The 55,942-nt window shown below is 69.8% G+C and carries 52 protein-coding genes and 1 riboswitch (2 of these 53 only partly in view); of the genes, 28 read left to right on the top strand and 24 right to left on the bottom strand.

Annotation, left to right across the window (positions count from 1 at the left end; translation table 11 throughout):
• Positions 1–489 carry the beginning of a lysozyme inhibitor LprI family protein gene (locus ACT53Q_RS11505; RefSeq protein WP_476186777.1) on the bottom strand. It extends 540 nt beyond the left edge of the window, so only the first 489 of its 1,029 coding nucleotides appear in the window; it begins with the start codon at positions 487–489; its stop codon lies beyond the left edge, outside the window.
• A gap of 44 nt (positions 490–533) precedes the next feature.
• On the opposite strand from ACT53Q_RS11505, the gene tgt reads away from it, so the two are divergent.
• From tgt to secF, 4 genes are all read left to right on the top strand, one after another.
• Entirely contained in the window at positions 534–1,661 is a 1,128-nt protein-coding gene (tgt, locus tag ACT53Q_RS11500; protein WP_476186776.1) for a tRNA guanosine(34) transglycosylase Tgt, read from the top strand.
• 128 nt (positions 1,662–1,789) lie between these two features.
• Positions 1,790–2,131: a preprotein translocase subunit YajC gene (gene yajC / locus ACT53Q_RS11495; protein WP_476186775.1), complete on the top strand. Its 342-nt coding sequence runs from the start codon at positions 1,790–1,792 to the stop codon at positions 2,129–2,131.
• A gap of 70 nt (positions 2,132–2,201) precedes the next feature.
• Positions 2,202–4,100: a protein translocase subunit SecD gene (gene secD / locus ACT53Q_RS11490; RefSeq protein WP_476186774.1), complete on the top strand. Its 1,899-nt coding sequence runs from the start codon at positions 2,202–2,204 to the stop codon at positions 4,098–4,100.
• Between the two features lie 15 nt (positions 4,101–4,115).
• Positions 4,116–5,084, top strand: a complete 969-nt coding sequence (secF, locus tag ACT53Q_RS11485; protein WP_476186773.1) for a protein translocase subunit SecF — start codon at positions 4,116–4,118, stop codon at positions 5,082–5,084.
• Between the two features lie 190 nt (positions 5,085–5,274).
• Here the strand turns inward: secF and ACT53Q_RS11480 are convergent, their stop codons facing one another.
• Complete coding sequence (locus ACT53Q_RS11480) at positions 5,275–6,102, bottom strand: inositol monophosphatase family protein (RefSeq protein WP_476186772.1); 828 nt, start codon at positions 6,100–6,102, stop codon at positions 5,275–5,277.
• Between the two features lie 124 nt (positions 6,103–6,226).
• Here ACT53Q_RS11480 and ACT53Q_RS11475 point away from each other — a divergent pair, with 124 nt between their 5' ends.
• The 3 genes from ACT53Q_RS11475 to ACT53Q_RS11465 are packed head-to-tail and all read left to right on the top strand — an operon-like array spanning position 6,227 to position 10,212.
• Entirely contained in the window at positions 6,227–7,105 is an 879-nt protein-coding gene (locus tag ACT53Q_RS11475; RefSeq protein ID WP_476186771.1) for an RNA methyltransferase, read from the top strand.
• Positions 7,106–7,159: 54 nt separating this feature from the next.
• Entirely contained in the window at positions 7,160–8,092 is a 933-nt protein-coding gene (locus ACT53Q_RS11470) for a phosphate/phosphite/phosphonate ABC transporter substrate-binding protein (protein ID WP_476186770.1), read from the top strand.
• Entirely contained in the window at positions 8,089–10,212 is a 2,124-nt protein-coding gene (locus ACT53Q_RS11465; protein ID WP_476186769.1) for a putative bifunctional diguanylate cyclase/phosphodiesterase, read from the top strand. Before ACT53Q_RS11470 ends, ACT53Q_RS11465 begins: the two co-directional genes overlap by 4 nt.
• Before the next feature lie 22 nt (positions 10,213–10,234).
• Here ACT53Q_RS11465 and ACT53Q_RS11460 read toward each other — a convergent pair whose 3' ends face one another.
• Both ACT53Q_RS11460 and ACT53Q_RS11455 read right to left on the bottom strand, forming a co-directional pair.
• On the bottom strand, positions 10,235–10,900 hold the full coding sequence (locus ACT53Q_RS11460; protein ID WP_476186768.1) for an exopolysaccharide biosynthesis protein: 666 nt from the start codon (positions 10,898–10,900) through the stop codon (positions 10,235–10,237).
• On the bottom strand, positions 10,893–12,200 hold the full coding sequence (locus ACT53Q_RS11455) for a hemolysin family protein (protein WP_476186767.1): 1,308 nt from the start codon (positions 12,198–12,200) through the stop codon (positions 10,893–10,895). Before ACT53Q_RS11455 ends, ACT53Q_RS11460 begins: the two co-directional genes overlap by 8 nt.
• A gap of 309 nt (positions 12,201–12,509) precedes the next feature.
• Between ACT53Q_RS11455 and ACT53Q_RS11450 the strand changes: the two genes are divergently transcribed.
• Both ACT53Q_RS11450 and ACT53Q_RS11445 read left to right on the top strand, forming a co-directional pair.
• Positions 12,510–13,136, top strand: coding sequence for a DUF47 domain-containing protein (locus tag ACT53Q_RS11450; RefSeq protein WP_476186766.1), 627 nt, complete (start codon positions 12,510–12,512; stop codon positions 13,134–13,136).
• 13 nt (positions 13,137–13,149) lie between these two features.
• The gene (locus ACT53Q_RS11445; protein WP_476186765.1) at positions 13,150–14,271 is read left to right on the top strand and encodes an inorganic phosphate transporter; all 1,122 of its coding nucleotides are present in this window, start codon (positions 13,150–13,152) and stop codon (positions 14,269–14,271) included.
• Between the two features lie 123 nt (positions 14,272–14,394).
• Here the strand turns inward: ACT53Q_RS11445 and ACT53Q_RS11440 are convergent, their stop codons facing one another.
• Entirely contained in the window at positions 14,395–14,805 is a 411-nt protein-coding gene (locus tag ACT53Q_RS11440; protein ID WP_476186764.1) for a hypothetical protein, read from the bottom strand.
• A 41-nt stretch (positions 14,806–14,846) separates the two neighbouring features.
• Between ACT53Q_RS11440 and ACT53Q_RS11435 the strand changes: the two genes are divergently transcribed.
• Positions 14,847–15,182: an MGMT family protein gene (locus ACT53Q_RS11435; protein WP_476186763.1), complete on the top strand. Its 336-nt coding sequence runs from the start codon at positions 14,847–14,849 to the stop codon at positions 15,180–15,182.
• 10 nt (positions 15,183–15,192) lie between these two features.
• Here the strand turns inward: ACT53Q_RS11435 and ACT53Q_RS11430 are convergent, their stop codons facing one another.
• Entirely contained in the window at positions 15,193–15,864 is a 672-nt protein-coding gene (locus ACT53Q_RS11430; RefSeq protein WP_476186762.1) for a 2OG-Fe(II) oxygenase, read from the bottom strand.
• Positions 15,865–15,923: 59 nt separating this feature from the next.
• On the opposite strand from ACT53Q_RS11430, the gene ACT53Q_RS11425 reads away from it, so the two are divergent.
• Together ACT53Q_RS11425 and ACT53Q_RS11420 are read left to right on the top strand one after the other, a co-directional pair.
• Positions 15,924–16,601 carry a rhomboid family intramembrane serine protease gene (locus tag ACT53Q_RS11425; RefSeq protein ID WP_476186839.1) on the top strand — a complete coding sequence of 226 codons (678 nt, stop codon included), beginning with the start codon at positions 15,924–15,926 and terminating at the stop codon, positions 16,599–16,601.
• 106 nt (positions 16,602–16,707) lie between these two features.
• Positions 16,708–17,217, top strand: coding sequence for a hypothetical protein (locus ACT53Q_RS11420; protein WP_476186761.1), 510 nt, complete (start codon positions 16,708–16,710; stop codon positions 17,215–17,217).
• A gap of 66 nt (positions 17,218–17,283) precedes the next feature.
• Here ACT53Q_RS11420 and ACT53Q_RS11415 read toward each other — a convergent pair whose 3' ends face one another.
• Genes ACT53Q_RS11415 through ACT53Q_RS11400 form a run of 4 tightly spaced genes read right to left on the bottom strand, consistent with a single transcriptional unit; the run spans position 17,284 to position 21,693 of the window.
• Positions 17,284–17,769 (bottom strand): Slp family lipoprotein, encoded by a 486-nt coding sequence (locus ACT53Q_RS11415; RefSeq protein WP_476186760.1) that lies wholly within the window; start codon positions 17,767–17,769, stop codon positions 17,284–17,286.
• A 19-nt stretch (positions 17,770–17,788) separates the two neighbouring features.
• Positions 17,789–19,768 carry a transglutaminase TgpA family protein gene (locus ACT53Q_RS11410; RefSeq protein WP_476186759.1) on the bottom strand — a complete coding sequence of 660 codons (1,980 nt, stop codon included), beginning with the start codon at positions 19,766–19,768 and terminating at the stop codon, positions 17,789–17,791.
• Positions 19,761–20,735: a DUF58 domain-containing protein gene (locus tag ACT53Q_RS11405; RefSeq protein ID WP_476186838.1), complete on the bottom strand. Its 975-nt coding sequence runs from the start codon at positions 20,733–20,735 to the stop codon at positions 19,761–19,763. The genes ACT53Q_RS11410 and ACT53Q_RS11405 overlap by 8 nt, the downstream gene beginning before the upstream one ends.
• 31 nt (positions 20,736–20,766) lie before the next feature.
• A complete protein-coding gene (locus ACT53Q_RS11400; protein ID WP_476186758.1) occupies positions 20,767–21,693 on the bottom strand; it encodes an AAA family ATPase in 927 nt (308 codons plus the stop codon).
• Positions 21,694–21,900: 207 nt separating this feature from the next.
• Here ACT53Q_RS11400 and ACT53Q_RS11395 point away from each other — a divergent pair, with 207 nt between their 5' ends.
• Complete coding sequence (locus ACT53Q_RS11395; protein ID WP_476186757.1) at positions 21,901–23,763, top strand: glycosyltransferase family 39 protein; 1,863 nt, start codon at positions 21,901–21,903, stop codon at positions 23,761–23,763.
• A 158-nt stretch (positions 23,764–23,921) separates the two neighbouring features.
• Here ACT53Q_RS11395 and ACT53Q_RS11390 read toward each other — a convergent pair whose 3' ends face one another.
• Positions 23,922–24,497: a Maf family protein gene (locus ACT53Q_RS11390; RefSeq protein WP_476186756.1), complete on the bottom strand. Its 576-nt coding sequence runs from the start codon at positions 24,495–24,497 to the stop codon at positions 23,922–23,924.
• Between the two features lie 10 nt (positions 24,498–24,507).
• Positions 24,508–24,891, bottom strand: a complete 384-nt coding sequence (locus ACT53Q_RS11385; RefSeq protein ID WP_476186755.1) for a hypothetical protein — start codon at positions 24,889–24,891, stop codon at positions 24,508–24,510.
• 118 nt (positions 24,892–25,009) lie between these two features.
• Between ACT53Q_RS11385 and ACT53Q_RS11380 the strand changes: the two genes are divergently transcribed.
• The 14 genes from ACT53Q_RS11380 to ACT53Q_RS11315 all read left to right on the top strand — a co-directional run bounded on the left by ACT53Q_RS11380 (position 25,010) and on the right by ACT53Q_RS11315 (position 36,633).
• Positions 25,010–25,531 carry a YceD family protein gene (locus ACT53Q_RS11380; protein WP_476186837.1) on the top strand — a complete coding sequence of 174 codons (522 nt, stop codon included), beginning with the start codon at positions 25,010–25,012 and terminating at the stop codon, positions 25,529–25,531.
• A gap of 100 nt (positions 25,532–25,631) precedes the next feature.
• A complete protein-coding gene (gene rpmF, locus ACT53Q_RS11375) occupies positions 25,632–25,826 on the top strand; it encodes a 50S ribosomal protein L32 (protein ID WP_476170031.1) in 195 nt (64 codons plus the stop codon).
• A gap of 229 nt (positions 25,827–26,055) precedes the next feature.
• Complete coding sequence (locus ACT53Q_RS11370) at positions 26,056–27,036, top strand: beta-ketoacyl-ACP synthase III (RefSeq protein WP_476186754.1); 981 nt, start codon at positions 26,056–26,058, stop codon at positions 27,034–27,036.
• Between the two features lie 209 nt (positions 27,037–27,245).
• Positions 27,246–28,007 carry a 3-oxoacyl-ACP reductase FabG gene (gene fabG, locus ACT53Q_RS11365; RefSeq protein ID WP_476186753.1) on the top strand — a complete coding sequence of 254 codons (762 nt, stop codon included), beginning with the start codon at positions 27,246–27,248 and terminating at the stop codon, positions 28,005–28,007.
• Between the two features lie 134 nt (positions 28,008–28,141).
• Positions 28,142–28,381 carry an acyl carrier protein gene (gene acpP / locus ACT53Q_RS11360; RefSeq protein ID WP_476186752.1) on the top strand — a complete coding sequence of 80 codons (240 nt, stop codon included), beginning with the start codon at positions 28,142–28,144 and terminating at the stop codon, positions 28,379–28,381.
• Positions 28,382–28,535: 154 nt separating this feature from the next.
• On the top strand, positions 28,536–29,774 hold the full coding sequence (gene fabF / locus ACT53Q_RS11355) for a beta-ketoacyl-ACP synthase II (RefSeq protein WP_476186751.1): 1,239 nt from the start codon (positions 28,536–28,538) through the stop codon (positions 29,772–29,774).
• Positions 29,775–29,796: 22 nt separating this feature from the next.
• Positions 29,797–31,185 (top strand): aminodeoxychorismate synthase component I, encoded by a 1,389-nt coding sequence (locus ACT53Q_RS11350; protein ID WP_476186750.1) that lies wholly within the window; start codon positions 29,797–29,799, stop codon positions 31,183–31,185.
• 2 nt (positions 31,186–31,187) lie between these two features.
• The gene (gene pabC, locus ACT53Q_RS11345; RefSeq protein ID WP_476186749.1) at positions 31,188–32,051 is read left to right on the top strand and encodes an aminodeoxychorismate lyase; all 864 of its coding nucleotides are present in this window, start codon (positions 31,188–31,190) and stop codon (positions 32,049–32,051) included.
• Positions 32,048–33,124, top strand: a complete 1,077-nt coding sequence (gene mltG, locus ACT53Q_RS11340; RefSeq protein ID WP_476186748.1) for an endolytic transglycosylase MltG — start codon at positions 32,048–32,050, stop codon at positions 33,122–33,124. Before pabC ends, mltG begins: the two co-directional genes overlap by 4 nt.
• Complete coding sequence (gene tmk, locus ACT53Q_RS11335; RefSeq protein ID WP_476186747.1) at positions 33,121–33,807, top strand: dTMP kinase; 687 nt, start codon at positions 33,121–33,123, stop codon at positions 33,805–33,807. Before mltG ends, tmk begins: the two co-directional genes overlap by 4 nt.
• Positions 33,804–34,844, top strand: a complete 1,041-nt coding sequence (locus ACT53Q_RS11330; protein ID WP_476186746.1) for a DNA polymerase III subunit delta' — start codon at positions 33,804–33,806, stop codon at positions 34,842–34,844. Before tmk ends, ACT53Q_RS11330 begins: the two co-directional genes overlap by 4 nt.
• Entirely contained in the window at positions 34,841–35,200 is a 360-nt protein-coding gene (locus ACT53Q_RS11325; RefSeq protein ID WP_476170022.1) for a PilZ domain-containing protein, read from the top strand. The genes ACT53Q_RS11330 and ACT53Q_RS11325 overlap by 4 nt, the downstream gene beginning before the upstream one ends.
• Before the next feature lie 40 nt (positions 35,201–35,240).
• Positions 35,241–35,849 (top strand): DUF938 domain-containing protein, encoded by a 609-nt coding sequence (locus ACT53Q_RS11320; protein WP_476186745.1) that lies wholly within the window; start codon positions 35,241–35,243, stop codon positions 35,847–35,849.
• A 37-nt stretch (positions 35,850–35,886) separates the two neighbouring features.
• Positions 35,887–36,633: a hypothetical protein gene (locus tag ACT53Q_RS11315; RefSeq protein WP_476186744.1), complete on the top strand. Its 747-nt coding sequence runs from the start codon at positions 35,887–35,889 to the stop codon at positions 36,631–36,633.
• 90 nt (positions 36,634–36,723) lie between these two features.
• On the opposite strand, the gene ACT53Q_RS11310 is transcribed toward ACT53Q_RS11315, so the two are convergent.
• Both ACT53Q_RS11310 and gcvP read right to left on the bottom strand, forming a co-directional pair.
• A complete protein-coding gene (locus ACT53Q_RS11310; RefSeq protein ID WP_476186743.1) occupies positions 36,724–39,639 on the bottom strand; it encodes a TonB-dependent receptor domain-containing protein in 2,916 nt (971 codons plus the stop codon).
• Between the two features lie 307 nt (positions 39,640–39,946).
• Positions 39,947–42,856: an aminomethyl-transferring glycine dehydrogenase gene (gene gcvP / locus ACT53Q_RS11305; protein ID WP_476186742.1), complete on the bottom strand. Its 2,910-nt coding sequence runs from the start codon at positions 42,854–42,856 to the stop codon at positions 39,947–39,949.
• A 168-nt stretch (positions 42,857–43,024) separates the two neighbouring features.
• Positions 43,025–43,171, bottom strand: a riboswitch (glycine riboswitch).
• A gap of 214 nt (positions 43,172–43,385) precedes the next feature.
• On the opposite strand from gcvP, the gene ACT53Q_RS11300 reads away from it, so the two are divergent.
• Positions 43,386–44,630: a multidrug effflux MFS transporter gene (locus ACT53Q_RS11300; protein ID WP_476186741.1), complete on the top strand. Its 1,245-nt coding sequence runs from the start codon at positions 43,386–43,388 to the stop codon at positions 44,628–44,630.
• 126 nt (positions 44,631–44,756) lie between these two features.
• Here ACT53Q_RS11300 and ACT53Q_RS11295 read toward each other — a convergent pair whose 3' ends face one another.
• The 10 genes from ACT53Q_RS11295 to ACT53Q_RS11250 all read right to left on the bottom strand — a co-directional run.
• Positions 44,757–45,155, bottom strand: coding sequence for a c-type cytochrome (locus tag ACT53Q_RS11295; RefSeq protein WP_476186740.1), 399 nt, complete (start codon positions 45,153–45,155; stop codon positions 44,757–44,759).
• A 2-nt stretch (positions 45,156–45,157) separates the two neighbouring features.
• A complete protein-coding gene (locus tag ACT53Q_RS11290) occupies positions 45,158–46,417 on the bottom strand; it encodes a hypothetical protein (protein WP_476186739.1) in 1,260 nt (419 codons plus the stop codon).
• Complete coding sequence (locus ACT53Q_RS11285) at positions 46,414–47,034, bottom strand: cytochrome b (RefSeq protein WP_476186738.1); 621 nt, start codon at positions 47,032–47,034, stop codon at positions 46,414–46,416. Before ACT53Q_RS11285 ends, ACT53Q_RS11290 begins: the two co-directional genes overlap by 4 nt.
• A gap of 161 nt (positions 47,035–47,195) precedes the next feature.
• Entirely contained in the window at positions 47,196–48,494 is a 1,299-nt protein-coding gene (locus ACT53Q_RS11280; RefSeq protein ID WP_476186737.1) for an amino acid permease, read from the bottom strand.
• 44 nt (positions 48,495–48,538) lie between these two features.
• Complete coding sequence (locus tag ACT53Q_RS11275; protein ID WP_476186736.1) at positions 48,539–50,098, bottom strand: trypsin-like serine peptidase; 1,560 nt, start codon at positions 50,096–50,098, stop codon at positions 48,539–48,541.
• 44 nt (positions 50,099–50,142) lie between these two features.
• The gene (locus tag ACT53Q_RS11270) at positions 50,143–51,243 is read right to left on the bottom strand and encodes an aromatic ring-hydroxylating oxygenase subunit alpha (RefSeq protein ID WP_476186735.1); all 1,101 of its coding nucleotides are present in this window, start codon (positions 51,241–51,243) and stop codon (positions 50,143–50,145) included.
• 31 nt (positions 51,244–51,274) lie between these two features.
• A complete protein-coding gene (locus ACT53Q_RS11265; RefSeq protein ID WP_476186734.1) occupies positions 51,275–51,655 on the bottom strand; it encodes a hypothetical protein in 381 nt (126 codons plus the stop codon).
• A 19-nt stretch (positions 51,656–51,674) separates the two neighbouring features.
• On the bottom strand, positions 51,675–52,124 hold the full coding sequence (locus ACT53Q_RS11260) for a helix-turn-helix domain-containing protein (RefSeq protein WP_476186733.1): 450 nt from the start codon (positions 52,122–52,124) through the stop codon (positions 51,675–51,677).
• Positions 52,125–52,344: 220 nt separating this feature from the next.
• A complete protein-coding gene (locus tag ACT53Q_RS11255) occupies positions 52,345–52,887 on the bottom strand; it encodes a hypothetical protein (protein ID WP_476186732.1) in 543 nt (180 codons plus the stop codon).
• A gap of 125 nt (positions 52,888–53,012) precedes the next feature.
• Positions 53,013–55,942, bottom strand: the 3' portion of a protein-coding gene (locus ACT53Q_RS11250) for an nSTAND1 domain-containing NTPase (protein WP_476186731.1). The gene runs 340 nt beyond the window's last position; 2,930 of the gene's 3,270 nt are visible here — the last part of the coding sequence; its start codon lies beyond the right edge, outside the window — the gene reads right to left on this strand; it ends in the stop codon at positions 53,013–53,015.

Raw genomic sequence — 55,942 nt, 5'->3', positions numbered from 1 at the left:
GACGCCCATCATCAAGCCGCTGGTGATGTCGTCGCAGAGGTCGATGGGATCGCGGGTCTTGCCGCTGGCGATGTCGTCGAGGTGCGCCAGCCGGCCTTCCACCTCGGCCGGGGCGCCGCCGTACTCGCAGGCAAAGCGCTTGGCGAGCGGGAAGTTCCGCTTCACGCCATGGCCGTTGGCATACACCATCATCAGCACGCCGCTGCCGCCGAAGTTGTTCGCCTGCGTCTCGATCGCCTTGCCGGTGCCACGCTCGCGGTAGGCGCACTGCCGCGCGGCGACGGGATCGGCCTTCAGGCCCTTGCCGTCCTGGCCGTAGTACAGCGCCTGGGTGTCGCAGTCGGCGGGCGCGTTGCCGATGTCCTGCTTCGGCACGGCCACGTCGGCCCATTTCCGGCACTGGGCCTCGTAGGGCCAGGGCTCGTCGGCGCGGGAGGGGCCGGGCAGGGCGGCGGCGAAGAGCAGGACGAGGGCGAGGGCAGGGCGCATGGGGGAGTCCGGAGCGGGCCGACGGGGTCTGTCATCATAGTCGGATGTCCAGACTGTCCTTCGAACTCCTCGGCACCGACGGCGTCGCCCGCCGCGGTCGCCTGACTTTCCCGCGCGGCACCGTCGAGACCCCCGCGTTCATGCCGGTGGGCACCTACGGCTCGGTCAAGGGCGTGCTGCCCGACCAGATCCGCGCGCTCGGCGCCCAGATCATCCTCGGCAACACCTTCCACCTGTACCTGCGGCCGGGGCTGGACGTGATCGCCGACCACGGCGGCCTGCACGGCTTCGCCCGCTGGAACGGGCCGATCCTCACCGACTCCGGCGGCTTCCAGGTCTTCTCGCTGGCGCACAAGCGCAAGATCACCGAGGCCGGCGTCACCTTCGCCGCGCCGACGGACGGCAGCAAGGTCTTCCTCGGCCCCGAGGAGAGCATGCGCATCCAGAAGGTGCTGGATTCGGACATCGTGATGATCTTCGACGAATGCACGCCGTACCCGGCGACCGAGGACGTGGCGCGCAAGTCGATGGAACTGTCCCTGCGCTGGGCCGAGCGCTCGAAGCGCGCCCACGAGGGCAACGATGCGGCGCTGTTCGGCATCGTCCAGGGCGGCGTGCACCACGCCCTGCGCACCCGCTCGGCCGAAGGCCTGAAGCAGATCGGCTTCGATGGCTACGCAGTCGGCGGCCTCGCCGTGGGCGAACCCGAGGCCGAGCGCAACCACATGCTCGAACACACCTGTCCGCAGTTGCCGGCCGACCGGCCGCGCTACCTGATGGGCGTGGGCCGGCCGGAGGACCTGGTGGAGTCGGTCGCCCGCGGCATCGACATGTTCGATTGCGTGATGCCCACCCGCAACGCGCGCAACGGCCACTACTTCACGGGTTTCGGCACGGTCCGCATCCGCAACGCGAAGTACGAGCGCGACCTGCGGCCGATCGAGGAAGGCTGCGGCTGCCCGGCCTGCGCCGGCGGCTTCACCCGGTCGTACCTGCGCCACCTCGATCGCTGCAACGAGATGCTGGCGCCGATGCTGGGCACCCTGCACAACCTCTGGTACTACCAGAAGCTGATGGCCGACATCCGCGCGGCGATCGAGGCCGGCCGGTTCGCCGACTTCCGGGCCGCGTTCCACGCCGCCCGGGCCGGGGACGGGGCGGCCGCGACCTGAACTTTCGGCCGGCGGGGCGGTCACGGAAGGGCCCCGGGACGGTCCCGGGCGGGGGCGGGAAACGGTTGAAAGCCGACGGCCCGGCCCGCATGGCATAATCCCCAGCTGTTTTGCGCCACGGACCCGAAATGAATCCGTTCGACCTCCTGATTTCCCCGGCCTACGCCCAGGCCGCCGCCGCCCCGGGCGCCGCGCCCGGCCTCGGCACCATGCTCCTGCCGATCCTGGTGATCGGCGCGATGCTGTTCTTCATGACCCGCCAGCAGTCCAAGCGTGCCAAGGACCACAAGGCGATGCTCGACAAGCTGGCCAAGGGCGACGAGGTCATCACCACCGGCGGCATCGCCGGCGTGGTCCGCGACATCGGGGACAATTTCGTGAGCGTCGAAGTGGCCGACAACGTGCGCGTCCGCGTGCAGCGGGGCGCGATCGGTCACGTGCTGCCGAAAGGCACGCTCAAGTCGCAGTAAATGAGTTCCGTCTGATCTCCCGATCCCAACCAGAATGCGGCCGGTCGGACGACCGGACGCGGTGGCCGTCATGCTTGAATATTCCCGCTGGAAATACGTCGCCATCCTGCTCGTGGTGCTGGTCAGCGCGCTGTACGCGCTGCCCAACCTCTACCCGCAGGATCCTTCCGTGCAGGTCAGTGCCGGCCATGGCGCGCAGATCGACGACGCGCTGAAGCAGCGCATCGCCGGCGTGCTGGCGAAGGCCGGGATCAAGCCGAAGACGATCGAGACGCAGGGCGACAACCTGCTGGTGCGCACCGCGAACCCGGACGTCCAGAGCAAGGCGTCCGACGCGCTCCGCGCCGAACTGGGCAACAACTACGTCGTGGCCATGAACCTGGCCTCGAACACGCCGCACTGGCTGTCGGCGATCGGCGCGCGGCCGATGCCGCTGGGCCTCGACCTGCAGGGCGGCGTCCACTTCCTGATGGAAGTCGACAAGAAGTCGGCGATCGACAAGCGCTTCGAGGTCTACCTGACCGACATCCGCGGCGCGCTGCGCGACAAGGGCGTGGACTACGCCTCGGTCGAGCGCACCGGCCCGCAGGTGATCGCCGTGACCCTCAACAAGGGCGCCGACCTCGCGGCCGCGCAGGGCGTGGTGCAGAGGACGCTGTCCTCGGCGGTGGTCGACGCCGGCGCGCTGCTCGCCGCCAACGCCTTCACCTACGAGACCTCGGGCGACGTGATCAAGGTGGCCGTGTCCGACGACATGGTCCGCCAGATGACGCTCAATGCCATCGAGCAGAACCTCGGCACGCTGCGCAACCGCATCAACTCGCTGGGCGTGGCCGAGCCGGTGATCCAGCGCCAGGGCGCCGACCGCGTCGTGGTGCAGTTGCCGGGCGTGCAGGACACCGCGGAGGCCAAGCGCATCCTCGGCGCCACCGCCACCCTCGAATACCGCGCCGTGTACGACGGCAACCCGTACGACGCCCGCGACACCGGCAACGTGCCGCCGGGCGCGCGCCTGTACGACACCCGCCGCATGGGCGCCGACGGCAAGCCCGTCCCGGTGCTGCTGAGCAAGCGCATCATCGTGTCCGGCGACGACATGGTCGACGCCCGCACCTCGGTCGACCGCAACGGCCTGCCCGCGGTGTCGGTCACGCTGAACACCGCCGGCGGCCAGCGCATGTTCCAGTTCACCACCGAGAACGTGGGCAAGCCCATGGCGGTGGTGTACATCGAGCGCGTGCCCAAGGTGCGCATGGTCGACGGCAAGCCCGAGAAGTACTTCGACGTGCGCGAGGACGTGATCTCGCAGGCGACCATCCAGGGCGTGTTCGGCAAGCAGTTCGAGACCACCGGCCTGCAGCAGAAGGAAGCCGAGGACCTGTCGAAGCTGCTGAAGGCCGGCGCCCTCGCCGCGCCGATGGACTTCGTCGAGGAACGCACCGTCGGCCCGAGCCTGGGCAAGCAGAACATCCAGCGCGGCCTCACCGCGGTGGTGTCCTCGTTCCTGTTCGCGCTGGCGTTCTTCCTCGTCTACTACCGGATGTTCGGCCTGATCACCAGCCTCGCGCTGCTGCTGAACCTGCTGATGGTGTTCGCGCTGATGTCGGTGTTCGGCGCGACGATGAGCCTCCCCGGCCTCGCCGGCATCGCGCTCACAGTCGGCATGTCGGTGGACGCCAACGTGCTGATCAACGAACGCATACGCGAGGAGTTGCGACTCGGATTGCCGCCATTGAAGGCGATCTCCGAGGGCTACGACCGCGCGTCGGGCACCATCCTCGACGCCAACATCACCGCCTTCCTGGCCGGCCTGGCCATGTTCGCCTTCGGCACCGGCCCGCTGAAGGGCTTCGGCGTGACCACCATGCTCGGCATCGCGACCTCGGCCTACACCGCCGTGTCCGTGTCGCGCGGCATCGCCACGCTGATCTACGGCCGCCGCCGCAAGCTGCAGTCCATCGCGATCTGATCGGGAACCGAGTCCATGAAACCCTTCAACGTGTTCCCTTATGACAGCAACATCGACTTCATGCGCCTGCGCATGATGTCGCTGGCCGTGGCCGCCCTGATCATGTTCGTCGCCATCGGCGCGATGTTCGCCAAGGGCTTCAACTTCGCGCTGGACTTCACCGGCGGCGTGGGCGTCGAACTGGCCTACGACAAACCGGTCGACGTCGACGGCGTGCGCGACCGCCTCGAGAAGGCCGGTTTCAGCGGCGCCCAGGTGCAGACCTTCGGCACCGGCAAGGAACTGCTGATCCGCCTGCGCAGCGAATCGCCCAAGGCGGCCGCCGGCACCGATGCCGCGACCGAGAGCGTGGCCGAGAAGGTGCGCGCCGCCGCGTCGCTGCCGGACAACGCTGCCAGGAAGCTCAACAGCGCCGAGATCAGCCCGCAGGTCGGCCGCGAACTGGCCGAGAACGGCCTCTACGCGCTGCTGTTCGTGGTGCTCGGCTTCCTCGTCTACATCACGCTGCGCTTCGAGTGGAAGTTCGCGGTCGCCGCGATCCTGACCACGCTGCACGACGTGGTGGTGGTGACCGGCTGGTTCGCGATCACCGGCCACGAGTTCGACCTGACCGTGCTCGCCGGCATCCTGTCGGTGATGGGCTACTCGATCAACGACACCATCGTGGTGTTCGACCGCGTCCGCGAGAATTTCCGCGGCATGCGCGCCGAGCCCAACGAAGTGCTGAACCGCTCGGTCAACCAGACGCTGTCGCGTACGGTCATCACTTCGTTCGTCGCCTTCCTGACCGTGCTGGCGCTGTACCTCTACGGCGGCGGCTCGCTGCGCGGCATGGCCGAATCGCAGATGCTCGGCATCGTCATCGGCACGCTGTCGTCGATCTTCGTCGCCTGCCCGCTGCTGACGATGGGCCTGCTGAAGGTCACCAAGCAGGACCTCATGCCGAAGGCCCGCGACGAGGCCGCACTGGCGCGCCGCCCGTAACGGCTCGCCGGGCATCCGCCCACGAAAAAGGCCGCGCACTGCGCGGCCTTTTTCGTTTCCGGTTTGTCGTTGGTAGAGCGGCCTTCAGGCCGCTGCTTCTTCGCGACGGGAAATTGTTCGAATACCGTGCCGCGTCGTGTCGCGAGTACAGCAGCGGCCTGAAGGCCGCTCTACCAGGCAGGGGAATGCGTCAATCGAAGGTCTTGGCGTAGCCGGTGTTGACGATCGTCTGCTGCAGCGGCTCGATCAGGCGCACGTTCGCCGCGGCCACCTGGCGCGTGCCGAGGTCCACGTGCATCGGGCCCAGCGCGGCGCCGCGGAAGTCGCAGACGCGGCCGCCGGCCTCGCGCACCATCAGGACGCCCGCGGCCATGTCCCACACCTTCAGGCCAGCCTCGAAATAGCCGTCGTAGCGGCCCGCGGCCACGTAGGCGAGGTCCAGCGCCGCCGAACCGGCGCGGCGGATGTCCTCGGCGTGGACCAGCAGCGACTTGATGCAGTCCAGCTGCGCGTCGACGCGCTTGCGCTCGCGCGGGGCGAAGCCGGTGGCGAGCATCGCGCCAGTCAGCTCCTTGCGCTCGCTGACGCGGATGCGGCGGCCGTTGAGCTGGGCGCCGCTGCCGCGGCTGGCGGTGAACAGCTCGTTGCGCAGCGGGTCGAAGATCACGCCGTGCACCGGCTCGGCACCTTCGCACAGCGCGATCGAGACGCACCAGTGCGGGAACCCGTGCAGGTAGTTGCTGGTGCCGTCGAGCGGATCGATCACCCAGGTGTAGCGGCCGGGGCCGCGGTTGCCCTTCTGGTGCCCGCCTTCCTCGCCGAGGACCGCGTATTCGGGATGCGCGCGGCGCAGTTCCTTCACGATCTCGACTTCCGCCATGCGGTCGACTTCGCTGGCGAAGTCCATCCGGTCCTTCTCGATCACGTCGATGGCGTCGAGGCGGGACAGGTTGCGGAGGAGGACGTTGCCGCCGGCGCGCGCCGCCTTGACCATGACATTGACTGCGGGCTGATGCATGCGGACGACTCCGGACGCGTCCTCGCGGACGCGGAAATGGACAGGCGGGGGCGGGGACAAAGAGCGTGGCGGTGCGGGACCGCGCGGAAAGTTTAACATTGGCGGCATGTCGTCCGCCTCCGCCATGCCCGCACCGGGCGCATCGCCAGCCGATGTGCCGCCGGAAACGTCGTCCGGTTTCCCGCCCGGTTTCCCCGCCGATCGCCTGCGCATCGTGCTCGTCGGCACCCAGCATCCGGGCAACATCGGCTCGGCCGCGCGCGCGATCCGCACCATGGGCCTCGCCCGGCTGGTGCTGGTGGCGCCGGAACGGTTCCCGCACCCCGAGGCCGTGGCGCTGGCCGCCGGTGCCGCCGGCGTGCTGGAGGCCGCGGTCGTGACCGACACTCTGGCCCAGGCCGTGGCCGACTGCCGGCTGGTGCTCGGCTGCACCGCGCGCAGCCGCCGGATCGCGCTCGACGAACTGCACCCCCGGCAGGCCGCCGCCCGCGGCCTGGCGGTCGCCGCGGACGGGGGCGAGGTGGCGCTGGTCTTCGGCCGGGAACGCACCGGGCTGGAGAACGAGGAGCTGCAGCTGTGCCATTCGGCCGTGCACATCCCCTCCGATCCGGACTACGGTTCGCTGAACCTCGCGGCCGCGGTGCAGGTCTTGGCATACGAATTGCGTAACGGTTGGTTCGAGCACGCGATGCCGGGCCGATGGACCGCCCAGCCAGCGACGCCGACGGCCACGGAGGCTCCCTCGTCCCCGCCGGGACGGGAGCCCCCCGCGACCCACGCCGAGCTCGAGGGCTTCTTCTCGCAATTGGCGGACACCCTGGATGCGATCGATTTCCACAAAGGCCGCACACCTGTGGCGGCGATGCGCAAGTTCCGGCGCCTGTTCCTGCGCGCGGCGCTGGACGCACGCGACGTGCGCCTGCTGCGCGGCCTGCTGGCCGATGCGAAGCGCATGGCCGACATCGCGGAAGGCCGCATTCCGCCGCCGCGGCGGAGCGACTGACATGCGACGACGGTCGCCCTGCGACGACCGTCCGGCGACCCTGGAGTCCTGATCATGCGCGCCGTCCTCGCCCGTTTCGCGCTGCTGCTCTGCCTGCTGCCGGGCCTGGCCGGGATGGTGCCGCGCGCGGCAGCGGCTGACGGCCAGCGTCACATTCTGGTCCTGGGTCGCATCAGCGACGACCCCAAGCTGCACTATGAACAGCTCAAGCCGCTGCTGGACTACGTGGTCCCGCGGATGGCCGACGTCGGCATCCGCGAGGGCCGGGTGCTGATGGCCCGGGACGCCCAGCAGATGGCCAGCTACCTCCGCCGCGGGCAGGTGGACTGGGTCACCGAGACCGCCGGCACGGCCATGCTGCTCGAACAGCGCGGCGGCGCGCAGCCGTTGCTGCTGACCGAACGCGACGGCGTCAGCCGCTACCGGACGGTGTTCTTCGTGCGGCGCGACAGCGGCCTGAACACGCTGGAAGACCTGCGCGGGCGCAGCGTGGCGTTCCAGAACAACGCCTCGACCAGCGCCTACTTCATGCCCGCCATCGAGCTGCTGCGCCGCAAGATGTCGCTGAGCCTGCTGCTGTCGCCGATGGACAAGCCCTCCGGCGACAGCGTCGGCTACGTCTTCGCCCGGTCCGAGCTGAACATCGGCGCCTGGGTGCACAAGCGCTTGGTCGACGCCGGCACGATGAGCGAACTGGACTGGCAGAACCCCGCGCGGGTGCCGCTGTCGTTCCGCCCCGACCTGATGGTCATCCACACCTCCGAGCCGGTGCCGCGCGCGCTGGAGATGGTCCGCGGCGACCTCGATCCGAAGGTCCAGGCGCGGCTGCGCGAGGTGCTGGTCGAGGCCGCGCACGATCCCGCCGCGGCGCAGGCGATGAAGTACTTCTTCCGCACGACCCGCTTCATGCCGCTCGGCGACGACGACCGCGCGGTGCTGGCGCGCCTGCGCCAGGGCGTCTCCGAAGTCAGGGCGGTCGTCGAATGAAGGCGTTCGACGGGCTGCAGGCCAAGTTCATGGCCGTGATCGGCCTGGCGCTGGCGGTCATGCTCGCGGTGATCGCGCTGATCTGGCAGCGGCAGGCGGTGACCCAGGCCGAAGTGCTGCGGCTGAGCAGCGACGCCACCCGCGTGCTGGTCTACGATCGGCTGCGCGAGCGCGGCGAATCGCAGGTCGCGCAGACCGCGGACATGCTGGTCAACCCGGTCTACTACTTCGACCTGGACGCCATCGGTGCCACCACCCGCAGCATCCTGCGCCAGCCGGACGTGGCCTACGTGCTGGTCTACGACGCCAAGGGCGACATCCTCCACGATGGCTCCGGCGACATCCCCACGTTCGGCCAGCGCATGGCCGATCCGCTGGCGGCGCACATCGTCACCGCCGACAGCCTGCGGGTGACGACCACCCGCGAGGTGATGGACGTCTCGGCCCCGATCCGCATCGGCGACCAGCGCCTGGGCGGCCTGCGCGTGGGCTACTCGCTGGGCAAGCTGCGCACCGAGCAGGCGCACGTCGACGCCGAGATCACCGAACGCCTGCGTGCGCTGGGCCAGCGCCATTTCGCGTGGATCGGCCTGCTGCTGTTGCTGCTGGTGTCGCTGGCGGTGTTCGTGGCGATCGTGCTGCAGCGCGCGCTGATCCGGCCGATCCGCCAGCTGTCCGACGCCGCGCGCGAGATCGAGTCCGGCAATTTCTCCACCGCGCTGCCGGCCAGCAGCCGGCGCGACGAAGTCGGCACGCTGGTGCGCGCGTTCTCGCGCATGGCCGAGAGCATCGACCGCCACGACCGCGACATGCGGCGCATGGCCTACACCGATTCGCTGACCGGGCTGGCCAACCGCCTGGCGTTCCGCGAGACCCTCGACCACCGCCTGATGCAACTGCGCGGCGTCGGTCGCCAGCTGGCGCTGCTGTTCGCGGACATCGACGACTTCAAGCGGGTGAACGACACCCTCGGCCACGACGTCGGCGACGAGGTGCTGATCCAGTTCGCCAACCGTATCCGCGAGGCGGTCGAACGCATCGGCGGCGCCAACGGCGAACTCGCGCGATTCGGCGGCGACGAATTCGTGATCCTGCTGCAGGGCGACGGCCCGCACGACGACGTGCGCACCAGCGCGGCGCACCTGGCCGAGACGCTGGTGGCGGAGCTGAGCCGTCCGATCGTGGTCCAGGACCGCCAGGTGTTCCTCGGCACGTCGATCGGCGTGACCCTGTTCCCGGACGATGCGTCCGGCGCGACCATGCTGATGAAGAACGGCGACATCGCGATGTACCAGGCGAAGGTCGCCGGCAAGAACGGTTACCGCTTCTACAGCCGCGCGATGGACCAGGCGGTGACCCGCCGGGTGCGGATCGAGCAGGACCTGCGCGGCGCGTGGGAACGCGGCGAACTCACGCTGGCGTACCAGCCGATCTACCGCGTCGCCGACAAGACGCTGCTCGGTGCCGAGGCGCTGCTGCGCTGGCAGCATCCGGTGCACGGCCAGGTGTCGCCGGCGGTGTTCATCGACGTCGCCGAGCAGAGCGGCCTGATCGAGACGATCGGTCCGGCGGTGTTCCGCGCCGCCTGCCGCGACGCCGCGCGCTGGCGCCGCGACGACGGCCACGACCTGTTCGTGTCGGTGAATGTCTCCGCGCGCCAGCTGCGCAGCGGGGATTTCCGCGAGCAGGTGATGAGCGCGCTCGACGACACCGGGCTGCCGCCGCACCTGCTGCACATCGAACTGACCGAGACCGCGGTGCTCGGCGACGAGGACCAGGCGCGGCAGATCCTCACCGCGCTGCGCGAGGTCGGCGTGAAGGTGTGGCTCGACGACTTCGGCACCGGTTTCTCGGGGCTGAGCCACCTGCGCCGCGTGCCGGTGGACGGCGTGAAGATCGACCGCAGCTTCATCGCCGACGTGCTGCGCGACCCGGACGACCTGGCGCTGACCACCGCGATCATCGCGATGGCGCATTCGCTGGGCATGATCGTGGTCGCCGAGGGCGTGGAGAAGGAAGGGCAGTGCGACCTGCTGCGCAGCCGCGGCTGCGATTTCGCCCAGGGTTACTGGCTGGGCCACCCGATGAACATGCGCGATTTCGCGACGCTGGTGGCCTGAGGCCGGCGCATCGCGGACCCGGTCAGCCGAGGCTGGCGATCCACGCCCACAGCATCGCGACCAGATTCCCCGACACCGCGCCGAACACCCAGATCGCGACCGTGCCCGCCGCCCAGGCGATGAGCATCAGCACGCCGTCGCGTTCCAGCAGCGCCAGCGCGTAGACCAGCAGCAGCGCGGCGAACATGAAATTGGTGAACGGGATCGGCAGCGCCAGCAGGATTCCCAGCAGCACCAGTTGCAGGCCCGACAGCACGGTCGCCACCGGGTGGTCGACCAGCGCGAACAGCCGCGGCCGGATCGCCTTTTCCAGCCAGCGCAGCAGCCGGTCGGTGCGCTGGTCGAAGCGGATCAGCGTGCTGCGCTGCGGCCCGCGGCGGGCGATGAAGCCCGGCAGCCACGGCTTGCGCTGCAACAGCAGCAGGTGCAGCCCGACCAGGATCACCAGCGGGCCGCTGAGGCCGCCGGCGAGGCCGGGGATCGGGATCCACGCCGGCAGCGTGGCCAGCAGCAGGAGCACGCCGAAGGTGCTGCGGCCCAGGCCGCCCACCAGCGTGCGCAGTTCGAGGCGTTCGTCCGGGTCGCCGGCGCACAGCGCATCGATGACCGCCCGGATGCCCTGGGGGCCGTCGTGCGCTGCGGTGTCGCCCCCTGCGTCCGCCGGTGCCGGCGCAGGCGCGTCAGCCATCCTCGTCCGCATCCCTGCGGTCCACCCGCGACAGCAGCAGCTTGTCGATGCGCGGGCCGTCCAGGTCCACCACCTCGATCCGCCAGCCGGCCCATTCGAAGGCCTCGGCGGTGTTCGGGATGCGCCCGAAGTGCGCGATCACCATGCCGGCGGCGGTGTGGTAGTCGTGTTCTTCCGTGTGCGGCAGCGCGTGGCCGATCAGTTCGCGCAGTTCGTCCACCGGCAGCGAGCCGTCGACCAGCAGCGAGCCGTCGTCGCGGGTCAGCACCAGCGCCTCGGCGTCCGGCGTCTCGCCCGACTGCAGGCGGCCGATCACCGCGCCCATCAGGTCGTTCACGGTCACCATGCCGGTGACCTCGCCGTATTCGTCGACCACCAGCGCCAGCGACTGCTGCTCCTCGCGGAAGATCTCCAGCAGCTTCAGCGCATGGGTGGACTCGGACACGAACAGCACCGGGCGCAGCGTGCCGAACAGGTCGCGCGTCCGCGATTCGAACGCGTCCATCAGCGACTTCACTTCCAGCACGCCGAGCACGTCGGCGTCGCTGCCGCGGTACACCGGATAGCGCGAATACGGCGTCTCGCGCATCTCGGCGATGTTCTCCTCGAACGAGGCGTTCGCGTCCAGCCAGACGATGCGGGTGCGCGGGGTCATCATGCTCTCGACCGTGCGGTCGCCCAGGCGCATGACCCGCTGCATCATGTTGCGTTCGTCGTCGTCGATCAGGCCCTGCTCGTGGCTTTCGCTCACCAGCAGCTGGATCTCTTCCTCGGTGATGGTGTTTTCGTCGACGTTGCCCAGCCGCAGCAGGCGCATCACCCAGCGGGTGCAGGTCGACAGGGTGATCACGAACGGCTTGGCCAGCGACGCGAAGAACTGCATCGGGTAGGCAACGACCACCGCGATCTTCTCCGGCCGCAGGGTGCCGATGCGCTTGGGCACCAGTTCGCCGAAGAGGCCGAACACGAACAGGGTCACCACGAAGCCGGTGACGAAGCCGATCTTGCCGGCATAGGGCGCCAGCGCCGGAATCGCCTGGGCCAGGGGCTCGGCCAGCCGGGCGCCCATCGACTCGCCGCCGAAGTAGCCGATCATCAGGCTCAGCAGGCTGATCCACAGCTGCACCGCCGAGAGGAAGCCCTCCGGTTCGCTGGCCAGTTCCAGCGCCTTGCGGGCCCCGGCGCTGTGGATCGCCATCTGCTTCAGCCGGCTCTTGCGCGAGGTCAGCACGGCCATCTCCGACAGGGCGAAGAAGGCGTTGAACAGGATCAGCGCGGCGACGATGGCCAGCTCAGCCATGGCGGACGACTCCGACCGGAGCACGGCGGCCTGCGGGCGGCGGGGCCCCGGGGGCATGGCGCGTGGGGCGGCAGGCCGGGGCGGCGAGGGGAGGCATCGGGGGAGGCGGGGCGTCTTGGGGGAGCGGCCGATGATAGCAGGCGGGTCAGGCACCCCCGCGGCAGGCCGGGGCGGCCCCCGGGACCACCCGGCCGGCGTCCCGGGATGACAGTCCCGTGTCGGTCGGGTGACGGTCCGGCGGCGGATGTCACATCGAAGTCACAATTCGGACTTACGCTATTCACATCACCGTCATCGAGGCGACCGCCCATGTTCTCCCTCCAAACCATCTTCGGCTCCGGCCAGCAGTTCTACAGCCTGCTCGACGAAGCCGCCGCGGCCGCCAGCGAGAGCGCCCAGGCCCTGCACGCGATGATGAAGGCCACCGACCGCCAGCCGGCGCTGGACGCCTTCAAGCTGGCCCGCACCCGCGAGCGCGCCGCCTCCGACAAGATCGGCAAGGCGCTGGTCGACAGCTTCATCACCCCGATCGAGCGCGAGGACATCGAGGCCCTGGGCTCGGCGCTGTACAAGATCCCCAAGCAGATCGAGAAGTTCGCCGATCGCTACTCGCTGGCGATCCAGCACCTCGAAGGCATCGACTTCGCGCCGCGCGCGGCGATGCTGGAGCAGGCGGCGACCGTGGTGGTGGAGATGGTCCGCGAGCTGCGCCACCTGAACATCGACCGCATGACCGCGCTCAACGAGAAGCTGCGCGCGATCGAGAACGAGGCCGACCGGCTGATGCTGGAGCTGTACCGCGACATCTACTCGGGCAAGCTCGACAGCCTGCAGATGTTCCTGCTCAAGGAGTTCTTCGAGATCCTCGAGAAGGCGATCGACCGCTGCCGCGAGGCGGGCGTCGTCGCCTACCAGATCGTGCTGAAGAACAGCTGACGGGAGCATCGACATGCTCACCCTCGTGCTGCTGGTCATCCTGGCCGCGCTCGTCTTCGAGTTCATCAACGGCTTCCACGACACCGCCAACTCCATCGCCACCGTGGTCGCGACCAAGGTGCTGAGTCCGGGCAAGGCGGTGATGCTGGCGGCGGTGATGAACCTCGCCGGCGCCTTCTGGGGCACCGCCGTCGCCAAGACGATCGCTTCCGGCCTGATCGACACCGATGTCGTCAACGTCACCTCGCAGGTCATCCTCTGCGCGCTGGCCGGCGGCATCCTCTGGAACCTCATCACCTGGTGGAAGGGCCTGCCGTCCTCGTCCTCGCACGCCCTCATCGGCGGCCTGTGCGGCGCGGCGCTCTCCGCGGCCCACAACGACTGGGCGGCGCTGATCTGGACCAAGGTCAGCGAGAAGGGCTGGACCGAGAACAAGGGCCTGCTGTGGAAGGTCGTGGTGCCGATGATCAGCTCGCCGATCGCCGGCTTCACCCTCGGCGTGCTGATCCTCGCCCTGCTGTACGCCATCATCTGGGGGCTGTCGCGCGCCGGCGGTCCGCTGTCGCGGTTGTCGCGTCCGCGCTGGGTGAACGCCTTCTTCGGCAAGGCGCAGCTGGCGTCTGCGGCCTACATGGGCTTCGCCCACGGCAGCAACGACGCGCAGAAGACGATGGGCATCATCGCGCTGACCATCTTCGGCGCGCAGGCCGCGGGCACCCTCGACAGCCTGCCGGCGTGGGCCGCGTTCCTGCATCCCGATGGCGGCGAGAAGGACATCGATGCGTGGATCGTCTTCTCGTGCGCGATCGTGATGGCCGCGGGCACCGCCGCCGGCGGCTGGAAGATCATCAAGACGCTCGGCCACAAGATGGTGAAGCTGCAGCCGATCGACGGTTTCGCCGCCGAGACCGCGTCGGCCACCATCCTGCTGACCGCCGCGCACTTCGGCATGCCGGTGTCGACCACGCACAGCATCTCGACCGCGATCATGGGCGTGGGCTTCGGCAAGAACCCGCGCGCGCTGAAGTTCACGGTGATCGAGCGCATCGTGTGGGCATGGATCCTCACGATCCCGGCCGCCGGCGGCATCGCCTACGTGCTGTTCCGCCTGATCGATCTCGCCGGCTGGTCGTGATCGACCGGTTCCGGCAGCGGTCGAGGCCGCTGCCGGATTCGCCGACGCAGAAAACGAAAGGCCCGCGCGAGCGGGCCTTTCTCGTGTCCGCGCAGGGCGCCGCGGATCAGATGGCGGGTCGGATCAGAGCAGGTCGCCGCCCGCGGACAGCGCGCGCTCCAACTGGTCGCCCATGCCGCCGATCTCCAGGATCAGCCGGTCGACTTCGGCACCCGAGAGCGCGTCGTAGGGGCGGTTCTCGCACAGTTGCAGGTAGGGCACGCGGTCGAGTTCGCCGATCGCGAGGTAGCCGACGCGGCTTTCCCAGTTGAAGGCGAGGGCGCGGCGGCAGTCGATGCCGGTGGTCGGGGCGATGACGGTGCTCACCCGGAGGTAGGTACGGCCGTCCTCGCTTTCCAGTTCGGACAGGAAGATCGCCTGGTGGCGGCGACCGTGGTCGAGGGAGAGTTCGATGCAGAGCAGATAGGGCTCCTGCATCGTGATCCGGAAGTCGCCGGCAGCGAGGTGACTGCGGACCTGTTCGAAATTCTGCATGGGGCGGCCTGGGGGGAAGCGTGGCGATATGCTACCCGCCCATGACCGGACTGTCTGCCGCCGACCGCATCCTCGCCGCGATCCGCGCGATCCCGCGCGGCGAAACCGCGGCCTACGGCGTGGTCGCGCAACGCGCCGGCCTGCCCGGCCGCGCGCGTCTGGTCGCGCGGCTGCTGGCGCAGAACGACGACCCGCGGCTGCCGTGGCATCGCGTGCTGCGCGCCGACGGCCGCAGCGCCTTCCCGCCGGGGTCTGAACAGCAGCGTGAACAGCTCGATCGTCTGCGCCGCGAGGGCGTGGCGATCGACGCGCATGGTCGTGTCCGCAGCGGGACGCGCGGCGCGAAGACCGTCGACGAAGCCGTCTGGGGACCGTAGCGCGGCGTGCTCAGCGCAGGCCGGGGCCGACGTTGCGGCGGAACCACGCCGCGATGCTGAAGCGCTCGCGATGCGCCGGCAGCACTTCGTGTTCGCGTTCGCTGAGGAAGCACACGCTGACGCCGACGGGTGCGATGTCGACGTGGCCGCCGTCGTCCGCGTGCAGGCGCAGCGCGCCGCCGTCGGTGTCGCTCCAGTCGTCGTTGAGATAGCTCACCAGCGTCACCACGCGCGCGTCGCTGTCGCGGAAACGGTCGCGATGCCGCGCGTAGCCGCCGCCGGGCGGGTAAGCGGCGTAATGGGCCTCGCATTCATCGAGGCCGAGGAACAGGCGGCGATTCAGCTCCAGGCGCAGGGCGTCCATCCGCGCGATGAACGCGCGTGCGGGATCGCCGCAGCGCGGATCGTCCAGCCACAGCGTGGCGTCGGCGCGGATGTCGCGGCGCAGGTCGCGTCCCGCGCCGCGCCCGACGGACGCCGGTGCGAGCGCGCCGTCCGCCTGCAGGCGGCGCAGATCCTCGCGCAGTGCGGTGCGCAGCCCGGGCGCCGGCCAGCCGACGATGCGGCAGGCGCCGTGCGCGGACAGCGCGTCCGCGAGCGCGGCAGGGTCGAAGGTGCCGGCCTGCGGATCGGCGTGGAGATCGACGCAGGCTGCTGCGCCGACATTGGAGATCGCGGTCATGCCGGTATGATACGAGGCGCGTCGTCGACGCGTTCCCTTTCCCCCGAGGGTCACGGATGTTGTCCAGGATTCCCCCGGTCGTCCGGGCGCTGCTGATCGCGAATGTCGTCGCGTTCGTGCTGCAGTTGATCGTGCCGGAGGCGTGGGTCGTCCCGCTCAAGCTGTGGCCGTTGCACTCGCCGCTGGCGGAAGCGTGGCCGGGCGCGACCTTCCTGCCGTGGCAGCTGGTCACGTCGGCCTTCCTGCATGCCGATCCGCTGCACCTGGTCTTCAACATGATGGGCCTGGTGATGTTCGGCGTGCCGCTGGAGTATCACTGGGGCTGGCGCCGTTTCCTCGTGTACTACACGGTCAGCGTGCTCGGCGCGAGCCTCTGCCAGCTGGCGCTGGCCTCGTGGTCGGTCGCCGGGGGCGGCATGCCCTACGCGACCATCGGCGCCTCGGGCGGCGTCTACGGCCTGATCCTCGGATACGGCCTGCTGTTCCCGACCCATCGGGTGATGCTGCTGTTCCCGCCGATCCCGATGAGCGCGCGGACGCTGGCGATCGTGTTCGGCGCGATGGCGCTGCTGTTCGGCCTGACCGGGCAGGAGTCGGGCGTGGCCCACTTCGCCCATCTGGGCGGCATGCTGGCCGGCGGACTGATGCTCCTGCTCTGGCGCGGCCGCCGGCCGCCCGGGACCCCGCCGCCGCCGCCGAAACGGAAGCGGCCGTCCCATCTGCGCATCGTGAAGTGAGGAGCGTCCCGATGCCGGCCGCGGTCGTCTTGCCGACCGGGGCCCTGTGGTATGTTGCCGCGGGCGGGGATGCGGACCGAGGACAGCTGCAGGTGACGAGCCGATCATGAAGTGGGACCCCTTCACCATCATCGAACAGGTGCTGATCCTGTTGGTGATCACCAGCCAGATCTGGATCTCGATCAAGGTCATCCTCGACTCCGAAGGCGCCGAGCAGTACGTGCGCATCATGTCGTTCGCGACCGGCTTCCTGGCCTTCCTGATCACCCGCGCGCTCGGCGTCACCTTCGCCGACCTGATGCTGATCACGCATTCGCAGAACAACCCGTTCGGCATCATGCTGATCGGCGCGGCCTTTCCTTTCCTGGTCGGCATCCTGATTTCCGAGGGCACGATCATCGCGCTGAAGCTGGGCATGCCGGTGCCGATCCGCATGGTCCTGCTGATCGCCGCCTTCACCCTGTCGCAGGCGGCGTACACCAACTACGTGGCGCTGGCCTCGAAGGTCACCACGCTGGACAAGGCGTTCATCCCGAACCTGTCGTATTCGATCGCGGTGGGCCTGTGGCTCACGTTCCGCTATCGCGACAAGCACACGCCCAGCGGGCCGAAGTAGGGCCGGCGGCGGAGACGAGAAAGGCGGCCATCGGCCGCCTTTCTCGTGTGGCGCATCGGCGCCGGCTCACCAGTAGCCCCACCACGGCCACGGGCTCGGGCGCTCGATCACGTTGACCTTCTCGCGCACCGGCCACAGGTACACCACGTCCGCGGCGACGCGCGGGAAGCGGTAGTCGTATTCGCCGATCTTGCGGTTCTCGTAGCCGTCGATGCGGCCGGTGAAGGTGACTTCGCGCTTGTCGGTGAACAGCGCCGGGTCGTAGAAGCCGGCGCGGCAGGCGATGAAGCGGCCGCGGGTGTCGTCGGCGGCCCAGTACGGGCGGCCCGAGCCGTCCAGTTCGGTCGACAGCATTTCGAAGCAGGTGCGGTCGGCCAGCGGTTCGGTGCGGACGATGCGGCCGCCCCAGCGCACCGTCTGGCCGGTGCTGTCCTGCTGCACGGCTTCGTGCGGGGTGACGGTGGCGAAGGTGCCGCGCAGGGGCTGGGCGGTGGTGGCGCAGCCGGCGAGGGCGGCGGCCAGCGCGGCAACGGCGAGGATGCGTGCGTGCATGGAAGGCTCCGGAAGGGGATCAGGGGCGGTGTCGCCGCAGGTCGCGGATCAGGCCGCGCGGATCGCAGGCACCACCATGGTCGCGAGCGTACCGCCAATCCGCGAAACGTGCGCTGAGTTCGCGCAAGGCGGCGGCCTGCGGGCGCGCCGCGACCACGCGCGCCGCCCAGGCGCCGGCCGGTTCGTGGCGCTCGCGCGCGAGGCCGAAGCGCCGATAGCGCGCCTCCATCGCGCGCCAGGCGCGCAGCACCGGGTCGCGTTCGCGCTCCTGCCGCGTGGTCAGCCAGAACATCCCGCCCAGCGCCAGCGCGACCGCCAGCACGAACAGCTGGATCAGCTTCGCCGAATCCAGGTCTGGCACGCCCAGCGGCTGCAGCAGCCGGCGCTGGCGCGACGCGTCGTAGCCCAGCACGAAGTCGTTCCAGCCGCGGCGCATCCAGTCGCCGACGTCGAACACCGGCGCCAGCCCGGCGAAGTCGCCCAGCATGCCCGGGCGGCGGTCGTCGAGGGTGTCGAAGATGCGTTCCGGCGCGACCGCGGCGGTCGGGTCCACGCGCGTCCAGCCGCGGCCGTCCAGCCAGATCTCGGCCCAGGCGTGCGCGTCCGAACGCCGCACCAGCCAGTAGTCGCCGACCGGGTTGCGATAACCGCCGGCGTAGCCGGTGACCACGCGCGCCGGCACGCCCGCGGCGCGCATCAGCACCACGAATGCGCCGCTGAAATGCTCGCAGTAGCCGGCCTTGCGCTCGAACAGGAATTCGTCGACGGTGTCGCGCCCCATCGGCGGCACGTCGAGGGTGTAGGCGAACTCGGCGTGGATCCACGCCAGCGCGCGATCGGCGATGGCGGTGTCGCTGGCGACGCCGGGCGCACCGGCCTCGTTGCGCCAGCGCTGTGCGAGCGCCACGGCGCGCGGGTTGTGGTCGGGCGGCAGGCGCAGCGCAAGCGCGCGCAGCGGTGGCGGCAGGTCGTCCGCGCCGAAGCGCGCCACCGCGCGCATCCGCCAGCGGGTGACGTCGTTGAGCGGTTGCAGGCTGCGCAGACCGCCGTCGCGACGCTGCACCGCGCCGTCGGGCACCGACAGCGGCACGTCCAGCGCGACCAGGTCGTGGCGTTCGGTCGGTTCGACCTCGAGTTCGTAATCGAAGCGCGGCGCGTCGGCGGGCGGGGCGGGCAAGCTGCCGACCGCGCTGGCCCGGGGCGAGGTCGACCACGTGCGGCCGTCGAAATTCCACAGCACCGGGCCGCGCCAGTACAGCTGGTTCCGCGGCGGCGCCGGGCCGGTGAAGGTGGCGCGCAGGGCGGGGCTCTCGTCGGCCATGAGATCGGCCCAGTCGCCGGGCGACATGTGGTCCGACAGGCCGGGCCGGCTCACCGCGCGATCGGGCACGCCCCACATCGGCGAGGACAGCCGCGGGAACAGCCAGAACACCCCCATCGCCAGCGGCAGGCCGATGCCGACCATCCGCGCCACCGCGACGAACCGCACCCATGGCCGGCCCGGCGGCGCGGTCTCGCCGACTTCCACTTCCGACAGTTTCAGCAGCGCCGCCAGCACCGTCAGCGCGGCCACCAGCCCCAGCGCCAGCGACGTCGGTCCCTGGTCCAGCAGGAAGGTCGCGAACGGTGCGAACAGCGCGAAGCCGAGCAGGCTGCGGGCGTCGCGCTGGCCGCGCAGTTCCACCGGCTTGAGCGCGAGCATCGCCGCCAGCAGCGCGCAGCCGGTGTCGCGGCCGAAGCGGAAGCCGAACAGCACCGTCACCGTGCCGATCAGGGCGACGATCAGCACCAGCTTCAGCCATGTCGGCGCGCGGCCCTCGCGCGCGAGCAGCGGGACGGCGACCGCCACCGCGCCGATGCCCGCGCCGAGCGCGCCGGGCTGTTGCAGCAGCAGCGGCAGCAGGCAGGTCGCCGCCGCGGCCAGCACCCAGCGGCGCGCGATCGGATCGAGCGGTTTGACGTCCGGCGGTTTGACGGTCGGGCCGCCCGGCTCAGCCATGGCCCGGCCCGTCCGGCAGCAGCGCCAGCGCCTTCAGGCAGGCGTGGCGATGGGCAACGCCCTGCGCCGGCCCCAGCGGCGGCTGGCCGGGCAGGCGCAGGCGATAGCGGCGGCCGTCGCGCTCGGCTTCGTCCACCCAGCGCGCGAGGCGCTGGATCCGCGCCTCCCACGGCAGCGACGCCAGCGCGTTCCAGTCGAGGTCGAGGTCCGCGCCCAGCGGCTGCTCGTATTCGCGCACCAGCAGTTCGTCGCGGCGCGCGGACGGCTTCCAGGCGATGGCACGGCGCGAATCGCCGCGACGGTAGGCGCGCAGGTGGTGCACGTCGTCGCCGGCCGGATGCAGGCGCGCGATCGCGCGGTCGCCGCCGCCGTCGGGCAGCGGCGGGCCGTGGGCTTCGGGCGTCGGATAGACGAGGATCGGCCGGTCGGGCCAGACGTAGCTCCAGGCGAACACCAGCCCCAGCGGCCGCGTGGTCGACAGCCGCAAGCGGCCCGGGTCGAACCAGCCGCGGCGCTTCGTCGGCACGCTCAGCACCGCCTCGCCAGCGCCGTCGCGCAGCGAGCACCACGTGCCCGGCGCGCCGGCCACGCCGGACAGCGTCTCGATCCGCAGGCCGCGGCGTTCGCGGCCGGGATCGGCACGGAAATGGATGCGCAGCTCCAGCGGCTGGCCGGCGCTCACCGGTTCGGCGCCGGTCGCCACCACGCGCAGCCCCGACAGTTGCAGGTGCGCGGCGAACAGCCCGGTCTGTGCCGCGCCGCCCAGCAACAGTGCGAGCAGCAGCGCCGGATTGTTGTTGTAGTTCAGCGCGCCCAGCAGCATCGCCGCGATCAGCGCGGCGAAGAACAGACCGAAGCCGCTCGGCAGCACGTAGATGCGATGGCGGTCGAACGCCACCGGCAGCGGCTCCGGACCGCGCGGCCGGATCCAGCGCGCGGCGCGGCTTTCCATCCAGGTGCGCAGCATCGTGCCGGCGTCGCGCATCGCGGCGTCGCGCTCAGTCCACCGGCACCGCGCGCAGGATCGCCTGCGCCAGCGTCTTGCCGTCGCCGCCGTCGGCATCCGCGGTGAGGCGATGCGCGGCCACCGCGACGAACAGCGTCTGCACGTCCTCGGGCAGCACGTGCGTGCGTCCCAGCAGCAGCGCATGCGCGCGTGCCGCACGCAGCAGCGCGAGGCCCGCGCGCGGGGACAGGCCCACGCGCACGCCCGGATGGTGGCGGCTGCGCGCGAGCAGCCGCTGCACGTAGTCGATCAGCGCCTCGCTGGCGTGGATGTCCGCCACTTCGCGGCGCAGCGCGCGCACGTCGTCGGCGCTCAGCGCCGGCGTGCTGCGCGCGATCAGGTCGCGGCGGTCGTCGCCGGCCAGCAGCGCGCGCTCGGCGTCCTCGGGCGGGTAGCCCAGGTGCAGCCGCAGCAGGAAGCGGTCGAGCTGCGAATCGGGCAGGGGATAGGTGCCGGACAGGTCCACCGGGTTCTGCGTGGCGATCACGAAGAACGGGTCCGGCAGCGGATGGGTGGTGCCGTCGACGGTGACCTGGTGCTCGGCCATCGCTTCCAGCAGCGCACTCTGCGTGCGCGGCGGCGCCCGGTTGATCTCGTCGGCCAGCAGCACCTGCGCGAACACCGGGCCGGGATGGAAGCGGAAGCCGCGGGTCTGCGCATCGAACACCGACACGCCGACGATGTCCGACGGCAGCAGATCGGAGGTGAACTGCACGCGCTGGAAGCCCAGCCCCAGCGTCGCCGCCAGCGCATGCGCCAGCGTGGTCTTGCCGAGGCCCGGCAGGTCCTCGATCAGCACGTGGCCGTCCGACAGCAGGCCGACGAACGCCAGCCGCACTTCATCGGGCTTGCCCAGCACCAGGGCGTTGACCTGCGCCTGGGCGCGTTCGAGGGCGGTGCGGACGGGGTCGTTTAGCATGTGCGGGCTCGCGGCGTGGCGTCATGGCGTCACCCCCGCGGCGACGGCGCGGGCGACGGGTTCGGACGGCTGGGTTCGGACGACAGAGTTCGGACAACCGGGTTCGGACAACACGTCGCGGCGGAAGGTTCGGACGACGGACGTCGTGCAGCGGGTCCGAGGGCGGAGCCGACCGCGCGAACGGCAGTGTAATGGGACGAAGGGTCGATGCAGCAGACGGTGTTCGCAAAGCGGAGTTTCATCGCCACCTGGGCCGCGGCCACGCTGCTGAAGGTCGCGCTCGCCCTGCAGTTGCCGCTGTTCGTGGACGAGGCGTTTTACTGGCAGGAAAGCCGGCATCCGGCCTGGGCGTATTCCGATCTGCCCGGGTTCACCGCCGCACTGGTGCGGCTGGGCGAAGCCGTGGCCGGGCACGGGCTGCTCGGCGTGCGCTGGCCGTTCCTGCTGATCGCGGCGTGGCTGCCGTGGCGGATCGTCGCGATCGCGCGGCGCGAGGTCGCCGGCGATCCCGCCTTCGCCTGGCAGGCCGGCACGCTGGCGGCCCTGCTGCCGCTGCTGGGCACGCTGGGCGTGCTCGCGCTGCCCGACGTGCCGCTGGCGCTGGCGACGGTGCTGTGCCTCGACGCCGGTGCGCGCCTGCTGCGCGAGGTGCGCTGGTCATCGGCGGCGTTGCTCGCGACGGGGCTGGCGATCGGCGGGCTCACACACTATCGCTTCGTCGCAGTGATCGGCGTCGGCTTCGTCGCGCTGCTGCTGGCGCCCGAAGGCCGACGCGCGCTGCGCGACGGCCGGGTGTGGCTGGCACTGGCGATCGGTGCGCTGGCGTGGTGGCCGCTGCTGCAGTGGAACCTTGCCAACGCCGATGCCGGCCTGCGCTTCCAGTTGGTCGACCGGCATCCGTGGGCGTTCCATGTCGACGGTGTGCGCTTCGTCGCGGTGCAGGCGCTGTTCGTCACGCCGCCGCTGCTGTGGGCCTTGCTGCGCGCGGGGATCGCTAACCGCGGCGCGGCGGCTGCGCCGGGTGTGCGCTATCTCGCGTGGTCGGGCCTGCTGGTGCTGCTCGGCTTCTTCGTGCTGGGCTTCTTCGCCGACAGCGAACGCGTGAGCTTCCACTGGCCGTTGCCGGCGTATCTCGCGCTGCTGCCGCTGGTGCCGGCGGTGCTCGCGCGCTGGCCCGCGTTCGCGCGGCGCGCGACCTGGGCGGTGGCCGCGTTCGGTCTCGTCGCCAGCCTCGGGTACTACCTTGTTGCCGCGACGCCGTCGCTGCGATCGCGACTCGCCGACAGGCAGGTCTATCCCGCGAATTTTGCCGGCTGGAACGAACTCGCGCAGGCGGTCGACGCGCGCCGCGCGACCCTGCCCGCCGGTACGACCCTGCTGGCCGACGACTTCAAGATCGGAGCCGAACTGGGCTTCCTGTTCGACGGCCCGCGCATCCCCGTCCTCGACCATCCGCTCAACGTGCACCACGGCCGCGCGCCGCAGCTCGTGCTGTGGGGCCTGCATCGCGATGGTCGCGCACTGCGCGAGACCGCGCCGCAGTTGCTGGTCGTCGGCGCCACGCACGTCGAATTCCGCCAGCAGCTCGCGCACTGGCATGCGCTGTGCGAACGCGTCGGTCCGCTGCCGCCGCCGACGGTGCTGAACGTCGACGGCGGCCGCAAGCGTTACCTGCTGTTCGCGCTCGAAGGCCGGCGCACGGACAGCGCCTGCGTCGCCCCGGCGATGGCGTGGATCGATGCCCCCGAGGCAGGCGCGACCGTGCCGCGGACGTTCGCGCTGACCGGCTGGGCGTTCAAGGAAGGCATCGGGCTGGCCTCGGTGGAAGTGCTGCTCGACGGCCGTCCGTTCGGCCGCGCCGGCTACGGCCTGCCGCGGCCGGAGGTGGTCGGCTTCTGGGCGAAATGGCGTGACGGCGGCTCCACCGATCCGCAGCAGCCGAACGTCGGTTTCCGCGCCGATCTGGACCTGACCGGCCTGCCGTCCGGGCGCCACACCATCACCCTGCGCCTGCATGGCCGCGACGGCAGCCAGGAGGATTGGGTCGAGCATCCCGTCGTCATCGAGTAGAGCGGAGCGCAGCTCCGCTGCTCCCTGCCCGGAGCCTGTGTATCGGCACGAGGCGTTTTTCGTCGTGCCGGCAGACGATTCCGGGCCCGGATCGTGGGTTCGCCCTCCGGAGACGGGGCAGCGGAGCTGCGCTCCGCTCTACGGGCGCGGCGGCGGCGTCAGGGCACCGCGAATCCCGCCTCGCGCAGCAGGCGGGCGGTGGCGATCAGCGGCAGGCCGACGAGCGCGGTGGGGTCGCGGTTGTCGATGGCGTCGAACAGGGCGATGCCCAGTCCTTCGCACTTGAAGCTGCCGGCGCAGTCGAGCGGGCGTTCGCGCTCGACGTAGCGGGCGATCTCGTCGTCGCCCAGCGCACGGAAACGCACCGTGGTGACGTCGAGCGCCGCCAGCCGGCGGCCGTCCGGCCCGGCCAGGCACAGCGCGGTGAGGAAGCGGACTTCGCGCCCGGACATCGCCTGCAACTGGGCGACGGCGCGGTCTGCGGTGCCGGGTTTGCCCAGCGGACGACCGTCCAGTTCGGCGACCTGGTCGGAGCCGATCGTCCAGGCGTAGCCGGCCTGCGCGGCCACCGCCTCGGCCTTGGCGCGGGCCAGGCGGACGGCGAGGGCGTCGGGCGTCTCGCCGGCGAGCGGGGTCTCGTCGACCTCGGGGCGGGCGGTGGTGAACGGCAGGCCGAGGCGCTCCAGCAGGGCGCGGCGGTAGACCGAAGTCGAGGCGAGGATCAGCGTCGGCATGACGGCGGGGTCAGGCATCGGGCGCGGCGGCGCGGGCGCGCTGCACCAGCGCCAGCTGCTGGTCGATGCGGTCGCGGGCCTGGTCGATCGAAGTGCGCATCGCGTCCAGTTGCTTCACCGGGGCGGTCGCCCCGTGTTGCTGCAGCCAGAGCCGCTGGCGCAGCATTTCCTGCAGGGCGGTGCGGACCGTCTCGTCCTCGCCACCGGTCATGGCCTCGATCTCGGCGCGGGCGACCCGCAGCCGGGCTTCGAGGGCATCGGCGGCGTCCAGCAGCCGGGTGTAGGCGCGTTCGCGGGGCACGTGCCGACGGGACAGGTGCCAGGCGAAGAGCAGGGCGAGGACGAAAAGGGCCAGGAACGCGAGGGTCGCGGCGGGAAGGGAGAAGGCGGTCACACGGCGGGCCCGGACGCGGGCGGACAGTCTGCCGCGGGTGCCGGCGGTCGGCAAATCGTCGGCGCGCCAAGGGCTTGGGTTTGACACGGACGGGGCCGGTCCCTACCATTCAGCGCTTATGTCCGCTGAAGTGCCCGAAGTCTTGGATGCTTGGCGCATGGCGGCGGCACGACGCGCATTTGCGGGTCGTGTGCCGTTGTCCGCGATGCCCCGACTGAGCGATCTGCTGGCCGATGCCGAAGGAGAAGCCCGCTTCTCCCTCGAATTCGGCCATGACGCGCTGAAGGTGCCGTTCGCGGAACTGCAGGTCGATGCCGAGCTGCCGCTGGTCTGCCAGCGCAGCCTGCAGCGTTTCCTGCATCCGGTGTCGCTGACCCAACGCTATGCGCTCGTGCGCGAGGCGGAGGGAGACGACGAGGACGTCGAAGCCGCGCTGCCCACGGGCTACGAGGCCTTGATGGTGGCGGACGACGGCCTGCTGCGGCCGGCGGAACTGGTCGAGGACGAACTCATCCTCGCCGTGCCGCTGGTTCCGGCGATGCCGGGCGTCGAGCCGGTCGAACACGACTGGCCGGTGCCGGAAGACGAAGGACAGCGCGCCAGCCCGTTCGCGGCCCTGGCGGCACTGAAGAAGACCTGAGGACGACGACGGCCGCGATGGCCGTGCCGCCCTCGCCCGGGGCGAAAACGTTCGTCCCGGCCACGACAAGCGATTCACGATTCAAGCTGGAGCGATCCCCATGGCTGTTCAGAAATCCCGCGTCACCCCGTCCCGCCGCGGCCAGCGTCGTTCGCACGACGCCCTCACCGCGAAGCAGCTGGCCACCGATCCGACCACCGGTGAAGTGCACCTGCGTCACCACCTCACCGAAAGCGGTTTCTACCGTGGCCGTCAGGTGATCGCGCCGAAGACCAAGGTCGTCGACGAAGAGTGATGTCCGCGGCGCCTGCAGGCGCCCGCGCCATCGCGCCGGGCTTTTCCGGCACACCCGGGGATGCGGCCGCAAGGCCGCGTCCGCGCTTTCCGGCCTGAACGCGACATCGCCGATGGCCACCATTGGGGACGCCGGTTCGCCGGCGTCCGCGCCGCCGCGCCCCTCGGGCTGCGTGCGGTCTTCGCCGGCAGGAGCCACGGCGTTCCGTCCACAGGGGGAATCTGCTGGCATGACCGACCGAATCTACGCACGCATCGCGGGCACCGGCAGCTATTTGCCGGAAAAGATCCTGACCAACGAGGATCTCTCGAAGTTCGTCGACACCAGTGACGAATGGATCGCGTCGCGTACCGGCATCCGCCAGCGGCACATCGCGGCCGAAGGCGAGACCACCTGCGACCTCGCGTACCACGCCTCGATGCGGGCGCTCGAAGCCGCCGGCGTCGCGCCGTCCGAGCTCGACCTGATCATCCTCGGCACCACCACGCCCGACATCATCTTCCCGTCGACGGCCTGCCTGCTGCAGCACCGGCTCGGCGCCGAAGGCTGTCCGGCCTTCGACGTCAACGCCGCGTGTTCCGGGTTCGTCTACGCGCTGTCGATCGCCGAGAAGTTCGTGCGCAGCGGCACCGTGAAGACGGTGCTCGTCGTCGGTGCGGAAACCCTCACGCGCATGCTCGACTGGAACGATCGCACCACCTGCGTGCTGTTCGGCGACGGTGCGGGTGCGGTGGTGCTGCGCGCCGACACCGAGACCGGCATCCTCAGCACCCATCTGCACGCCGATGGCGGCAAGAAGGAACTGCTGTGGAACCCGGTCGGCGTGTCGGTCGGTTTCAAGCCCGAAGAACACAACGCCGGCGTGCGCGTGCTGATGGCCGGCAGCGACGTGTTCAAGCATGCGGTGAAGGCACTGGATTCGGTGGTCGACGAGACGCTCGCGGCCAACGGCCTCGATCGCGGCGACCTCGACTGGCTCATTCCGCACCAGGCCAACCTGCGCATCATCGACGCCACCGCGAAGCGTCTGGAAATGCCGATGGATCGGGTGATCGTCACCGTCGATCGCCACGGCAACACGTCGGCCGGTTCGGTGCCGCTGGCGCTGGACGAGGCGGTGCGTTCCGGTCGCGTGCAGCGCGGCCAGCTCGTGTTGCTGGAAGCCTTCGGCGGCGGCTTCACCTGGGGCTCGGCGCTGCTGCGTTACTGAGCGCGATACAGGGACAAGTGTCCTCCCAAGTGTCCTCTGCGGAAGCCGTCGCGATTCTGTGATCGCGGCGGCTTTTTCCATACCTGGGCTACATTTCGACATACGCCCTCGTACAGACAGACCGCGGGTTTCGCCCGTATCATCGCCCCTCGGATTTCAGCAGGGGGCTGTGCCGCTCGTCGGCACGGGTCCCGGACCCCACGGAACACATGAGCCAAGACGCCATTTCCCATCGTCCGCTGCAGGGCGAGATCGCCCTCGTCACCGGGGCCAGCCGCGGCATCGGCGCCGCCATCGCCGACACCCTGGCCGCGCTGGGCGCGACGGTGGTCGGCACCGCCACCACGGATGCCGGTGCCCAGGCCATCGGTGAACGCCTCGCGCCGCTGGGCGGCCACGGCCGCAAGCTCGACGTTGCCAGCGGCGCCGAGGTCGAGGCGCTGATCGATGCGATCGCGAAGGAATTCGGCGCGATCGGCATCCTCGTCAACAACGCCGGCATCACCCGCGACAACCTGCTGATGCGCATGAAGGAAGAGGACTGGCAGGCCATCCTCGACACCAACCTCAGCAGCGTGTTCCGCACCAGCAAGGCGGTGATGCGCGGCATGATGAAGGCGCGCAAGGGCCGCATCATCAACATCGCCTCGGTGATCGGCGTGACCGGCAATCCCGGCCAGACCAATTACGCCGCGGCCAAGGCCGGCATCATCGCCTTCAGCAAATCGCTGGCGAAGGAAGTCGGTTCGCGCGGCATCACCGTGAACGTCGTCGCCCCGGGTTTCATCGACACCGACATGACCCGCGCGATGCCCGAATCCGCAAAGGAAGGCCTCGTCGGCCAGATCGCGCTGGGCCGCCTCGGCGACGCGCAGGACATCGCCGACGCGGTCGCGTTTCTGGCCGGCCCGAAGGCCGGTTACATCACTGGAGAGACGCTGCACGTCAACGGCGGGATGTACATGCCGTGACGCGCGACGGAGATACGGGTTTTCCCTGTATTTTTCGTTAAGTCATTGAATCGAAAAGGTCCGTTGTCGGCCACTCGGCACCGGGTTTCCCTTACACTAGCCACCGCAATTTCCCTCACCGGAGCACATCACCCATGAGCAGCATCGAAGAGCGCGTCAAGAAGATCGTGGTCGAACAACTCGGCGTCAAGGAAGAGGAAGTCACCAACAACGCGTCGTTCGTCGACGACCTCGGCGCCGACTCGCTCGACACCGTCGAGCTGGTGATGGCGCTGGAAGAAGAGTTCGAGTGCGAGATTCCTGACGAAGACGCCGAGAAGATCACTTCGGTGCAGCAGGCCATCGATTACGTGAAGGCCCACGTCAAGGCCTGAATGCCTGATTGATCCGGGCAAGATGCCCGCCCGGGCCTCGCGCCCGGGTCCACGCCGGGGCCGCATCGCGGCCCTCTGCGTTTCTGGAGTCCTCCTTCCGCCGCACGGCACGATGTCGCATCGCCGTCGCGGCCCGCCGTTCCGGAGTCATGCAATGTCGAAGCGTCGCGTCGTCGTCACCGGCCTGGGCATCCTGTCGCCCCTGGGCAACGATCTGGCCAGCAGTTGGGACGGCATCGTCCACGGCCGCAGCGGCATCGGTCCGATCACGCAGATCGATGCGTCGGGCTTCACCACCCGCATCGCGGGCGAAGTGAAGGGATTCGATCCCGCGCAGTGGATCCAGGCGAAGGACATCAAGAAGATGGACACCTTCATCCACTACGGCGTCGCCGCCACGCAGATGGCGCTGCGCGATGCCGGGCTGGAGATCACCGACGCCAACGCCGAGCGCGTCGGCGCGATCATCGGTTCGGGCATCGGTGGCATCCACGGCATCGAGGAGCAGGCGATCCGCCTGCACGAAGGCGGCGCGCGCAAGGTCTCGCCGTTCTACGTGCCCAGCACCATCATCAACATGCTGCCGGGCCAGATCACCCTGATCACCGGCATCAAGGGCCCCAGTTTCTCGGCGGTCTCGGCCTGCGCCAGCTCCAATCATTCGATCGGCACCGCGATGCGCATGATCCAGTACGGCGACGCGGACGCGATGATCGCCGGCGGCGCCGAGCGCGGCATCACCAACACCTCGGTCGGCGGCTTCTGCGCGATGAAGGCGATGACCACCCGCAACGACGATCCGACCCGCGCCTCGCGGCCGTGGGATCGCGACCGCGACGGTTTCGTCATCGGCGACGGCGCCGGCATCCTCGTCCTCGAGGAATACGAATTCGCGAAGGCGCGCGGCGCGCGCATCTACTGCGAACTGGTCGGCTCCGGCGCCAGTTCCGACGCCTTCCACATGACCGCGCCCAGCGAGGACGGCGAAGGCCCAGCGCGCTGCATGGTCGCGGCGCTGCGCGACGCCGGCCTGCAGCCGTCGCAGGTCGGCTACCTCAACGCCCACGGCACTTCGACGCCGCTGGGCGACCTCGCCGAAACGCAGGCGATCAAGCGCGCGTTCGGCGACCACGCGAAGTCGATGATGGTCAGCTCGACCAAGTCGATGACCGGCCATCTGCTCGGTGCCGCCGGCGGCGTGGAAGCGGTGTTCTCGGTGATGGCGCTGCACACCGGCATCGTGCCGCCGACGATCAACCTCGACACGCCGGGCGAAGGCTGCGACCTCGACTACGTGCCGAACGTGGCGCGCGAGCGTCGCCTCGACTACGTGATGTCCAACGGTTTCGGTTTCGGCGGCACCAACGGCTCCCTGATCTTCGGGCGTCTCTGATCCGCCGCCACCGGGCGCCCGCATGATCGTCACCCGCGCGTTGCCCGCGGATTGCGACCCGCTGCGCCTGCATCGCGGCGCGCCCGCGCGCTATCCGCTGCTGCTGCAATCGACCTCGTCCTCGCTCGCGCCCGGGCATGCCCTGGCGCGCTGGGACCTGCTGCTGGTCGCGAATGGCGAAGCGCTGCGGCTCGATCGCGACGGGCGCGTGCGCGATGCCGCGGGCGTCGATCGCGGCAACGACTTCCTCGCCGCGCTCGACGCCGACTGGCGCGCGCTGCGCATCGCGCGCGAGGAACCGCGCTGGCCGTTCCACGGCGGCTGGGCGCTGTTCCTGTCGTACGAACTCGCCGCGCAGGTCGAGCCCGTGCTGCGGTTGCCGCAGGCCGAAGGCGCGCTGCCGGTCGCGCTCGCGCTGCGCTGTCCCGCCGCGGTGCTGCGCGATCGCGTCACCGGCGAATGCATCGCGCTGGCGGAAATCGGTGCGGAGGCGATGCTCGATGCGATCGCCGCCGACCTCGAGGCCTTCGCCGCGCAGCCGATGCCCGAATGGCGCGCGCCCGAGACGCTGCACGAGGACGCGCCGGAACGCTTCACCGACGGCGTGCGCCGCATCCTCGATTACCTCGCGGCGGGCGACGTGTTCCAGGTCAATCTCTCGCGTGCGTGGCGCGGGCGCTGCGCGACGTACGCACCCGACGCGCTGTATGCACGGCTGCGCGAGGTGAGTCCTGCGCCGTTCGCGGGGATGTTCGCCGGCGTCACCGACGGTCGCCCGTGGGCGGTGGTGAGTTCTTCGCCGGAACGACTGGTGTCGGTGCGCGGCGACGTGGTCGAGACGCGGCCGATCGCAGGCACGCGGCCGCGCTTCGCCGGCGACGACGACGCGGCGCGCGTGCGCGAACTCGTCGGCCATCCGAAGGAGCGCGCCGAGCACGTGATGCTGATCGATCTCGAACGCAACGACCTCGGCCGCGTCTGCGCGCCGGGCAGCGTGGAGGTCGACGAACTGATGACGGTCGAAAGCTATTCGCACGTGCACCACATCGTCAGCAACGTGCGCGGCCGGCTGCGCGACGGCGTCACGCCGGGCGAGGTGCTGCGCGCGGTGTTCCCCGGCGGCACCATCACCGGCTGCCCGAAGGTGCGCTGCATGGAGATCATCGCCGAGCTGGAAGGCGAGGGCCGCGGCGCCTACACCGGCGCGTTCGGCTGGCTCGACCGCGACGGCGACCTCGACCTCAACATCCTCATCCGCAGCGCCGAAGTGCAGGCCGATGCCGACGGTGGCGCGACGCTGCGCTTCCGCACCGGCGCCGGCATCGTCGCCGACTCCGATCCGTTGCGCGAACTCGACGAGACCCGGGCCAAGGCGCGCGGCTTGCTCAAGGCGCTGGGAGCCGGCGCGTGACGATGCGCCTGTTCATCGGGGATGTCGTCGGCGACGCCGCGGCCGATGCGTCGCAGGCGGCGCGCCTCGCCGAAGGGCGCGGCTTCGCGTACGGCGACGGCGTGTTCGAGACCATGCGCGCGACCGGCGGTGCGATCCCGTGGTGGCCGGCGCATCGCATGCGATTGCAGACCGGCGCGACGCGGCTCGGCATCGCGCTGCCGTCGGTGGCGGTGCTGGATCGTGAAGTCGCCGATTTTGCCGCGCGCCACGCCGACGCGACGATCAAGCTGATCCTCACGCGCGGCAGCGGCGGTCGCGGCTACGCGCCGTCGCCCGATGCGCCGCCGGTGTGGACGCTGATCGCCGCGCCGCTGCCGCCACCGCCGCGCGTGGGCGGCCTGGTGCTGCGCTGGTGCGACACGCGACTGGCGTTGCAGCCGGCGCTGGCCGGTCTGAAGCACTGCAACCGTCTGGAACAGGTGCTGGCCCGCGCCGAGTGGGCGGCGGCGGGCCTCGATCCCGCCGAGGTCGACGAGGGCCTGATGCGCGACACCGACGGCCATGTCGTCTGCGCCACCGCCGCCAACCTGTTCGTCTGGCGCGACGGCCGCTGGTCCACGCCGCCGGTCGACCGCTGCGGCATCGCCGGTGTCTGCCGCGGCTGGCTGATCGACGCGCTCGGCGCCGACGTCGCGCCGCTGTCGGTCGCCGACGTCGAGGGCGCCGGGGCGCTGCTGCTGTGCAATGCCCTGCGCGGTATCCTGCCCGTGTCCCGGCTCGGGGCGCGGGTCTGGGCGCCGCATCCGGCCGTGGCCGAGGCGCGGCGCCGGCTGGCCGCCGGGCACCCCGCCTTCGTCCCGGCGTCGCAAGAGGAGTCTCCGTGAGCCCGCGATCCCCGTTCCGCCTCGGCAGGTTGCTGCTGGTCCTCGTTGCGTTCGCCGCGCTGGCGGCCGGTGTCGCCGGCCTGTTCGCGTACCGTCACTACCAGGGCTTCGCCGATGCGCCGATGCCCGGCCTGCAGGATGGCGACACGCTGGTGGTCGATCCGGGCGATTCGCTGCCGAAGGTGCTGCGCAAGCTGGAGGCCCGCGGCATCCCGGTGCGCGCGCTGGAGTGGCGGGCGCTGGCCAAGGACACCGGGGCCGCCGGCCGCATCCAGATCGGCGAATACGCGCTGAAGCCCGACATGACCCCGCGCGAGCTGCTGGTCGCGATGCGCGACGGCAAGGTGCTGCAGTACCGGGTTACGCTCGTCGAAGGCTGGAACATCCGCGACGTGCGCGCGGCGCTGGCGAAGGCGCGGCCGCTGAAGCAGGAAAGCACCGCGTTCGACGATCGCGCGCTGATGAAGGCGATCGGTCGCGGCGGCCAGCATCCCGAGGGCCGCTTCCTGCCCGAAACCTACGTCTACACCCGCAGCGACAGCGACCTCGACGTGCTGCGTCGCGCCGCCGACGCGATGGACGAGGCGCTGGCCGAGGCCTGGGCCGGCCGCGACAAGGACCTGCCGCTGCAGTCCGCCTACGAACTGCTGACGCTGGCGTCGATCGTCGAGAAGGAAACCGGCATCGCCGACGAGCGCCCGCGGATCGCCGGCCTGTTCGTGCGCCGGCTCAAGGTGCCGATGCGGCTGGAAACCGATCCGACCGTGATCTACGGGCTCGGCAGCAGTTACACCGGCAACATCCGCAAGGTCGATCTGCAGACCGACACGCCGTACAACACCTACACCCGCGACGGCCTGCCGCCGACGCCGATCGCCATGCCCGGCAAGGCCGCGCTGCAGGCGGTCGCGCATCCGGCGCCGGGCGACGCGCTGTTCTTCGTCGCGGTGGGCGACGGCAGCGGCCGCCACGTGTTCACGAAGACCTACGCCGAACACCAGGCCGCCGTCGCCGACTACCTGCGCCACTACCGCGAACAGCGCGCCGCGGAGCGGCAGGCGGCGACGCCGTGAGCGACGCGACGCCCGACGCGCTGCCGCGGCATCCGCGCTTCGTCACGCTGGAAGGCGGCGAGGGTGCCGGCAAGACGACGGTGCTCAACGCGCTGCGCGAGGCGCTGCAGCAGACGGGCGCGGAAGTCGTCAGCACGCGGGAGCCCGGCGGCACGCCGCTGGCCGAGCAGATCCGCGAACTGCTGCTGCACCCGGGCGACGAGAAGCCCGGCCCCGAGACCGAATTGCTGCTGATGTTCGCCGCGCGCGCCCAGCACGTGCGCGAGACCATCCTGCCGGCGCTCCAGCGCGGCGCGTGGGTGATCAGCGACCGCTTCACCGATTCCAGCTACGCCTACCAGGGCGGTGGGCGCGGGCTCGATCCGGCGCTCATCGCCGAACTCGAACGCCGCGTCGTCGGCCTGCGGCCCGGGCTGACGCTGCTGCTGGACCTCGGCGTCGCGCAGGGCCGCGAGCGCACGCGCGGGCGCGATCTGGTTTTCGGCCAGACGCCGGATCGCATCGAGCGCGAGCGCGACGATTTCTTCGAGCAGGTGCGGCGGGCGTTCCTCGCCCGTGCGCGCGCCGAGCCCGAGCGCGTGCGCGTGGTCGACGCCTCGCAGCCGGCGACCGCCGTCGCCGAGGACGCGGTGGCGATCCTGCGCCTGTTCATCGCGCGCAGCGCGGCGGAGCAGGCGGCGTGACCGGCTTCGAGTTGCCGCCGCTGGCGCCCTGGCAGCAGCGCGTCTACGCGCAGGCAGTGGCCGCGCTCGACGCCGGCCGGCTCGGCCACGGCCTGCTGCTCTGCGGCCCGCCGCAGCTCGGCAAGCGCGCGGTGGCCGAACGCCTGGCCCGGCGCCTGCTGTGCGAAGCCCGCACCGCCGACGGCGAGGCCTGCGGCCGCTGCCGCGGCTGCCTGCTGTTCGCGCAGCGCTACCAGCGCGATCCGCTGGAGGTGCGCCCCGACGGCGTGCCGTCGCATCCCTTCGGCCATCCCGCGCATCCGGACCTGATGCTGGTCGGCCACGAGGTCAACGACAAGACCGGCAAGCCGCGCACCGAGATCGTGATCGAACAGATCCGCCGGCTGTCGGAGAAGCTCGCGCTCACGCCGCAGTACGGCGGCGCGCAGATCGCGATCCTCGACCCGGCCGAGGCCATCAACCACGCCGCCTGCAACGCGCTGCTGAAGACGCTGGAGGAGCCGCAGGACGGCCGCTTCCTGTGGCTGGTCAGCGCCAATCCCGCGCGGCTGCCGGCGACCATCCGCAGCCGCTGCCAGCGTCTGGAGTTCCGGCTGCCGCCCGCCGCCGAGGCGCTGGCCTGGCTGCGCGCGCAGGGCCATGCCGAGGCCGCCGCGACCGAGGCGCTGGACGCCGCCCGCGGCCATCCCGGCCTCGCCGATGCCTGGCTGCGCGACGGCGGCCTGGCGCTGCGCCGCGAGGTGTCCGCGGACCTGCTGGCGGTGCGCCGCGGCGAGCGCTCGCCGCTGGAGGCCGCGCAGCGCTGGGCGGGCGGGGACGACCTCGACCTGCGCCTGCGCCACGCCGCCGACCTGGCCCTCGCCGACGCCGCCCGCTTGACCGATCCCGCCGGAATCCGCACCCTCGCATCCTGGTTCGACGCCGCCAACCGCACCCGCGATCTGCTGCGGACCACCGTCCGCGCGGATCTCGCCCTGGCCGAACTGCTGGCCCAGTGGCGCGGCGCGGCGCCCACAGCTTCAGGAGCAAGACGATGAACGCGAAAGTCGCCGGCGCCCGCCAGGGCATCCTGTCCCTCGCGGTGAAGGACAAGAACGCCCTGTTCCAGGCCTACATGCCCTTCATCAAGGGCGGCGGCGTGTTCGTGCCGACCGTGAAGCGCTACTTCATCGGCGACGAGGTTTTCCTGCTGCTCACGCTGCCCGAATCCTCCGAACGCCTGCCGGTCGCCGGCAAGGTCGCCTGGGTCACCCCCGCCGGCGCGCAGGGCAACCGCACCGCCGGCATCGGCGTGCAGTTCGCCGAGACCGCCGAAGGCGACGCGGTCCGCAACAAGATCGAAGCGATCCTCGCCGGCATCCTCACCTCGGACAAGCCGACGCACACGATGTGAGCGCGCCGGCGCTCTCCGGCTCGCATCGACGGATCGCCTGATGCCGCCGAAACCCTTCTCCCCCAGCTGCGAACGCAACCGCGACCCCATCCTCGACGTGCTGCGCACGGCGTTCGCCGGGCGCCGGCGGGCGCTGGAGATCGGCAGCGGCACCGGGCAGCACGCGGTGCATTTCGCCGCGGCGATGCCGTGGCTGACATGGCAGTGCTCGGATGCCGAGGCGAATCTTTCCGGCATCGGACAGTGGCTGGCCGAGGCGCAGTTGCCGAACACGCCGCCGCCGTTCGTGTTGCAGGCGTCGGCCGAGCCGCCGGGCTTCGCGCCGCTGCCGCCGGGCCGCTTCGACGCGGTGTTCAGCGCGAACACGCTGCACATCATGGGCTGGCCGGAGGTCGAGGGCTTCTTCGCCGGGCTGCGTGACGCGTGCGAGGCCGACGCGATCGTCGCGGTGTACGGGCCGTTCAACGTCGGCGGCACCTTCACCAGCGACAGCAACCGCGACTTCGACGGCTGGCTGAAGGCGCGCGATCCGCGTTCGGGCATCCGCGATCGCGAGGCGGTCGATGCGCTCGCGCAGGCGGCGGGCTTCCGCGCGGCGGAGGTCGTCGCGATGCCCGCGAACAACCAGATGCTGCTCTGGCGGACGTGACACAATCGCCCGGATCGAAGCCGGGGAGTGTCGTCCGATGTCCATGCCGTTGCCCGCGATGCGCGCGCTCGCCGCATCGCTGCTCGTCGCCTGCTGCGCCACGGTGTCGGCGGAGGAGGGCGATCCGCCGGAAGTGACGTACCCGGCGCTGCCGGCGCGCGGCGCCACGGCCGATGCCTTCGTGCCCGCGGGCTGGGCGATCGAGATGCGCGCCGCCGGCGATCTCGACAAGGACGGTCGCGACGACCTCGTCATCGTGCTGCGCATGCACGACGCCGCGAACGTGATCCACAACGACGGCATGGGCCCCGACGAATTCGACACCAATCCGCGGATGCTCGCGGTGCTGCTCGCGGATGCCGGCGGCTATCGGCTCGCGGCCGAAGACCACGCACTGGTGCCGCGACCGGACAATCCGGTGATGGACGACTACCTCGACGGCGACGGCGCCGTCAGCGTGCAGCGCGGTGCGTTCTCGGTGAACCTGCATGCGTGGGCCAGTGCGGGCACGTGGTACACCAGCGGCACGACGTTCACCTTCCGCCAGCAGGACGGCTGCTTCCGGCTGATCGGCTACGACCGCACGGAGATGCACCGCGCCAGCGGCGAGATGACCACGATCAGCGCGAACTATCCCGCACGCCGCGCGACGGTCGAACTCGGCAACATGGAGTCGGACACGCCGACGAAGACGCGCACGCTGCGACTGGCGGCGAAGCCGATGCCGTGCCTGGCCGACATCGGCAACGGCTTCGATTTCGATCCGGGCGTGCCGACCGAATGATGCCGGTCCGATGAAAAACACGGGCCCCGCATGCGGGGCCCGTGTTTCGATGCAGGTTGAAGCGGCGCGCGGGCGCGAGGCCCGCGTCCGTCAGCGGAACGTGTATTCGACCATCAGCGTGTAGGCGCGACCGCGCGGATCGGCGATGCGCGGTTCCCACGCGGCGCCGGCGGCGAAGTCGTTCATGTGGTCGGTGAACGGCGGGTCCTGGTCGAGCAGGTTCTTGATGCCGAAGCCGAGCTTGAGGTTGTGCACGCCGGTCCAGCTCACGCTGTAGTCGTAGGTGGTGTAGCCGTCCACCTGCGGACGCCAGTCCACCGGGATGTAGCTGCCGTTGGCCACGCTCGCCGGCAACTCGTCGTAGTAGCCGTCGCGGTGGCTCTGGGTGAGGCTGTGCGACCACGCGCCGCGGGTGTAGCTCACGTTGAGCGTGTGCTTCCAGCGGATCGGCAGGTTGAAGTAGCGCACGTAACGGCCGACGAGGTTGGCCGAGTACGGCAGCGATTCGAGCGCCTTCGTCTGGAAGTCCTGGATGTAGCTGCCGTTGAGGTTGACGTTCCAGCGGCCGCCGGCCAGTTCGCCGCTGAGGTTGGCGTCCAGCTCCAAACCGCGCATCAGGCTGCCGCCGGAGTTGATGTAGCGGCGGTCGATCGCCACCACCTCGCCGGTGCTGTCGCGGATCCAGTTGTCCTCGAACAGGTCGTAGTACTGGATCAGCACGTCGCGCGGCGCGGCGCGGATGGTGTTGGTGCGCTCGATCTCCCACCAGTCCAGCGCGATGTTGAGCTGCGACATCGGCGAATACACCACGCCGATGCTCTTCTGCGTGGATTCCTCGGGATCGAGCGTGGCCTTGCCGCCGAAGATCTCGACCGGGCGGATGACCTCGCAGCCCGGCACGGTCGGCTTGGCGACGCCGCCGGGGCAGGTGCGCGGATCGGCCAGGTCCTGGCCGGTGTACTGCACTTCGCTCACGCCGTTGAACAACTGGTTGAAGCTCGGCACCTTGAAGCCGGTGCTGTACGCGCCGCGGAACAGCAGCGAGTCGAACGGGCGGTACCTGAACGACACCTTCGGGTTGGTGGTGCCGCCGAAGCCGCTGTAGTGGTCGTAGCGGCCGGCGAGGTTCACGTCGAAGCGCTCGGTGATCGGCAGCTGGAATTCGACGTACGCCGCGGCGATGTCGCGATGCACGTTGCCCAGCGCGTTCGCGTCGTCGAACGGCGCGTTGAACACCGCGCGCTTGTTGGTGCGCTGGTCGCCGTCGAAATGGAACTCCTCGCGGCGCAGGTCGACGCCGGTCGCCATCGCGATCGGGCCGCCGGGCAGGCGCCAGAAGCCGAGGTCGCCGGAGATCGAGCCGTCCAGCGTGGTCACCACCGATTCGCCGCCGTACAGCTTCACTCCGCGCGCCGAGGCCGCCTGCAGCGCGGCCATCGCGGCCGGCGACTGGCTCTGGCCCGGGGCCAGGAACGGGTTGATGAGGCCGCTGCCGAGGATCTGCTTCAGCGCGTCGGTGTAGTGGAAGCCGGAGCCCAGCGTGGACTCGGACTGGTTGCTGGCGCGGCTGAGGCCGGCGTCGTAGCTCCAGCCGCCGAACATGCCGTCGCCGCCGATGATGCCTTCGATGCCGGCGAGCAAGCGGTAGGACTTGGTCGTGGTCTCGATCTGGCGCGGGCCGCAGGGCAGGCAGCGCCAGCGGTAGGCGATCGGCGCGCCGTAGTTGAGCTGGCCGGCGCCGAAGTAGCCGGCGAGCGCGTTGTAGACGCGGTTGTAGGTGTCCTGCGTGGTGGGATTGAGCGGATACCAGGTGCTCGGGCCCAGCGCGGTGGCCGCGGTCGAGGTGCTCGACGAGATCTGGTTGGGCTCGAAGGTCTTGGTGACGTCGACCTTGGACGCGGTCAGCTCGACGTAGGCGTCGTGCGAGCCGCCGAAGCGGTAGGTCGCGCGGCCGATGAAGTCCACGCTGTCCTGCGGCTGCTGGATCACCGCCGCGGCCGCGTAGTCCCAGGCGCAGGCGTACTTCGAGCCGGGCGAGTTCCACAGCCGATAGCCGTAGGGGCCCATGTCCGGACCCGCGGCCTCGCAGCCTTCGGCGCCGGGCAGGTTGTAGATGTTCACCGCGGTCATGCGGGTGGTGCCGCCGGCCGGATCCAGCACGCCGTTGCGCAGCAGGCTGCTGGCGCCGGTGCCGCTGCTGCCGAGGCTGAAGACCGTGGCGAACGGCGTGCCGCGGGTGTCCGGCGACAGGCCGCGCTCGGGCTGGAAGGTGTCGACGAAGTCGCGATCGTGGCCGCGCAGGATGGTGTTGCGCTTGAAGCCGATCGTGCCGAAGGCGTTCCAGCCGTCCTTGTCCACGTCGCCGCTGCCGAACAGCAGGCTGCTGCGATAGATGTTGCCGCCGCCACCCTCGGTGATGTCGACGAAGGTCGACGTCTGGATGCCCTGGTAGTCGCGCTTGGTGATGAAGTTGATCACGCCGCCGATGGCGTCGGTGCCGTAGATCGCCGACGCACCGTCGCGCAGTACTTCGACGCGCTCGATCGCCGCGAACGGAATCGAGTTGAGGTCCACCGCGCGGCCCTTCAGGCCGTGGGTCGCCACGCGCCGCCCGTTGAGCAGAACCAGCGTGGCGTCGGCGCCCTGGCCGCGCAGGTTGGCGCCGGACACGCCGTTGTTGCCGCGCTGCTCCTCGCTGACGATGCCGGCGTTGCTGGCGAGGTTGTCGGAGCCGTTGCCGGCGATGTTGAGCGTCATCAGCAACTGTTCCGCCGACGTGATGCCGCGCTCGTCGATCTTCTCGCGGCTGTACACGGTGACGGGCAGCGCCTCCTCGACCTGGGCGCGCTTGATGCGCGAACCGGTGACCGAGATGCGGTCGATCGTCTTCATCCCGTCGCCGGTGTCGTCGGCGGGCGCGGCGTCCTGGGCGCGGGCCGGCAAGGCCAGCGCGACGAGGAGTGCGGCACACAGGAGATCGACGCGAGGCAGTGCGCGTGCGGACATGCTGATCCCTCCCTGGGAATCTGGATGCGGATGGGGTCGCGGTCACGGCCGGCGCGGGGCCGGCGGCATCCGGCCCTTCCCCCGGGTCGGTGCGTGATCGCCGTCGCCTAATCTAGCAGGTTGGCGGAAACACGATGGTCATGATCGTGTGCGCCGCCCCGGCGAGGGCTGGCGGCCCGGGGCGGGTGCGACGAATCAAGCGCTTGCATGCGCCGGGGCATGCGATCCCGCGGCAGGCGACGGTACGGCCGCCTGCCGGGACACGTGTCGGGGCGGTCCCGGCGCGGTGGTCCGCGCCGGGCGGGGCTCAGGCCTCCGCGTCCTCGCGGTAGGCGTCCACCGGGATGCAGGCGCACATGACGTTCTTGTCGCCGTAGACGTTGTCCACGCGCGCCACCGGCGGCCAGTACTTCTGCTGCCGCAGCGTGGCCAGCGGGAACACGGCCAGCTCGCGCGGATAGGCGTGGGTCCACTCGCTGGCGGAGGCCATGGTCGCGGTGTGCGGCGCGTTGCGCAGCGGGTTGTCCTCGCGATCGAGGCGGCCGTCCTCGACCGCGCGGATTTCCTCGCGGATCTGGATCATCGCGTCGATGAAGCGGTCGAGTTCGTGCTGCGATTCCGACTCGGTCGGCTCCACCATCAGCGTGCCGGCGACCGGGAAGCTCAGCGTCGGCGCGTGGAAGCCGAAGTCGATCAGGCGCTTGGCGACGTCCTCGGCGGAGATGCCGGTGGCGTCCTTCAGCGGGCGCAGGTCGAGGATGCACTCATGCGCGACGAGGCCATTGCGGCCGGTGTACAGCGTCTTGTAGTGCGGGGCGAGCCGCTTCGCGATGTAGTTCGCGTTGAGCAGCGCCACCTGCGTGGCCTTGCGCAGGCCGGCCGCGCCCATCAGCGTGACGTACATCCAGCTGATCGGCAGGATCGAGGCCGAACCGAACGTCGCCGCCGACACCATGCCGACGTCGCCTTCGCCGCCGAACGCGCGCGGCAGGAACGGCGCGAGGTGCGACTTCACCGCGCACGGACCGACGCCCGGGCCGCCGCCGCCGTGCGGGATGCAGAAGGTCTTGTGCAGGTTGAGGTGCGAGACGTCCGAGCCCCACTTGCCGGGCTTGGCGACGCCGACCAGCGCATTCATGTTCGCGCCGTCGGTGTACACCTGGCCGCCGTGGCGATGCACGATCTCGCAGATCTCGACGATGTCCTCCTCGAACACGCCGTGCGTGGACGGGTAGGTGACCATCAGCGCGGCGAGGCGGTCGCCGTACTTCTCCGCGTTGCGGCGGATGTCCTCGACGTCGACGTTGCCGTTGGCGTCGGTCTTGGTGACGACCACGGTCATGCCGCACAGGTGCGCCGAGGCCGGGTTGGTGCCGTGCGCGGAGTCGGGGATCAGGCAGATGTCGCGATGGCCTTCGCCGCGGGCGCGGTGGTAGGCGCGGATCGCGAGCAGGCCGGCGTATTCGCCCTGCGCGCCGGAGTTCGGCTGCAGGCTGACCGCGTCGTAGCCGGTGCATTCGACCAGCATCGCCTCCAGGCCTTCGATCAGCTCGCGATAGCCCTGCGCCTGGTCGGCGGGCGCGAACGGATGGATGTTGGCGAATTCCGGCCACGTCACCGGGATCATCTCCGCGGTGGCGTTGAGCTTCATGGTGCAGCTGCCCAGCGGGATCATCGTGCGATCCATCGCCAGGTCCTTGTCGGCCAGCGCGCGCATGTAGCGCAGCAGTTCGTGCTCGCTGTGGTGGGTGTTGAACACCGGGTGTGTGAGGAACGCCGAGGTGCGGCGGAGTGCATCCGGGATCAGCGACGGCGCGGTCGCGTCCAGCGCGTCGACGTCCGGGAGCTGCGCATCGTCGCCGCCGAAGATGCGCCACAGCAGTGCGATGTCGGCGCGCGTGGTGGTTTCGTCCAGCGAGATGCAGATGAATTCGCCCCACGCCTTGCGCAGGTTGACGCCCATCGACGCGGCGCGCGCGATCAGCGCGTCGGTGCGGTCGCCGGTCTTCAGCGACAGCGTGTCGAAGGCGCTGTCGTGATGGGGGTGGCTGTACCCCAACTGCACGAGGCCCGCCTTGAGGATGCTGGCGAGGCGATGCACGCGGTTGGCGATGCGCGTCAGGCCGTCGGGGCCGTGGTAGACCGCGTACATCGAGGCCATCACCGCCAGCAGCACCTGCGCGGTGCAGATGTTGGAGGTCGCCTTCTCGCGGCGGATGTGCTGTTCGCGGGTCTGCAGGGTGAGGCGATACGCCGGCTTGCCTTCGGCATCGACGGACACGCCGATCAGGCGGCCCGGCATCAGGCGCTTGTACGCATCGCGGCAGGCCATGAACGCCGCGTGCGGGCCTCCGAAACCGAACGGCACGCCGAAGCGCTGGCTGTTGCCGATCACGATGTCCGCGCCCATTTCACCCGGCGGCTTGAGCAGCGTCAGCGCGAGCAGGTCGGTGGCGAACACGGCGAGCGCACCGCGCGCATGGATCGCGTCGCAGGCTTCGCTCCAGTCGGCCAGCCAGCCGCTGGAAGCCGGGTACTGGATCAGCACGCCGAAGAAATCGCCCTTGTCCATCGCCGCCTGCCATTCGTCGGCGGAGTTGGCCATCTCGATCGCGATGCCCAGCGGCTCGGCGCGGGTGCGCAGCACTTCGAGGGTCTGCGGGTGGCAGTCGCCGAACACCAGGAACGTGTCGGACTTCGACTTCGACGAACGCCTGGCGAGCGTCATCGCCTCGGCGGCGGCGGTGCCTTCGTCCAGCAGCGAGGCGTTCGCGATCTCCATGCCGGTGAGATCCATGCACATCTGCTGGAAGTTGATCAGCGCTTCCATGCGGCCCTGCGAGATCTCGGCCTGGTACGGCGTGTAGGCCGTGTACCACGCGGGGTTCTCGAGGATGTTGCGCAGGATGACGTTCGGCGTGTGGGTGCCGTGGTAGCCCTGGCCGATGAAGCTGCGGAACACCTGGTTGCGGTCGGCGAGGACGCGGATCTTCGCCAGCGCCTCGACCTCGGTGATCGCCTCCGGCAGCGCCAGCGGCGCGGCCGACTTGATGCTGGCCGGGACGATGGCATCGGTCATCGCCTCCAGCGAGTCGTGGCCGACGATGCGCAGCATGTGCGCGATCTCGGCGTCGTTCGGGCCGATGTGGCGTTCGATGAAGGCGGAATGGTGTTCGAGGTCGCGCAGCGTGGCGCGGGCGTTCTGCGTCGGGGACATGAGGGGTCGTCGGTCAGGCGGAAGGGAGGGCGATCCATGCCGGTCGGCCATGGCCGACAAGCGCGCGGGCCGGCAGCCAGGCTGCGAGGACGCTGCGAGCGTTCCAGCCCGCCGGCCTCGCGGCCGTCGGGCGCTCGCAGGCTCGCAGCAACGCTGCTCGAAAGCCCTGCTCGCCCCTCTGTCCTTCTGCCTGAGAGTTTCGAGACACGATCCGCGGGAAGCGGGGGGAGGTGCGCTCCCGTGACGTGCTCTTGCCCCTTCGGCGCCGGCGCGGCCCGGTGTCGCAGGGCGGCCGATCTCTCCAGAGTGCAGTTCGGACGGCGGTATCAGGCCTGAGCGATTCCGGGCGAATTGCGCCTTCGGCAGCGGACCGGACGAGGATCGGGCCGCTTCTCCCACCGTGTGCGGCGATTATAGCCGCAGGCATGACGGTCCGTCCGACGTTCATCCGGCCGTGGCGACGGACGTCCCCGGACGGGCCGCGTACCATGGCCGGCTCCTCGCCTCGTGCCGTGTCCCCGTGCCCCCCATGTCCGCCACGACGCCCCCGCCGTCCCGCAAGCGCCTTGCCGTGATCCTCGGCGGGCTGGCGATGATCGGGCCGTTCTCGATCGACACCGTGTTCCCGGCGTTCCTGCAGATCGGCCGCCAGTTCGGCGTCGATGCCGTCGCGATGCAGCAGACGATCAGCGTCTACCTGTTCGCCTACGCGCTGATGAGCCTGGTCCACGGGCCGCTGTCGGACGCCATCGGCCGGCGCCGGGTCATCCTCGGCGGGCTGGCGGTGTTCGCGGTGGCCTCCGCCGGCTGCGCGCTGTCCACCAGCCTGCCGATGCTGCTCGCGTTCCGGGCGCTGCAGGGGATGTGCGCAGGTGCCGGCATGATCGTGGGCCGGGCGGTGATCCGCGATCTGTTCCAGGGCCAGGTCGCGCAGAAGCTGATGAGCCAGGTGTCGATGATCTTCGGCATCGCCCCGGCCGCGGCGCCGGTGCTCGGCGGCTGGATCCTGGGCTGGTCGCGCTGGCCGGCGATCTTCTGGTTTCTGGTGCTGTTCGCGCTGGCGATGCTGGCCGGGACGTGGGCGTTCCTGCACGAGACCCATCCGCCGGAGGCGCGGCTGCGCCCGAAGCCGAAGGCGCTGCTGCGCAACCACGCCTACATCCTGCTCAATTCGCGGTTCCAGCGCTTCGCTGCCGCCGGCGGCTTCAATTTCGCGGGCCTGTTCCTCTACATCGCGTCGGCGCCCACGTTCGTGCTGCAGCACCTGCGGCTGGGCGAGGACCAGTTCGGCTGGTTCTTCGTGCCGACCATCGCCGGCATGGTCTCGGGCTCGTTCCTGTCCGGACGTGCGGCGGGACGGATCAGCGGGACCCGTCTGGCCGGCTACGGCTTCGCGGTCTGCGGCGTCGCCGGCGTGCTGAACATCGCCTACAACCTGTGGGCGCCGCAGCCGTCGCTGCCGTGGGCCGTGCTGCCGATGGCGATCAATGCCCTCGGCATCTCGCTGGTGTTCCCGATCCTCACCCTCGCGATCCTCGACATGTATCCGCGGCAGCGCGGTGCGGCATCGTCGCTGCAGGCGTTCACCAGCCTGATCCTGCAGGCGACGGTCGCGGGCCTGTTCTCGCCGATGCTGAGCCCGCATCCGATGCACCTCGCGCTGGGCTCGGCGACGGCCACCGCGATCGGTTTCGGTTTCTGGTGGTGGGAAGTCACGCGGACGCGGATGCCGCCGGACGGCGAGCCGGTGGCGTCGTCGCCGCCGGCGCTGTGATCCTCGCGGGCGAGGCGATCGGACGTCGAACGCGCCCCGACATGAAAACGCCCCGGTGGGCGGCCCGGATCCGGAATGGATCCCGGAGCCGAGCCGCGTCACCGGAGCGAGCGGGCGTTGCCGATCTCAGCGCGCGGTCTTGAGGAACGAGAGCAGGTCGGCGATGTCCTGGGCGGTGAGGTCGCCACCGTCGTCGTATTTCATCTTGCCGCCGGGCACGACCTTCTTCGGCGCGGCGATGTAGGCGGCGAGCTTCTCCGGCGTCCACACGATGCCGCTGTGCGCAAGCGCGTCGGAATACTTGTAGCCCGGCACCGTGCCGGCGGTGCGTCCGCTCACCGCAGCGAGCGTCGGGCCCTTCTTGTTCTTGCCGGGGCGCAGGCTGTGGCAGTCGGCGCATTCGGAGTCGTAGACGTCGCTGCCGGCATCGGCGCGGCCGACCGCGGCGGCGCGCGCAGGCGCCGCGAGGCCGAGGCCGAGCGCGCAGAGCGCGCCGGCCAGGAGGAGCGGAGTGGTGATGTGCATGGTCAGAATGCCGTCCAGACGAAGAAGTGGAGGGAGTTGCTGTCGCTGGCCTTCTCGCTGAAGCCGGCTTCGTCATGCACCTTGTTGAAACCGACGTACTGCAGGCCGAGGCGGACGTTGGCCCACGGTGCCTTCCACGAATCTTCCTTGCCCCACGGCGTCCAGTCGGCCTGCAGGATGTAGCCGCTGTTGTCGTTGGCACCGCTGTTCGAGCTGGCGTTGAACAGGCCGACGCTGCCGCCCCAGGTGTTGCGGAAGTGGTAGGACGCGTTGAGCTTGCCTTCGGAGACGCGGTCGTGCGCGACGCTGTCGCGTTCGCGCAGGTAGCTGCCGTTGACGGTCACCACGTGCTCGCGGGTGCCGAGGAACTGGTAGCTGCCGTCGACGCCGAAGTCGTGGAAGCGTGCGGCGGACGTGCCGTCCTCGCGGTTTTCGAGCGAACCGTTGTTGCCGAACATGCCGACCGACCAGCCGGCGTGCTTGGCATCGCCGAGCCACGCCACGCGCCAGTAGTTGGAGTCGTGGAGGATGCCGGGCGAACTGTCGCGGCCCACGCCGATGCGCGAGAGCGCGCTGGGCGAGAGCGAACGGTAGGTGCCGAGTTCGGTGTAGAGGTGGTCGTTCCACAGCGCGTAGCCGGAAGCGCCGATCACGGTGCCTTCGAGACCGCCGATGCCGGTGAATTCCGCACCGCCGGCACCCGCGCCGCGCGGCGCCGACACGTAGGGATAGCCCCACGCCGGCAGCGTGTTCAGCGGGTCGGTGAGCGTGGGCGCGTTGTTGATCGACACGCCGAAGATCGTGTCCTTGCCGTGCACCTGTTTGGTGGTGGCGTAGCGCACGTCGAGCAGGTCGAGCGCGGTCTTGTGCTCCAGACCGTCGTAGGTGACCTGGGTGAAGCTGCCGATGTGGTCGGTGATCTTGCCGGCGAGGAACACCGAGGCCTCGGTGAGGTCGGCGTGCGTGAGCTTGCCGCTGTCGTCCTCGGTCGCGGTATGCGTGACCGAACCGACCACCATCGCCGACACCGGCACCTTGCGGCCCTGGCCGTCGGAATCGGTATAACCGCCGAGCTTGAAGCGCATGCCGTAGGGCGTGAGTGCCGGGCCGAAGGCGCCGACGTGGCAGGCCGCGCATTCCTGGCCGGTCTGGCGCGAGTAACTGGGCACGGCCAGCGCGTCGGTGGCGTACAGCGCCGCCAGCGGCAGCAGCCATGCGCACAGCCTGCGCATGAAGCGCGCTGTGGATTGCGTTCGGATCATTCGTTCACCTCGTCGACGTGGGGAGCAGGGGGAAGGGAATCGGGGACGGGCGACGGCGCCGTCTTCCGCAAGAGCATCGAGCGCAGCACGTCGTCCTTCGTGCCGAAGTGGTGCCAGAGCGCGCCGAGCGCATGCACGGCGATGATCGCCAGCAGCACCCAGCCCAGCGTGGTGTGCAGCGATTCGAGGGTTTCGGCGAGATCGCGATCGCGACCGAGCAGGCGCGGCAGTTCGAGGCCGAAGAAGATGACCGGCTTGCCGCGTGCGTTGAAGTAGGCCCAGCCGAGCAGCGGCAGCGCGAGCAGGACCGCATACAGGAAGAGATGCAGCAGCGCGGCCGCACGCCCCGGCGGCGATCGGCGGTCGTGGGTGTCGGGCGCGCGTGCGCCGAGGCGCGAGAGGATGCGGAAGGCAGCGAGCAGCAGCACCAGCACGCCGGCCTGCGTGTGGATGCGCATCAGCGCCTTGCCGTCGCTGTCCTCGATCCACTCGCGGCCGAGGATCGCGCACACCGCGACCGCGACCGCGAGGAAGATGATCCAGTGCAGCGCGCGCACGCGCAGTGGCCACTGCGGAAACGTCGTGGTCGATGGAGAGGACTGCGCCTGAGCGGACATCGCGTCGCCTTTTCGGATGCTTGGCGACGATTGGATGAAGACCGCATTAGGGCAGTCTTAAGCACCGATGAAAACGAAATCCTCGATGCGGAAATGCGACATCGCACCGGATCCGCCGCGACGCGATGTACAAAGCGGATGAAATTTGCGTTCGCGTAGCGTTAATGCCTCGGACGCATGCGCCGCCATGCATGCAGCGGCAGGCCAGCGAACACGAGCACTGCGCCCCAGGCCAGCGCTTCGCTGCCGGTGCCGATCAGGGCGTAGACGCTGTAGAGCAGCGCCAGCGCGGCGACCACGCGACCGTGACGACCCAGTCGCAGCCAGGCCGCGCTGCTGAAGACGTACGGCAGCAACGTCGCGGCGGTCGAGAGCAGGATCGAGAACGTGTAGACCTCGCCGAGCGGCCCGGTGTACTTCGCGACCACCAGCAGGCTCGCGAGCACGGTGCCGACCCAGATGCCGAAGCGCGGCGTGCCGCGCGCGTCCAGCGTGGCGAACGCGCGCGGGAACAGGCCGTCCTCGGCGGCGGCCATCGGCAACTGCGCCGACAGCAGCACCCAGCCGTTGAGTGCGCCGAGGCAGGAGATCGCCGCGACCACCGCGATCCCCATGCCCGCCGCCGGGCCCCACAGCACCCGCGCGGCATCGGCCATCGGTGCGTTGGAGGCCATGGCGGCGTCGGGCGGCAGCAGGCCGAGCACCGCGGTGCAGGCGAGCAGGGTGGCGACGCCGGCCAGCAGCGTGCCGATCAGCGTGGCGCGGGGAATCGTGCGTTCGGCGTCGTGGATGGCGCCGGCGGGAATGGTCGCCGCCTCCAGCCCGAGGAACGCCCACAGCGCGAGCGCGACGGTCGCGTGCACCGCGCCGAAGGTCGACGCCGGTGCGCCGGCCTTCGCGGCTGCGGCGATGGCCTGGGCGGGATCGGCGAACTTCGACGGATCCAGCCACCAGATCGCGATGCCGCCGAACAGCAGCAGCGGCAGCAGCTTGAGGATCGTGGTCAGCACCTGCGCGCGCCCGGCTTCGCGCACGCCGGCGAGGTTGATCGCCGCGCACACCCACAGTGCCGCGAGCGCGAGCGCCGCGCCGCGCGCGGGCGTCGCCACCAGCGCCGGGAACAGCGCGCCGAGGCTGCCGGCGAAGGCGACCGCGATGGCCGCGTTCGCGCACCAGATCGAGATCCAGTAGCTCCACGCGATCGCGAAGCCGATGGTGTCGCCGAAGGCCTCGCGCGCGTAGGCGTAGGGCCCGCCCGCCTGCGCGCCGCGTGCGGCCAGGCGCGAGAAGGTGAGCGCGAGCAGCAGCGCGCCGCACAGCGTGATCGCCCAGCCGTACAGGCTGAGCGCACCGTACGGCGCCAGCGAAGCAGGCAGCAGGAAGACCCCGCTGCCGATCATGTTGCCCGCGACCAGCGCGATCGCGGACCAGAGCCCGAGGGGACGGGGTCCGGCGCTCACCCGCGCGGATCGGCCGTCACGCCCGCGGCGTCAGCGACGGGCCGTCACTTGCGGCCGGCGCCTTCGCGCACCACCGGCACCAGCCGCGCACCGCGCGGCGCGGCCGTCGTCGTGGTCGTCGGCTGCGCCTGCGCGGCCTGCGCCGACGGCACGGTGGCGGTGCCGGGGCGGGTGTGATGCCGCGGCGCGCTGCCGTTGAGCACGGCCGGCTGCGGTTCCAGCCAGGTCTTGATGTTCGGGAAGTACACGTCGAGGCGCGAGTAGTAGTCGCGGTTCTGGGTGTTCGAGGTCGAGCCGCTGTTGGAGCAATCGGCGAAGCCGCCGTACAGGCCGCCGCGCACCACGTACCCGTTCGGTCCGGTGGTGAACAGGCCCGAGCCGCTGCTGCCGCCTTCGGTGGTGCCGTTGAGCCACGCGATCTCGATGTTGTCGGCGTCCTTGCTGATCACCTGGCCCGACGAGACCTTCTTCGAGTCGCCGTGCGGATGGTGGATCGCGAACACCGCGGTGGCGTCGGCGATGGGCGCCGCGTTCCAGCCCGCGAAGTACGCGGTCGCCGGCGGCGCGTTGTTGAGGCGGATGAACATGCCGTCGGTGTTGTGGTCCGAGAACAGGTACGTGGCGCCGCCGGTGAGCTGGGTGACCGCGGTCGAGGTGAAGTTGCCGCAGCCGGTGGTCTCGTAGTTCCAGTAGGTGTTCAGCGTGTTGGCCACCGTCTGCATCTGCGAGGGCACCGGCGGCACGTTGGTATTGCTGGAAAAGCAGTGGTTGGCGCTGAGGAAGTACGGCACCTGCGTCACCGGCACCGTGTCCGCCAGCAGCGTGCCCGTGCACAGGTAGCTGCTGCCGCTGAGCACGAACACCATGCGCGCGACCGCGTTCTTGGCGTTGACGTAGTTCTGGCCGAGCTCGCCGACGCGGCAGATCACGTCGACGTTGCAGCTGCCGGATTCGCCGATCTTCTCGACCAGCTTGAAGCTGTTGCGGCTGTCCGCCACGAGGTGCGACAGCACCGGGGCGTCGATGCGCGCTGCGAACGCGGGCACACCCTTGGGCCGGAACAGTTCGATGATCTGGGTCTCGCCGTCGGTGCCGGGCGTCCAGAAGCGGCCGTCGGTGCCGGGCAGGCGCTTGGCTTCGGCGCCGGTCATGACCGCGACCACGTCGTTCGGGCGCGCCGAGCCGGCGAAGCGCATCTCGACGCGGTCGGCCAGGCCGCTCACGTCCAGGCCCACGCGCAGGCCCATCGCGTCCATCGAGCGCACTTCGGCGCGGGCGACCCAGCCGCCGGCGACCGGCACCCACTTCAGCGCTGGCAGGTGCGACTGCGCGCCTTCCTGCACGGCGTCGCGGGCGATGCCGATCTGGGTCGCCTTCAGGCCGGGAGCGGCGTTCTTGCGCTGCAGGTCGAGCAGGCGCCTGGCCGGCATCTCGCCGTAGGCCATGCGCGCCACGTCCGCGGCGGGATAGCCGGCGGCGCGCCAGTGCACGGCGGCCGCAGGCGCGGTCCGGCTCGGCTCGCCCGGGGCTTCGGAGGCGGCGGCGATCGTCGGCACGGCGGCGAGCGCGGCCAGGAGAGCGGAAGTGAGGCGGAAGGTCGACATGGCGTTGGCTTCTGGAAATGTGCGGAAAGGAGGGCGGGGCGGCGTCACTTGTGTTCGGCCGTCTCCGCCTCGCGGTAGGCGTGGCGCACCCGTTCGTGGAAATGGTGCACCGCGTTCTCGCGCAGCGGGTTGAGGCGTCCCGCCTCGTAGGAACCGGACGCGAGGCCGCGCTGCACGTCCTCGCAGATCGCGATGTCCTCGTCCTGCACGACATCGCTGAAATCGCGGTCGGCGGCGCGGCGGGCCTGCCCGGCCTCGCTGTCGTCCGGCGCGTAGTAGAAATCGAACTCCACGCGGCAGCGGTCCGGGGCTATCGGCACCACGCGGTTGGTCTGCAGGCGGCCGGGCAGGATGTTCAGCATCGTGTTCGGCCACAGCCAGTAATACAACGCGTCGCCGTTGCCGTAGAGGCCGTCGCCGCTCTCCAGCGGGCTCCACTGGAACGAGTACCACTCGGCGGTCTCGGTGACGTAGCTGCGGTAGTCCAGCAGCCGGTTCAGCTCGGGATGCACGTGCGGGACGTGGTAGCCCTCAAGATAGTTGTCGACGTACACCTTCCAGTGGCAGGCGATCTCGTAGGCGACATGCTGGTGGTGGGCGAAGTCGGCGAGCCGGCGGTCCGGGCCGATGCGGGCGTCGATACCGGCGACGAAGGCCTCGAACGGCGGCGCGGCGGCCTCGTCGACGGTCGCGAACAGCATGCCCTGCCACTCGCGCACCGCGAGCTGCGGCAGGCGGATGTCGGCGGGGTCGAAGTCGGGCACCCCGGCCATCTCGGTCGCGCTGCGCAACCGGCCGTCGAGGGTGTAGGTCCAGCCGTGGTACCGGCAGCGCAGCGCTTTCGCGCCGAGGCCGTCGCATTGCGCGAGCGGGCCGGCGCGATGGCGGCAGACGTTGTGCATCGCGCGGACCACGCCGTCCTCGCCGCGCACCGCGATCACCGGCATGCCGCCGAAATCGACGACCACATGGTCGCCCGGTGCGCGCAGCCGGCTGACGTGCGCGATCAGCTGCCAGCCGCGGTCGAAGATCGCCCGGCGGTCGAGCGCCGGGATCGCCGGATCGACATAGCAGTGCGCCGGCAACGCAAGCGCCCGCTCCAGCGGCTGGGCGGCGAGATCGGCGAGGCGGCGGGGTGCGGACATGCCGCGAGTATCGCGCACCCCCGCGGGACTGTCAGCCTCGCCCGGGCGGATCGCCCGGCGGCCGGGGCGACACCCCGCGCAGCCGGGCGGCCGCTTCGACCAGCAGGGCCCCGGCCCGGGCGGCGTCGAGCCGCTGGCCCGTCGCCGCCTGCACGGTGAGGGCCAGCACCTCCCAGACCACGCAGTCGTAGAGCACGTCGACCGTCAGCGGTAGCGCCCGCCCGCCGGGCCGCAGCCGGCCGGCCACCCGGTGCTGGTAGATGGACAGCACCGCGAGGTCCGGGTCGGCCAGCCCCAGATCGACCGTCAGCGACTGCCCGGGCCGCAAGTCCTTGGCGGGCCGCCCCGACACCCCCGCGATGTGCACGAGGGTGTCGCGGGCCGCGACGCGAAGCGTGTCATCCCTGTCCATGCGCGTCTCCCGATGGGTTTCACGGATTCGGCAACAGCAGCATTTCGACCGGTACGCCGTGATATTTGGCGAACTCGCGGGCGATGCGGAAGCGGACCATCGCCCCGCGCGGGGATTCGACACGCTTGATGGTCGCGATCGAGATGCGGATGTTCGCGTCCTCGAACGCGTAGACGAGGTCCTGCTGGCTCAGCAGCTTGCTGATGCGCAGCCGCCGCAGCAGCGCCCCGTTCAGCCGGACCCGGCCGCGCGGGTCGGCGGGCGGCACGGGGCCGGGCCAGGGGATCACCACGCCGACAGGCGGATCGGACGGGGCGGACGGCGGCGCCCCGGCCGGTGCCGGCGACGGACTGGTCGTCGGTTCGGCCAGCGCAGCGGCCTCGGCGGGCGAAGACGGGGAAGTAGGACGGGCGTCGTCGAGCAGTGCGCAGAGAACGACCGGGATGGGCGAAACGGGCGAATCGGTCATGACGGACTCCGGAAGCGGACGAAGGGGGAGGGTCCTTGCCGGACCCCCGACGTCCCCGCGACGACCTCGCCGCGGGGCCCACCGACCCTCCCCGAACCGCCTCCGGATGTCCCTTGCGGAAACCTTGCGGAGTGCAAGTGATTGATTTATTTGGATGAAAGCAATTGTGTGAGCCGAAGTGAAATGGAAGTGAAGCAGGTGTGGGACTTCATGATCGATCTCATGGAGCCCCTGGTGCTTCCGGTGGAGGATCGTTCCCGACGATGGGATCGCAGTTGATTTTCCTCTCGCGTTCCAGGTCCTTGGCATGGACGAACAACTTGAACACGGTCTTCGGTCCGTGAGCCGGGAGGCGCAGCGTGATCACGATCGACCGGGTGTGCAGGGGAAGTTCTTCGTATGGTGTCTCGAGTGGGATCGGATCGCCATTTTCATCGGGATAGTAGGCGACCGATTCGATGTAGTCTTCGTTGTGATCGATGTGGTGCAGGTGGAACCTAGGGCGATTCTGCCATTCCTGCGGGGAGTCGATCTCGATTTCTAGCGACTGTCTCTCTTTGTTCGTGTGGAAGAGGATGGTGCGTTCCTCCCAGGTGTAGTGGCTGATCTGCGTTCCCGGGTCATGGCAGACGGTTAGTTTGACCTTTGCCCTGTCGACATGCTTCCTACTGCCGTCTCGATTCCTTTGTTTCTCGACGATCTCATCGCCGTTGAAAAAATTGATTTGATCGTCAAACCTGAAAAGCGCACCGGGCTGTGTCATATATCGCCTCCTGTAGGTCGTGGGATGAATTCTTGCGTTTGAGTCGATTGACAGTGATCCGAATTCGGAATGTCGTCGGTATCAAATCGGCTCCGGTCGAAATGGAGCGCTCGGCGCCAATGGAATCAATCCGCCCGGCCGTCGCCCAAGGCGGAATCCGGAGCCAGTTGCCTTGCTTCATTCAGCGTGTTCAGGAATTCCGGATCGCGGGAGCCCGCCGCCAATGGAAGGATCAAGGCGTAGGCCTCGCGGATGTCCGATTCGACTTCCGTGCTGCCGCTGGCAGCCCGGCTGCCCCGGTGTCTCGCGAGCAGGGCTTGGGCGAGTGCAAGAGCGTTGTATTTGTTGTCGGTATTGCGGTCGTGAAGCTTGTGCAGAATGTCGATTGACGCGTCCAGCATTTTGCGGCCTTTCGCCGGACCATCGATCATGGACAGGTTCATCAGGCAGAGGCCTTCGATCCTGAGAAAGCGTTTTTCACGGTCCGGCGAATTCCTAGCGATCGAGAGCGATTCCGTGAGCCGGGAGGTCGCGGTCTCCCGGTCGCCGTGAAGCCTCGCGATCTCTCCGCCGCGTAGGAGCGAATTGGCGAGATCCCGCTTCCAGTTCTCGTTTTTTGTTGTCACGCTCGTCACGATTCGAATCTGGCCGATTGATCGGGATATCGCGGTTTCTGCCGCCTGAAGGTCGCCGCGCTGCTTCTCGGAGATGGATTGAAAGTGAAGCAGGCTGGCGAGCTGGTGACGCCACTCGATCGCATCCGGATGCTTCGAGATCAAACCCTCCAGTCTGGCGATCTGGTCTTTGTACTCGACTAGGGCGCGCGTGACTTCACCGTGCTCCTGCCGGCATCGCGTCGCCCACGACTCGGTCACGATCGTGTCGTACTCCCAGTCCGGGCGTGTCCTGCCAGAGTCCGAAATCGCTTCGTGCATCATCCGAACATGGCCTTCGATCGCCGCCAGCATGACGCTGCAATCCGCCTTGTTTATGTTCAAGGTCAAGAGATTTGATGCGGATAGTGCCTTTTCCATCTTCCATGCAGGATTTTCGTCGCCATCCTTGCCTAGACTCCGTGCCAGTTTTTCGTAAGCACGCCAGTGCCGGAGCGTCTCCTCCGCGTTTTGCTGCTTCGAGCTCTGGTAACCGATCCAGTATTCTGTCTGCGCCAATTCGAAGGTCGGTGAATTCTGTGGTCCTTCTTTTGCAGTCGCCTTCCGGGCGATGGCGTTCGCCTTCACGAACAGCCGCATGGCATCTTCATCGTGCCCTTCCGATGATTTCACTTCCCCGAGCGTCCTGAGCGCCCTCGAATAGTTGATTAGCTCGTCGATGGTCATAGAAACCACGGGCTTCCTTTCTAGTAGCCCGATGGCCTGCAGACTGATGCTTTCGAGAGGCTTCATGCTTGCCGACGGTCGCAATTGGTTGGCCAGGGTGACTAGCATGTAACCCATGATGTCGATAGTGTCGCGCCTGTTACGCTCTGCGGTACTCGTGGCAACGAAGGAGAGAATGGCCAGCCCGATCGAAGCAATCGTGAGAACCGACAGGGACGCAATCAGCAGTTTTCTGGTCCTGGCGATCCGATTTCTCTTGTGCTCCGAGGCCCGGATATATTCGGCCATCGGATCGTCGATCTTTTCGGGCAGTCGATGTGCTGCCTCCATTGCCTCCGAAAGCGGTCTGCCGGCATTGAGTAGTTGATCCTCGCGTCGTCCCTCGTCTTGCCAGCGTTTGGCTGCGTTCTCAACCCGGTTAATGGTTTGTAGTAGGCGCAGGTTTTCCTTCGTCCATTCGGAGGCACGTTGCCACTGCCGCAACAGCGCCTCGTGCGCGACACCATAGTGCGCACGGCCGTTGCTTGATTCGGTCGCGAACAGACGTGCATCGACGAAGGCTTGCGCCAGCGCGCCAGCCGCGCGTGGGAGTTGCGCGATGGGCGCTTTGCGGCCGCTGATCGCTCCGGAATCGATGTCAGCCACCACCAATTGCCCGAGAACGGCATCCAGGCTCGCTTGCGCGTCCGACGGCAACGACGCGAACACTTCCTCCGCGCGCTGTGCGATCGCCCCCTCCAGTCCGCCGATCTCGCGGTATGCCGCGTAGGTCAGCTTCTTGTCCGCCGCGCAGCGCAGATAAAGCTCGTGCAGGGTGTGCTGCAGCAGCGGTAGAACGTCGGCCTGCCCGCGGGCCGCTTCGGCGAGGGTGTCGTTGAGGTGGTGGACCGCGCGGGTGTCGGGATCGCGTTCGAATTCCAGGCCCGCGGCGATGGCTGGCAGCGTGATGATCTCGTTGATCTCGATCGCGGTCGGACGGGCCACGTCGACATGGCCGAAGCCGCCCTTGCGCTCGATCAGTGACGGCACTGCTTCCATCAGTTTCGGGTAGAAGTCGCCGCGGACGATCATCGTCGCGAGGACACGCGGATGGTCGCAGAGTGTTTCCAGTGCCTGGACGAAGCGTGCGAGCGCCTGCTTCGCGGCGGTCTGTTGCTCCGCGGGGGCGTCGCGGTCGCTGGTCGCGACCAGTGCTTCGCTGTGGTCGAGCACCAACAGCAGGTGTGCGTGCGGTTCCGTGTCGAGACGCACGGGATGTCGGCGAAAGCTTTCGTCAATGGCGGCGCGGATGGATTCACGCGATTCGACCAGGGCTTCCTTCAGCGACGCGACGGGTTGTGGCGGCAGAACGGGACGGTCGCCGAGGGTCCAGCCCGCAATTGCGCTGGCCACTGCGCCGAGCGCGTCGCCGTCCGCGGCGGCACCGAGGTCGCAGCGCGCTACCGACAGGGCGCGCAGGCCGTTCTCGCCGCCGTTGGGTGTGAGTCTGGGGATCACGCCGGCGTTGAGCAGCGAGGTCTTGCCGCTGCCACTCGCGCCCACGAGCAGCACGAAACGCTGGCCGCTCTCGAACTGTGCGCGCATCGCGGTCATCACGCGCGCCACGGCATCGCCGCGGCCGAAGAAGACATCCGCATGCGCCTCGTCGAAGGCGGCCAGACCGACGTAGGGATTGCCTCGTCTCCAGTTGCTGCCGCCGCTGCGGCCGCTGAGGT

This window comes from Lysobacter sp. DMC97 (assembly GCF_056313745.1).
Note: the sequence above shows the minus strand (reverse complement) of the source record. Positions and strands in the feature narration are given on the sequence as shown.

Bases quoted from the DNA above. Each gene is read 5' to 3' on its own strand.
- ACT53Q_RS11470 (WP_476186770.1), top strand. From the start codon at position 7,160: ATGCGCGCCGTCCTCGCCCGTTTCGCGCTGCTGCTCTGCCTGCTGCCG.
- acpP (WP_476186752.1), top strand. From the start codon at position 28,142: ATGAGCAGCATCGAAGAGCGCGTCAAGAAGATCGTGGTCGAACAACTC.
- fabG (WP_476186753.1), top strand. From the start codon at position 27,246: ATGAGCCAAGACGCCATTTCCCATCGTCCGCTGCAGGGCGAGATCGCC.
- ACT53Q_RS11255 (WP_476186732.1), bottom strand. From the start codon at position 52,887: ATGACACAGCCCGGTGCGCTTTTCAGGTTTGACGATCAAATCAATTTT.
- ACT53Q_RS11420 (WP_476186761.1), top strand. From the start codon at position 16,708: ATGAAGTGGGACCCCTTCACCATCATCGAACAGGTGCTGATCCTGTTG.
- ACT53Q_RS11370 (WP_476186754.1), top strand. From the start codon at position 26,056: ATGACCGACCGAATCTACGCACGCATCGCGGGCACCGGCAGCTATTTG.
- ACT53Q_RS11430 (WP_476186762.1), bottom strand. From the start codon at position 15,864: ATGACCGCGATCTCCAATGTCGGCGCAGCAGCCTGCGTCGATCTCCAC.
- secF (WP_476186773.1), top strand. From the start codon at position 4,116: ATGAAACCCTTCAACGTGTTCCCTTATGACAGCAACATCGACTTCATG.
- ACT53Q_RS11290 (WP_476186739.1), bottom strand. From the start codon at position 46,417: ATGATCCGAACGCAATCCACAGCGCGCTTCATGCGCAGGCTGTGCGCA.
- ACT53Q_RS11465 (WP_476186769.1), top strand. From the start codon at position 8,089: ATGAAGGCGTTCGACGGGCTGCAGGCCAAGTTCATGGCCGTGATCGGC.
- ACT53Q_RS11455 (WP_476186767.1), bottom strand. From the start codon at position 12,200: ATGGCTGAGCTGGCCATCGTCGCCGCGCTGATCCTGTTCAACGCCTTC.
- ACT53Q_RS11415 (WP_476186760.1), bottom strand. From the start codon at position 17,769: ATGCACGCACGCATCCTCGCCGTTGCCGCGCTGGCCGCCGCCCTCGCC.
- ACT53Q_RS11300 (WP_476186741.1), top strand. From the start codon at position 43,386: ATGTCCGCCACGACGCCCCCGCCGTCCCGCAAGCGCCTTGCCGTGATC.
- ACT53Q_RS11275 (WP_476186736.1), bottom strand. From the start codon at position 50,098: ATGTCGACCTTCCGCCTCACTTCCGCTCTCCTGGCCGCGCTCGCCGCC.
- gcvP (WP_476186742.1), bottom strand. From the start codon at position 42,856: ATGTCCCCGACGCAGAACGCCCGCGCCACGCTGCGCGACCTCGAACAC.
- ACT53Q_RS11295 (WP_476186740.1), bottom strand. From the start codon at position 45,155: ATGCACATCACCACTCCGCTCCTCCTGGCCGGCGCGCTCTGCGCGCTC.
- ACT53Q_RS11395 (WP_476186757.1), top strand. From the start codon at position 21,901: ATGCAGCAGACGGTGTTCGCAAAGCGGAGTTTCATCGCCACCTGGGCC.
- ACT53Q_RS11460 (WP_476186768.1), bottom strand. From the start codon at position 10,900: ATGGCTGACGCGCCTGCGCCGGCACCGGCGGACGCAGGGGGCGACACC.
- ACT53Q_RS11320 (WP_476186745.1), top strand. From the start codon at position 35,241: ATGCCGCCGAAACCCTTCTCCCCCAGCTGCGAACGCAACCGCGACCCC.
- ACT53Q_RS11270 (WP_476186735.1), bottom strand. From the start codon at position 51,243: ATGTCCGCACCCCGCCGCCTCGCCGATCTCGCCGCCCAGCCGCTGGAG.
- fabF (WP_476186751.1), top strand. From the start codon at position 28,536: ATGTCGAAGCGTCGCGTCGTCGTCACCGGCCTGGGCATCCTGTCGCCC.
- ACT53Q_RS11260 (WP_476186733.1), bottom strand. From the start codon at position 52,124: ATGACCGATTCGCCCGTTTCGCCCATCCCGGTCGTTCTCTGCGCACTG.
- ACT53Q_RS11405 (WP_476186838.1), bottom strand. From the start codon at position 20,735: ATGCTGCGCACCTGGATGGAAAGCCGCGCCGCGCGCTGGATCCGGCCG.
- ACT53Q_RS11310 (WP_476186743.1), bottom strand. From the start codon at position 39,639: ATGTCCGCACGCGCACTGCCTCGCGTCGATCTCCTGTGTGCCGCACTC.
- ACT53Q_RS11390 (WP_476186756.1), bottom strand. From the start codon at position 24,497: ATGCCGACGCTGATCCTCGCCTCGACTTCGGTCTACCGCCGCGCCCTG.
- ACT53Q_RS11400 (WP_476186758.1), bottom strand. From the start codon at position 21,693: ATGCTAAACGACCCCGTCCGCACCGCCCTCGAACGCGCCCAGGCGCAG.
- ACT53Q_RS11265 (WP_476186734.1), bottom strand. From the start codon at position 51,655: ATGGACAGGGATGACACGCTTCGCGTCGCGGCCCGCGACACCCTCGTG.
- ACT53Q_RS11285 (WP_476186738.1), bottom strand. From the start codon at position 47,034: ATGTCCGCTCAGGCGCAGTCCTCTCCATCGACCACGACGTTTCCGCAG.
- ACT53Q_RS11450 (WP_476186766.1), top strand. From the start codon at position 12,510: ATGTTCTCCCTCCAAACCATCTTCGGCTCCGGCCAGCAGTTCTACAGC.
- ACT53Q_RS11475 (WP_476186771.1), top strand. From the start codon at position 6,227: ATGCCCGCACCGGGCGCATCGCCAGCCGATGTGCCGCCGGAAACGTCG.
- ACT53Q_RS11445 (WP_476186765.1), top strand. From the start codon at position 13,150: ATGCTCACCCTCGTGCTGCTGGTCATCCTGGCCGCGCTCGTCTTCGAG.
- ACT53Q_RS11325 (WP_476170022.1), top strand. From the start codon at position 34,841: ATGAACGCGAAAGTCGCCGGCGCCCGCCAGGGCATCCTGTCCCTCGCG.
- yajC (WP_476186775.1), top strand. From the start codon at position 1,790: ATGAATCCGTTCGACCTCCTGATTTCCCCGGCCTACGCCCAGGCCGCC.
- ACT53Q_RS11350 (WP_476186750.1), top strand. From the start codon at position 29,797: ATGATCGTCACCCGCGCGTTGCCCGCGGATTGCGACCCGCTGCGCCTG.
- tgt (WP_476186776.1), top strand. From the start codon at position 534: ATGTCCAGACTGTCCTTCGAACTCCTCGGCACCGACGGCGTCGCCCGC.
- ACT53Q_RS11440 (WP_476186764.1), bottom strand. From the start codon at position 14,805: ATGCAGAATTTCGAACAGGTCCGCAGTCACCTCGCTGCCGGCGACTTC.
- rpmF (WP_476170031.1), top strand. From the start codon at position 25,632: ATGGCTGTTCAGAAATCCCGCGTCACCCCGTCCCGCCGCGGCCAGCGT.
- ACT53Q_RS11480 (WP_476186772.1), bottom strand. From the start codon at position 6,102: ATGCATCAGCCCGCAGTCAATGTCATGGTCAAGGCGGCGCGCGCCGGC.
- ACT53Q_RS11435 (WP_476186763.1), top strand. From the start codon at position 14,847: ATGACCGGACTGTCTGCCGCCGACCGCATCCTCGCCGCGATCCGCGCG.
- ACT53Q_RS11380 (WP_476186837.1), top strand. From the start codon at position 25,010: ATGTCCGCTGAAGTGCCCGAAGTCTTGGATGCTTGGCGCATGGCGGCG.
- secD (WP_476186774.1), top strand. From the start codon at position 2,202: ATGCTTGAATATTCCCGCTGGAAATACGTCGCCATCCTGCTCGTGGTG.
- ACT53Q_RS11410 (WP_476186759.1), bottom strand. From the start codon at position 19,768: ATGGCTGAGCCGGGCGGCCCGACCGTCAAACCGCCGGACGTCAAACCG.
- pabC (WP_476186749.1), top strand. From the start codon at position 31,188: ATGCGCCTGTTCATCGGGGATGTCGTCGGCGACGCCGCGGCCGATGCG.
- ACT53Q_RS11315 (WP_476186744.1), top strand. From the start codon at position 35,887: ATGTCCATGCCGTTGCCCGCGATGCGCGCGCTCGCCGCATCGCTGCTC.